The sequence below is a fragment of the Flavobacterium sp. KY-23415 genome (assembly GCF_055384985.1).
Map to the genome: position 1 here is coordinate 1,499,461 of NZ_AP044001.1, position 57,671 is coordinate 1,557,131.

Below are 57,671 nucleotides of genomic sequence, written 5' to 3' on the forward strand. Positions count from 1 at the left end.
CGACTTTCAAATTTAATATTTCCTTCAAAAATTGAAATATTTCTGTTTTCAGGTAAAAAAGCCCCAAAAGGTAATTGGAACATAGAATGAATTGTAACACCACCAGCGTTTAAAGCTGCAATTCCTGTTGGTGCGACAACAACAGTATTTTTGTGCGTTGTTTTTATAATCTGTCTTAATAAAGTAGTTTTTCCTGTTCCTGCTTTTCCAGTAAGAAAAATAGATTTATTAGTTTGATTAATAAATTGAAGTGTATAATTAGCTTCGGCTGATAGAAATTCCATATGGCAAATATTTATTATACAAATATAAAGAAATGGAAAATAAAAAAAAGCTCCAAAATTGGAGCTTTTTAAAACTTGGTAGAAAAATTATTTCTTATCGTCTTTTTTTTCATCTACTGGTTCTTCTTCTTTTTTTGCAGTTTTACCACTTTTAGCGGCAAACTCTTCATTAAGTTTTTTTAGAACTTCCTTTGTGATATCATATGGATCTTTAGCAAAAAGAATAGTTTGTGCATCACCTGTTCCGTAAATATAATCATAACCTTCTTTTTTTCCATAAGCTTTGATATAATCTTTTAAACCTGTAACAATTGAATTACGAATACTATCACTTTCAATTTGTATTTGTCTTAAGAATGCATTTTCCTCCATAGATAATTGTTGTTCTCTCTGTTTTAATTCAGCACCTTTCTGCTGTGCCCAAGCCATTCCTTTAATTTGAGCATTTCTTTGAAAACCTGCGGCTTCTGTTTGAAAAGCTTGCATTTTAGCTTCTAATGGTCGTCCTAATTCTTGAGATTTCACTTTGAACTTCTCTTCTTCATCTTTGTACTTGTCATATTCTTTTAAAAGTTCAACAGTATCAATGTAAGCAGTTTTAAAATTTTCTGTTTTATTTTCAGTTTTGTTACAAGAAAATAATGCTAAGGATACTCCTAAAATCAATAAGGCTTTTTTCATTTTTAATTATTGTTATTATTGCTTATGTATATTAAAAAATATTTTTTGTAAAAATAGTAAATCCCTTTAAAGTAACAAATAATGCACGTTTATTAATTATAATAAAATCTTATGTAAAATTTACACAAACATAGGTAAACCTTATAAAAAACATCTTGTTTTAAAGCTTTTATTTAAAAGAAAAAAAATATCTAAATAAAACGCTTGTTTTAAACACTAAAACAAGCTAAAAACGTCTTAAATTAATTATTAGTTCTTTTTTATGATATAAATATGCGAAGAATACTCATTTTTAAAAATTCCAACACAATTTGAAATAATACCAATAAAAAAACCAGCGAAAAAATTTATTTTACCTTTTTTGTTTTTTTCAGATAAAAGAGAAACATAAAAACTATCAAACCACATGGGTTTTACATTAATAAGCTTCATATTGTATTTTTTAAAAAGCAAATCAATTCCCTTTTTTGAAAAATGCCAAAGATGTCTAGGAACATCAAAAGCAGCCCAAAAATTTTTATAGTAATTCGCATCATAAGATTTATAGTTTGGAACTGCAATTATTATTGTTCCATTTGGTTTTAATAATCGCTTCAATTCATTAATTTGAAAATCTAAATTTGGTACATGTTCTAAAACATGCCACATCGTAATTACATCAAAAGACTCATTTTCTAAATTCACTAATTCATCAGCAAGAGTAACGCCCTTGGCAGATGCTATTTCACTAGCTCTTGCACTTGGTTCAATTCCAATAGAAATCCAATTTGCTTTTTTAGCAGCAACTAAAAAATCTCCAGTGCCAGCACCTATATCAAGAACAGATCCTTTTACATTGTATTTAGACAAAAGGTTTACTTTTTTTCGAATTGCATTTTTTTTAACTATGTGATATACTTTTTCGAATAGTGTTCTTTTACCATCAGTATGAGAAATATAGTCTTCACTTTCGTAATAGGAGGGAAGCTGTTCTAAAGATGGTTGTGGATCTGTTTTGAGAATTTGATATTCTTCATTTAATAATAAAGAAAAAGATTCTCCCGAAACGGAAAAATCTTTAACTGTGATGTAAATATTGTTTTTTGTAAAATTCATTATAATTTTAAATAATTCAATAATAATAGTTTTAAACGATGATGTTTCACGTGAAACATATTTCTAATTTTATATTTTTAATCAATCTCACAACAAAAATAAAGTTGCTCGTATTATCGTCCCATATAAATTAACAATACAGAAATGTCACTAGGCGATACACCACTAATTCTTGAAGCTTGAGCAATTGTTTTTGGACGTATTTTATTTAATTTTTGTTTAGCTTCAATAGAAATTGATTTTATTTTATCGAAATTAAAATTATCAGGAATAATTACATCTTCTAAACGATTTAATTTATCTGCATGATTTTTTTCTTTTTCAATATAACCTGAATATTTAACTTGAATTTCTGCTTGTTCTATAATTTCATTATCTAAATTATTCTCTAAAACATAATCTTTGACTTTTTTAAATTTTAAAAAATCATCAAGTGATAATTGCGGTCTAGAAAGAACTTTAAACATTTTATCAGGTTGAGACATAGGAGAAGAACCTTTCTCTTCAAGAATAGAATTTGCTTCTTCTGGTTTTAAACTTGTTTCCTTAAAAAAAGTAACCATAGCTTCAGATTTAGAGAATTTTTCTTCCATACGAATTAATCGTTCTTCTTTAGCTAAACCAATTTCATATCCTTTAGGTGTTAAACGGATGTCAGCATTATCCTGACGAAGCAATGTGCGATATTCTGCTCTAGAAGTAAACATTCTATAAGGCTCTTCTGTACCTTTAGTAATTAAATCATCAATTAAAACACCAATATAAGCTTCATTCCGTTTTAAAATAAAAGGTTCTCGCTCTTGTACTTTTAATGCTGCATTGATACCAGCCATCAAACCTTGAGAAGCAGCTTCTTCATAACCTGTTGTACCGTTAATTTGACCCGCAAAATATAATCCATCAACAAGTTTAGTTTCAAGAGTATGTTTTAACTGCGTAGGAGGGAAGTAGTCATATTCAATTGCATATCCTGCTCTGAAGAATTTTACATTTTCAAACCCAGCTACAGAGCGTATTGCTTTGAATTGTACATCTTCAGGTAAAGATGTAGAAAAGCCATTAACATAAACTTCTACAGTATTCCATCCTTCAGGTTCTACAAATAACTGATGACGTTCTTTATCTGCAAAACGATTAATTTTGTCTTCAATAGAAGGACAATAACGTGGCCCTATACTTTTAATTCGTCCATTAAACATAGGGCTGCGATCAAAACCTTCACGTAATAAATCATGTACTTCCGTAGAAGTATATGTCATCCAACAAGAACGTTGTACAGAAAGTGGTTTTGTGATATTCGAATAAGAAAACTTATCTGGAATAACATCACCAGGTTGTTCTATCATTTTGGAATAATCTAAAGAGCGACCATCAACTCGTGGAGGTGTACCAGTTTTCATTCTACCTGATTCAAAACCTAGTTTCAATAAATCTTCAGTTATTCCAAATGAAGCTCCTTCACCAGCACGACCACCACCAAACTGTTTATCTCCAATATGGATTAAACCATTTAAAAAAGTACCGTTCGTTAAAATAACAGTTTTACTTTTAATCTCAATTCCTAAAGAAGTTTTAACCCCAACTAATTTACCATTTTCAGATAAAATACCAGAAACCATTTCCTGATAAAAATCAAGATTTGGTGTTTGTTCTAGCATCAATCTCCATTCTTCAGCAAAACGCATACGATCACTTTGAACACGAGGAGACCACATGGCAGGGCCTTTTGATTTATTCAACATTTTAAATTGAATCGCAGTTTTGTCTGAAACAATTCCAGAATAACCTCCTAATGCATCAATTTCACGTACTATTTGTCCTTTTGCAATTCCGCCCATAGCTGGGTTGCAAGACATTTGAGCAATATTTTGCAAACTCATTGTTACTAATAGGGTAGAGCATCCCATATTCGCTGCTGCTGCTGCTGCCTCACAACCTGCATGACCACCACCAACAACTATAACATCATATTTTTCTTGAAATAAACTCATGTAAAAATTTAAAAATTTTCGATTGCTTTTTTTTTTAAAAAAAAAGCAATCGTTTTACTATAATTAATTAAATTGTTTCACGTGGAACATGTTATTTTTTTATTTTAAAAAATTTATTATGTTTCACGTGGAACATGTTATTTTATAATTTATTACTACTACTAAATATGTTTCACGTGGAACATATAAAAGGAAAATAATTGTATGATACTAATGTTTCACGTGGAACATATTTATTTTTTCATTTTCCTTGTTACGCATTATAAGTTCGTCTGTGCTAGATTTATCTTTATAACCACAATAATGCATAACACCATGTATAATAACTCGTTTTAATTCTTCTTCAAAAGTTGTATTAAAGTCTATAGCATTATCCTTAACTCTTTCTATAGAAATAAAAATATCTCCACTTATAATATCACCTTCTGTGTAATCAAAACTAATAATATCAGTGAGAGTATCATGGTTTAGATATTCTACATTAATCTTATGTAAATAATTATCATCACAAAAAACATAAGTAAGTTCTCCGAGTAGTTTGTTTTCTGAAAGAATACTTCTTGTAATCCAGTCTTCATAAACAGATTCGTTATCTAAAATAAAATCTGTTTCGTAATTAAAATTAATCATTTGTTTTAAAATATTTTTGAACTTTCTGATTGAAATTCGGTTGTAAAGGTAGTCTTTGTCTATTTAATATTTCTATACTATTTAAATATTCTTTAAATTCTTTAGGTAAATTTTCTATAGAACCATTGAATTCATCCTTATTCGTTTTAGATTTACGTTTAGTGTCTTCTCCTTGTTGCTGTATTGCATTTTCAAGTTTTAATAATTCATGCTTCAAATTTAAAATCTTAGAAAGTGTTTGATTATTAAAACCTTTATTAATGAGTTGCTTTTCTATGTTCTTCATTTGGTTTAATGCGTTTTGTCCTATACCTGACATCCCTTCTTTTTCTAATGCTTTTTGTAAAGCATCACGTAATTGTTGTTGTTCCTTTATTATTTCTAAAACTTTACCTGCATTACCTTCCTGACCATTGTCACCTTGTGAATCACCAACTGAACCTTCACCTTGTTTATTACCTTTACCATCCTTTTTCCCATCTTTACCACCAGGTTTATTACCTTCCTTTTCTCCTTCTTTTTCACCTGGCTTTTTTCCTTGTTGCATACCTTCTTTCATTTTTTCTCCTAAACCTTGTTGTTGCATGATTATATCTGGCAATTGCATCCCTTTTCCGTTTTTAGGTTTACCCGAACCACTTCCTTGCATTTGCATATCGTCTCTAACATTACTAAGGTAATCAGCTAATTTATTAGCTGCACTTAAAACATAATGCTGATGCGAGGTACCTTTGTTAATTTGGTTTTCTGCCAAAGTAGAAAGAGATTTATCAAGATTATAATGAATTTCGCCTACCTCATTTAATATCTTTTCACTAATCATAGGATTACGCAATGAAATAGCGAATAGGCTATCATCAATATGCTTAAATTGATTTTTTAAATCTTGCTGTTCTTTAAGAAGCTTATTAAAATTAACAGATCTATTATTAGACTTCTTGGTTAAGGCTAATAATTCTTCTTCATCAAAAGAAAAAGAAAGGAGATTGTCTAGAATTTGTCTAAGCACTTTAGCATCTTCTTCTAATTGTTCCTGAGAACCACTAGACATTGAGGCAGACATTTTCTGACTCATTTCTTTCATTTTGTTAGCGGCTTTTTTTTGTTTTTCCTTTGCACTAGATTTATTGTCTTTCTGTAATTCTTCTTCTGCTTTATTTAAATCATTTTGAATATCTTTTTGTTCATTTTTATCTACTGGAATATCGAGAGGTGATTTTAAATCTTTATTATCTTTATCTAAAGCATCTAATTCTTTCTTTATATCATCAAACTGTTTTGTTAAATCTTTCTGTTTATCTAAATTATTAGATTTATCATCTGCTAATTTCTCTTCTTTATTAGCAAGTTTATCAAGTTTATCAGCAATTTGTTCTGCCTTCTTTTCTACATAAAAACGTTTTGTAAGTTCTACTAATTGTTCGAGATTCTTAGATTGGGTCTTACTATTTTGTTTTAATTGATCAGACTTTTCTAATATTTTTTCTTTATCTAGTTTATCGGAAAGTTCTTCTAACTCTTTAAGTAATTTTTCGTTTTCTTGAGATTGTTTTTGCGTTTCTTCTAATCTCCTTAAAAGTTCTTCTTTATCTTTATTAAGTTCTTTTGGGTTAAAATCTTCAAGATTATCAGAAAGTTTTTTAGAGAATTCTTTCATCATTTGATCTTGTTCCTTTTGTTTTTTTATAAAATCTTCAATCTTTTTTTGATCTTTGAAATCAAGTTTAGATTTTTCTTTATTTAGTTTTTGAAGTTTATCTAATTCATTGATTTGCTTTTCTTGATTTTCTAACGATTTTTCAAGACTATTTATATTTTCATTCTGATCTTTTAATAATTTGTCTTCTACTTGCTCAGAAGTTAATTCATAGTGCTTAAAAATACTAGATTTTGTACTTTTAAAATTATTAACTATATCATTATCAAATACTTCAAAATAATATTCGTAATTATTTCCTTCTTTTAAAGATAAACCAGAAGGAAAAACATACATAAAACGATCAACTGCATCATTTTTGATAGACAATGCTTTTTTAAACAAAATATTTGGGTTAGATTTTTCATAATAAACAACATTTAATTTAGTTAAGCCATAGTCATCCGCAATATGGCCAATAATAATTTTCTCTTTAATAGATAAACTATCAGGAGCAAACTGTACATTGATTGTTGGATATTGATCTTTAATAATTGAAATTTGATAATTCAGTTTTTCAAAATTTGAAACATTACTATTAGATGTAATTATTTGATAATTTAAGTCACTTTTTAATTTTAAGGAATAATTAAATAAAGATTCATCTTTTAAAAAATGAGATTTTGTATTGTTAAAAACAAAATCAATATTAGAAGTTGACTCCGTATCAATTTTCCATTTAATTATTGTTCCTTCAGGAACGATTGCATTTCCAGAACCTGAAATTGTTTCATTACTTTTCTTTAGATAGGATGGATATTGTAGGAACATTTCAAAATTAGCAATAGAAGGAACATCTAAAACTTTTAAAGAATATTCTTTGGAAATGATATTATTAGATTGAATATAAAAATTAGTATTTTTAGAAACATTGCTAAAAGTATAAGTAAATAAACCATTTCCTAAATTTTCTAAAAAATATTCTTCTTCTCCAATAATAATAGAAGCATTATCAGGAATAATTTTTCCAATTGCTTGGACCTCTAGAACAAAATCAGTATTCTGTTGCATAGATAAACTTTTATTTAAAACTGAAAACTGGAATGGAGCAGGAGGTGAGTATAATGTTTGGTAATGAACAACACGGTCTAAACTATTAGAGATAATATTTGCATTACCAGAAACAAAAAATAAAATTAAAAGAAAAACAGGAAAAATTAAATAAGGTAAAAAACGTTTATTTTTTGAAAATGAAATTGCATTTGAAAAAGGAATTGGTTGAAGACTCTTAGCTTTTTGTTCGATTGAAGCAATTAATAATTCTGACTTAGACTCTTTAGAAGATAATTGTAAAAAGTTTAATAATGAATCTTTAACTTCCGAAAAATGGTTTCCAATAATGACGGAAGCTTCTTTATAATCTAAACCTCTTTGAAGTTTAAATAATTTAAAAACAGGAAAAATTATAAAACGTAACAAAAGAAAAACTTCAACTATAACAAACATCCAAAATAATATTGTTCGTCCTAAAGTAGATAACCATAAAAAATGTTCAACTAAAAGTATAAAAATAAAATATAACAAACCCAAACCACAAAAAAGTATAGCTCCTTTTATGAGTTCATTGATATAAAATTTTTTAATAAATGATTCTAACTTACTATAAATAACAGACTTCATTTTGTATATTTTAGGACGTTCAATTATAACTGATAAAATTACAATTTTATTGAATATAAAGGCTATAAAAAAATTGTAACTTTAAATGACAGAAAAATTACTATTTGATTACTTATTAAAAACGATTTTTTCATTTTTAAATTAATCAAAGAAAAACACATTCATAAAAATATAAAATGAACTAAAAGAAAAGAAACAATTAGAAACACAATGATAATGACATTACTAGTTTTTTATAAAAATGCAATAAACTATCTTTGCAATAGAAAAAATAGAAAAAATGTCAAGACCAGTTAGAGTACGATTTGCTCCAAGTCCAACAGGACCATTACACATTGGTGGTGTTAGAACCGCATTATTTAATTATTTATTTGCTAAAAAAAACGGTGGTACTTTCTATATTAGAATAGAAGATACAGACCAAACTCGTTTTGTTGCAGAAGCCGAAGATTATATATTTGAAGCATTAGAATGGTTAGGAATTTCACCAGATGAAACTATTGGTAAAAACGAAAAATTTGGACCCTATAGACAAAGTGAAAGGAAAGAAATATATAAACAATATGCTGAACAATTAATAAATTCTGGTTGGGCATATTATGCTTTTGACTCAAGTGAAAAATTAGAAGACTTAAGAAAAGAAGCAGAAAACAATAAAACTACATTCATCTATAACCACACTATTAGAGAAACATTAGATACTTCTTTAAAATTAACAAAAGAAGAAATAGAAAAAAGAATTGAAAATGGAGAACATTATGTGATTCGTTTTAAAACTCCTGTTAATAAAACATTAGAGATTAATGATCTTATTCGTGGAACAGTAAAATTCGATACTAATCTTTTAGACGATAAAGTCTTATTTAAAAGTGATGGAATGCCAACATATCATTTAGCAAATATTGTTGATGATCATTTAATGGAAACCTCACACGTCATTAGAGGAGAAGAATGGTTACCAAGTGTACCTTTACATTATTTATTATATAAAGCTTTTGAATGGGAAGCACCAGATTTTGCACATTTACCATTAATACTAAAACCAGTGGGAAATGGAAAATTATCTAAAAGAGATGGCGATAAAATGGGCTTTCCTGTTTTTCCATTAGAATGGAAAACAGCAGAAGGTACAGCTATGGGATATAGAGAAAATGGATTTTTTCCAGAAGCAGTTGTTAACTTTTTAGCGTTATTAGGTTGGAATGATGGAACAGAACAAGAATTATTTTCAATAGAAGAATTAATTGAAAAGTTCGATTTAGCAAGAATTCATAAATCAGGAGCAAAATTTGATCCAGAGAAAAACAAATGGTTTAATCATAAATATCTTCAAAAGAAAGAAGATGGGAAATTAGCTGAATTATTTAAAATTGAATTGGAAAAAAAGAATGTAACAACTTCCTTAGATATAACAAAAATTGTTAGCTTGGTTAAAGAACGAGCTAATTTTGTAACAGAATTTTGGGAATTATCAGATTACTTCTTTGTAGCTCCGAATGAATATGATGCAAAAGCAAGTAAAAACTGGAAAGAGGAAACTCCAAAATTAATGCAAAAAGTAATTACAGAATTAGAAACTATTTCAGATTTTACTTCATTAAATATAGAAACGCTTTTAAAAGAATGGATGACACAAAATGAAATAGGAATGGGTAAAGTGATGCAACCACTTCGATTGAGCCTTGTGGGTGCTTTAAAAGGGCCTCATTTGTTCGATATTATTGAAATGATAGGAAAAGAAGAAACAGTAAAAAGAATAGAAAAAGCAATTGCAACATTATAAAAAACAAGAAACCCAGCAAAATTGCTGGGTTTTTATTTAAAGATATACAGTAATCATACCGCTAAGTATACCATAATTGGCTTTAAACTTCTTATCACCATTTAAAAGTTTTAATTCATCTTTTTTATTAAGGTTATTCATAAAATTATTTACTCCATATTGATAAGAAACATGTAATCTTAAATTTTTAATTCCGGCTGTAACACCCGCATAAATATTACCATTAAACTTTGTAACATCAACAATATCTTTAGCAAATAAAGGACTATCTTTTAATATCTTCAATTCATCATCTTTATCAATAGCCAATTTTCCGTTAATTTGAAGTACTGGTCCAATTTCAAAAGTTAAATGATTTTCAATAATCATATAACTTCCTGTTAAATAAATTTGAGCTGCAGATAATTTATAATTAATATCTTTAGAACCTAACAAAGGAGAAAGACTAAAATTACTTTCAGTAAAATTCATACCAAAAGCCATTTGCCAATTATTATAATAATTACCTCTTAAAGAGAAACCACCTATCCAGCCACTTCCAGGTTTAGCATTAAACTGATCAGAGAAAACACTCATTTGAGTTAAACCTCCAGAAATTCCAATTCTATTACTATCTCTTCTATTGTATTGCGCATTGACGGAAAACACAAATAATAAACAAAACAAGCAAACAATCCTTTTCATATATTTAAATTTTATAGTTAATAGTCAAAAAAACTTTAAAAAACATATTATTAAAGTCTAAGTAAATAGTAAACAATAACAAGAGATGTATTTAAATAAATTCAAAAATAGTTTTAATATTTATATTTTGTAACTTTTTACGATAAAAAGCGTATAATAACTATAAACCAATTAAATCAACATTATGAATCCATTAGTAATAATATTCCTTGTATTAGGGTTATTTATTTTTTTAAGTTCTTTCTTTACTGTCAAACAACAAACTGCTGCAATTATTGAGCGCTTTGGGAAATATGCTAGTACACGCAGCTCTGGATTGCAATTAAAAGTTCCTATAGTAGATAGAATTGCAGGAAAAGTAAATTTAAGAATACAACAATTAGATGTTATCATTGAAACAAAAACAAAAGATAACGTGTTTGTTAAACTTAAAGTTTCTGTACAATTTAAAGTTTTACAAGAAAAAGTATATGAAGCTTTCTATAAACTAGAATATCCACATGATCAAATTACTTCATATGTTTTTGATGTTGTTCGTGCAGAAGTACCTAAATTAAAATTAGATGACGTTTTTGAAAGAAAAGATGATATTGCTATAGCAGTGAAAAGAGAGCTTAATGAAGCCATGTCAACCTATGGGTATGATATCATCAATACATTAATTACAGATATTGATCCAGATATTCAGGTAAAAAATGCAATGAACAGAATTAATGCTGCAGATAGAGAAAAAACAGCTGCAGAATATGAAGCAGAAGCAGGAAGAATTAGAATTGTAGCAAAAGCAAAAGCAGAAGCAGAAAGCAAAAGATTACAAGGACAAGGAATTGCAGATCAACGAAGAGAAATTGCAAGAGGATTAGTAGAATCTGTAGATGTATTGAATAGAGTAGGGATAAATTCTCAAGAAGCTTCTGCACTAATTGTAGTAACACAACATTATGATACATTGCAAGCCATTGGTGCAGATGCAAACAGTAATTTAATACTCCTACCAAATTCACCTCAAGCTGGTAGCGAAATGTTAAACAACATGGTGGCAAGTTTTACAGCAAGTAATCAAGTTGGTGAAGCAATGAAAAAAGCCAACAGTACTAAAAGAGTAGATGGAGGTAAAAAAGATATTTTCGGAGGAACAGAAGAAAATAAAAACGAAGAATAGAAAAATTTAAATTTTTTAAAAACCATCAATTGAAAATTGGTGGTTTTTTTTTGCAAAAAATAAAAAAGTCGTAATAAACAGTTTTAAAGATACAACTTAATAATAAGTATATAATTTATCATTAAAATTTTAAAAACTTATTAAAACGAAAATAATGAAGTTTATTTTAATAAGTAAAAATTATTATATAAGTAAAAATTATCAATTAAAATAATAAAAAACTAAAAAACCATTTTAAAGCGATATTAAAGACTTAAAATAATAAAATATAAAAATATATTATTCGTTTTTATTATTTAATTTAAAAAGAGATATAGAACTTAATATTAATAAATTAAAATTATTTTAAATTTCAAATCAATAATATAAATCAATAATAAATATAATTATATTTTATATTAAAAAACATAAGTAAAATTGATAAATAGATAAGTAAATTAATAAAAATCATTTTAAGGTTATTTAAAGACTTTAAAATTAAAAAATATAAAATTATATGTCTCATTTTTTTAAATTGATTAAAACTTAAATAAAAGACTAAATAACTATAATAAAAATTTATTAATTTACAATAAAAATAATTTTTAATTATAATAAAAAAAGCACTGAAATTTCAGTGCTTTAATAAAAATAATTTATTTTATCTATTTAGATTCAATTTTTGCCCAAGTATCTCTCAAACCAACTGTTTTGTTAAAAACTAATTTTTCAGCACTTGAATCTTTATCTACACAAAAATATCCTAAACGTTGAAATTGAAAATGATCAAGTTCTTTTGCAGATTGTAAACTAGGTTCAAGATATCCAGTAATAACTTCTAAAGAATTAGGGTTAATATATTCTTTGAAATCGACTTCTTTATTACCATCTGGATTTTCATTTGTAAACAATCTATCATATATTCTTACTTCTGCTTCAATTGCATGACTTGTAGATACCCAATGAATTGTACCTTTCACTTTTCTTTTACTTGCTTCTGAACCACTTCCAGATTTAGAATCAGCATCATAGGTACAATGAATCTCAGTGATATTACCAAATTCATCTTTTATAACAGACTCACCTTTAATGATATATGCATTTTTTAAACGCACTTCTGTACCTAATGTAAGTCTAAAAAACTTCTTATGAGCTTCTTCTTGAAAATCTTCTCTTTCTATAAATAATTCTTTAGAAAATGGCAATTTTCTATAAGTCATTACTTCGTCTTCCGGATTATTTTCAGCATCTAACCATTCTTCTTGGCCATCAGGATAATTAGTAATAATCAACTTAACAGGATTTAAAACAGCCATAACTCTTGGTGCTACTTTATTTAAATCTTCACGAACAAAGAAGTCTAATAAAGAAACGTCAATTAAATTATCACGTTTGGCAATACCTATGGTTTTAGCGAAATTACGAATAGCAGTAGCAGTAATTCCTCTTCTTCTCATACCAGAAATGGTACTCATTCGAGGATCATCCCAACCTGTAACATACTTTTCTTCAACTAATTGTAATAATTTTCTTTTAGAAACAACAGTATGAGAAAGATTTCTACGTGCAAATTCTCTTTGCTTAGGACGCACTTTGGTTTCATCATATATTTGATTCAAAAACCAATCGTATAATTCTCTATGTGGTAAAAATTCGAGTGTACAAAATGAGTGTGAAACTTGCTCTAAATAATCACTTTCACCATGTGCCCAATCATACATAGGGTAAATACACCAATCATTACCCGTTCTATGATGATGTGCATGCATAATTCTATAAATTATAGGATCACGCATCAACATATTATTAGCATTCATAGATATTTTAGCACGAAGAACATGAGTTCCTTTTTCAAATTCACCATTCTTCATACGCTCAAATAGATCTAAATTCTCTTCTATAGAACGATCTCTAAAAGGTGAATTTGTACCTGTTTGAGTTGGAGTTCCTTTCTGTAAAGCCATTTCTTCAGAAGATTGACTATCGACATAGGCTTTTCCTTTTTTAATTAAAATAACAGCCCAATCATATAATTGTTGGAAATAATCAGAAGCATAACACTCTTTATCCCATTTAAAACCTAGCCATTCAACATCTTTCTTTATAGCATCTACATATTCCTGCTCTTCTTTAGAAGGATTTGTATCATCAAAACGAAGATTAACAGGTGCATTATAGTCATTACCTAAACCAAAATTTAAGCAAATAGCACTAGCATGACCCACGTGAAGATAGCCGTTTGGCTCTGGAGGAAAACGAAAACGTAATTTATCTTTAGATAAGCCATTTTTTAAATCTTCCTCAATGATTTGTTCAATAAAATTCAATGATTTTTCTTCAGTTGACATAATAATTCTCTTTCTTTTTACAAAGATAGAAAATGTTTAATTGTTTAAAGTTTAAAGTTGTTCAAATTAATTTAAAAAAACATCTTAACTTTGAAGACATTACAATAAATTAGAAGAAATGGGAATCATAAAATTAAATAATATACGAACATTTTCCTATCATGGTTGCTTAGTAGAAGAAGGAAAAATTGGAAGTGATTATTCTGTAGATTTAGAAATTAAAACAGATTTAAGAAAATCTGCTGAAACTGATGATCTACACGACACTGTAGATTATGTAGATTTAAATAGGATAGTAGTGGAAGAAATGAGTGTTAGAGCAAAACTCTTGGAGCATGTAGCACACAGAATTATTGTACGCATTTTCAAAGAGTTACCACAAGTATCAAGGATAAAATTAGCAGTTTCTAAACTAAATCCACCAATTGGAGGTGATGTAGCATCTGTAACTATTGAGATGGAAGAATATAGAAACTAAAAAATTGTACTACAAAAAATTGATAAGACGCTAGATTTTTTAAAATATATTTATATATTTGCAATCCAATCACAAGGCGTCGTGGCCGAGCGGCTAGGCACCGGTCTGCAAAACCGTCTACTCCGGTTCGAATCCGGACGATGCCTCTAAAAGAGTTACAGCAATGTAGCTCTTTTTTTTTGATAAATTTTTAGAAGAAATTAATTAAAATATACTGAATCAGGACGATAGTTCAAAAGAGTTAAAAGGCTGTAGCTCTTTTTTATGATAAATTTTTAATTCTTAAAAAAAAAGTATGTATAAAAATCTATACATACTTTAATTCTTAAAATTTTCTATTACTTCTTTTATTTTATCTTTTTCCTTAGGAAAAAAACCTTGTAAAACAAAAAAGAAGCCAAAAATTAAAATAATAATACTAATTATCCTTTTAATTTTATAAATATTTAAAGGAGTTAATCTGTGTTTTAATTGTTTCGCTAATAATATCTTAGCAATATCGAAAAGTAAATAAAAAACTAAAATCGCGGTGAAGAAAATAAAAATCCTTTGTGTATTCATTTCCATTTGCGGACCATAGTTGATAATTACCATTAACCAAAAGCCTAAGACACCAATATTAATAAAGTTTAAAAGAAAACCTTTAAAAAAAAGGGCAAAATAATTATTCTTTTGAATATTATCTTCATCTACAATATCTTCCTGTTGTTTTTTAAAATTCTTCTTTAATAATACAAATGAAACAATACCATAAACAAGCATAATACAACCACCAATTATAAATAGGAAAGGGTTATCTTTAACTTGTTCAAGTAATTGATTTGTACTAAAATAAGCAATCAATATAAAAATAATATCGGCAAATACAATTCCTAAATCTAAAGTAAATGCTGCACGAAAGCCTTTAACAATACTTGTTTCTAAAAGAACAAAAAAACCAGGACCTATAGAAAAAGCTAAAAGCAACCCCCAAGGAATTGCTGTTAATAAATCTTGCCACATAGAAAAAGCAATAAATTAATGTTAGTAATACGAAGTTAACAAAAAAAAACTACTTCGCTTGTTCAATAGAACCACCAGCAACTATTTTTTGGTCTATTTGCTTAGGTTTTCCATAGATTAAGATACTACCACCAGCTCTCACTTTAGCATTAACAAAATCGGTAGCATTAATAGTTCCTTTTCCTCCTGTATTAGCTGTTATAATTGTTTGCTTTGTAATTAACTTCTCTGCTTCATATTTAGCCCCTGAATTAACTAAAATATCTGCATAAGCAACTTTACCATTTAGTTCGAGAACACTGCCTTGAGATAATTTTGCACTTAATCTATCTACATCTAAATGTAATTTTATAGAAGAAGATTCTTTAGCTATAATATTAAAATTTATGGCATTAAAAATATCATTAGAAGCTACTCTAGAGCCTTCATTTGCTTCTACTGCTTCAATTTTTTTATAATAAACAGTTGCTGAAACATTATCGCCTTTTAATAAATTACTAAAATTCATTTTTATTTTTAGTTCTCCATTTTTATTGACCAATTCAACATCATCTGCTTTATCTCCTTTTAAAATTACTTTATTAACATCTGAATGTATTAAAAGTACGTCAATTTTATCAAAAGCGGTTACTTTATAAAAATCACCTACTGTTTTTTCAATTTGCGAAAAAGCAACAGAACTAATTAGTAAAAAGCTAAAAACTATTTTCTTCATATTTGTAAAAATTTAATGTATTTATAATCTTTATTATATCGTTTTAATAATCTAGAACCATCTAAAACGATATCAAGATTATTTTTTAATCATTTTTTCTTAAATAATTGAAATCTAATTGTTTTTTAACTAAATCTGCATTTTTAACTTTAACAAAAACTTCATCACCTAATTGAAGAATATTCTTTGTAACTTCTCCAACTAAAGCATATTGTTTATCATCAAATGTGTAATAATCGTCTTTAATTTCTCTAATTCGACACATTCCTTCACACTTATTTTCAATAATTTCAACATAGATTCCCCATTCTGTCACTCCAGAAATTACACCTAAAAACTCTTCATCTTTATGGTCTTGCATGTATTTAACTTGCATATATTTAATAGAATCTCTTTCTGCTTGAGCAGCTAAATTTTCCATTTCTGAAGAATGCCTACATTTGATTTCAAAATCTTCTTCATTAACACTTTTTCCACCATCTATATAATGTTGTAACAAACGGTGTGCCATAACATCTGGATAACGACGAATTGGAGAAGTAAAATGACTATAATAATCAAAAGCTAAACCATAATGACCAATATTTTCTGTGGAGTATTCTGCTTTACTCATCGTTCTAATCGCTAATGTATCTACAAGATTTTGTTCTTTTTTACCATTAACATCTTGCATTAATTGATTTAAAGACTTAGAAATATCATTTTTATTTCTCAAATCTAATTTGTATCCAAACTTAGAAATCAAAGATTGAAGACTAAATAGTTTATCTTCATTAGGTTCGTCGTGAACTCTATATACAAACGTTTTTTTCTGTTTTCCAATAAATTCAGCAACTTTTCTATTGGCTAAAAGCATAAATTCTTCAATTAAATGATTAGCATCTTTACTTTGTTTAAAGTAAACTCCTATTGGTTCTGCTGCTTCGTTTAAATTAAATTTAACTTCAACTTTATCAAAAGAAATTGCTCCAGAAGCCATTCTTTTTCTTCTAAGAATTTTAGCTAATTCATCTAGCTTTAAAGTTGCATCAACAATAGGTTGAGGTGCTTTATAGGTGCTACCTGTTAAAGAAACTTCCGCTGGAATAGTATCCGATTTAGATTCTATAATACTTTGAGCTTCTTCATAAGCAAAACGCTGATCTGAATAAATAACAGTTCTTCCAAACCATGAATCTATAACTTCTGCTTTATTATTTAGCTGAAAAACGGCTGAGAAGGTATATTTTTCTTCATGTGGACGTAGTGAACAAGCAAAGTTAGAAAGTACCTCAGGAAGCATTGGAACCACTCTATCGACTAAATAAACTGATGTCGCTCTATTATAAGCTTCATCATCTAAAATAGTACCTTCTTTTAAATAATGAGAAACATCTGCAATATGAACACCTATTTCATAATTTCCATTTTCTAAAACTTGAAAAGAAAGAGCATCATCAAAATCTTTAGCATCCTTTGGATCAATTGTAAATGTAAGTACATCTCTCATGTCTCTACGTCTTGCAATCTCTTCTGCTGTTATAGAAGTATCTATTTTATTAGCATAGGCTTCAACATCTATTGGGAAATCATATGGCAAACCATATTCTGCTAAAATAGCGTGAATTTCGGTATTGTGCTCACCTGGTTTTCCTAATACTTTAATTACATTACCAAAAGGTGAATCTGCTTTTTTAGGCCAATCTTCCATAGCAACTAAGACAACATCTCCATTTTGAGCATTTCCTAATTTGTTTTTAGGGATAAAAATATCTGTGTACATTTTAGCATTTGTAGTAGTGACAAAAGCAAAATTTTTCTGAATATCTATGACACCAACAAACTCAGTTTTAGCTCTTTCTAATATTTCTAAAACTTCTGCTTCTGGTTTTCTTGAACTTCTACGATTATAAATATAAACTCTTACTTTATCTTTATCTAAAGCATGGTTTAAATTTTGCTTTGGTACATATACATCTTCTTCTAATTCATCACAAACAAAATAACCCGATTTTCTAGAGTTCATATCTAAGTAACCTTCATAATATTCTGCTTTAGATATTACTTGATATTTTCCTATTTCTGTTTCGTGAATTTTGTCTTGTGCCTTTAATACTTTTAGATCTCTAATAATTTCATTTCTGCTTTTAGTATCTTTTAATTCTAAAATTCCAGCAATTTGTTTGTAGTTATAACTTTTAGAAGGTTCTTTAGATAATATTTTAAATATTTGTGCGGTAAAATCTTTACTCTTTTTACCCAATTTTCTTGGTTTCTTACTCATTGTATCTTTTTCAATTAATGCTGAAAGTTACAAAATAGTTATAAGTTTCAACCTAAAAATTTAAGTTTTAATATAAAACTAACAATAACTATATTTATATAAATAATTTTCCAATGAAAGAATATATCACTGTAGCTATTTTTAATTATCAACACGAAACCTTTATAATTAAAAATCTTCTTGAACAGGAAGGCATTAAATTCATTTTTGAAAACGAAACTTTAGTTTCAATAGATCCTTTTGCTTCTATTGCTTACGGAGGCATCAAATTAAAAGTACATTCGAACGATTTAGAAAGAGTAAAACAAATCTTAGATAGTTTCAAAAATGACAATCATTTAAAAATTGTTTAAATTTTAAATTTTAAAGTTTTCAACATATATTAAATACAAAAAAAAAAGATTTAATAAATTTTAAAAAAAATGATGGTTATTATAGCTTGTTAATAAGGGGTATAAAATTATTAAAAATTGTCTTTTTTTTAAGTTTTAGATAGTTATACAATTCTATCAACAATGTTAAATTTATGTAAAATACTGATTTTTAACTAGAAGATGTTTTTTGTGTTTGACTTATCAACAATTGTTAATTTGTAGTTTTACTATGATTTTGTAAATAACTTATGTATTGTTTTTGTGTTAATAACCTTGTAATAAGTACTGATAACTTTAGAATAAATATTAAAAACTATTAGTCAATTATTCATTTCAATTTTTGCTTATAAAAAAAATCTTTGGTTCTCAAAAAATCTTTCTTTTTCTATTTTTACTTATTAACAATTAATGTTAATTTAAAGTTATCTGATTATCAGTACATTGTAAAGTGATGTTAACAATGTCGTGAATTACAGTGAAAACTTAACAATTATTGATTGGTTTTTAAAATTATATTATTGCTCATTGAATCGTCAATTTTTTTAATATTAATTTTTAATCATTTATTAATCAGTATTTTATAACTTATTAACAATTGATATTAATAACTATATAACTAATAAATTGATACTATTTAGGAGTTATTAACATGATATAGGTATGTGTTTTTAAATTATGAAAATAGATAAACATAACTGTAGTTTATTATTTAAAAATGAAATCCTATTTGTATTTTTGTAAAAATAACAACACAATAATATATTATGATTATTTCTATAGGTAATGACCATGCTGGTCCAGATTATAAAAAAGCAATTGTTAATTTTTTAGAACAACAAGGACATACTATTATTAACCATGGGACAGATTCTTTTGATAGTGTAGATTATCCAGATTTTGGACATGCTGTAGCCTATGATGTAGAAAGTAAAAAAGCTAATTTTGGTATTGTAATTTGTGGTTCTGGAAATGGAATTGCAATGACTGTTAATAAACACCAAGATATTAGAGCAGCACTTTGTTGGACAAAAGAAATTGCAGAATTAGCACGTTTGCATAATGATGCTAATATTTTAAGTATTCCTGCTCGTTATACTTCTATTGAACAAGCAATTCAAATGGTTGATGTTTTTTTAACAACAGCATTTGAAGGAGGAAGACACGCAAATAGAGTAAATAAAATTGCATGTAAATAGTTAGGAATGGTATATAAAAAATGGTCATTTCGATTTTTTATTTATAGTTTTATTTCAGAATTTGTTTTGGTTTATAAAATAGCTAATTTTATTAATCTATTTAACAATGATGCGGATTGGCTGTTAACTACTTTGAGTTTTTTAGCAATTATCTTTGAAATTGCTTCTTTATTTTTTTTAACAATTAGTTTTATAAAAAAAGAAAAAAAAGACGTTTTTTTTTATATACCATTATTTTATTTCATTTTACATATTCTATTAATATCATATTTCTATAATAATGTCTCATAACCACAATCATAGTCATGAAGTGCAAGGAAAAAATTTACTTTTTTCTATTGTACTGAATGTGGTTATTACTTTAGCTCAGCTTGTAGGAGGAATAGTTTCTGGAAGTTTGGCACTAATTTCAGATGCACTTCATAATTTTTCAGATGTTTTATCTTTATTTTTTAGTTTCGTAGCTCATAAACTATCTAAAAGAAAAGCATCTTTAAATCAAACATTTGGGTTAAAAAGAGCTGAAATTTTAGCTGCTTTTGTTAATGCAGCTACTTTAATAATTGTTGCCTTTATTTTAATTTATGGAGCAATAGAACGTTTTTTTAATCCTCAAGCAATAGAATCTAAACTAGTTATTTGGTTAGCGCTATTAGGGATTGTAGTTAATGGTTTTTCTGTATTATTACTTAAAAAGGATGCCGATAAGAATTTAAACATGAAATCGGCCTATTTGCACTTATTAACCGATATGATGGCTTCTGTAGCTGTTTTAGTTGGTGGTTTATTAATGCTTTTCTATAAAATTTATTGGATTGATAGTGTAATGACATTATTAATAGCAATTTATCTAATTGTTGTTGGTTTTGATTTACTTAAAAAAGCCACAAAAATTTTAATGCTTTTTACCCCAGACACTATAAATATTAAAGAAATAGTTAAGGAAGTACACAAAATTGAAGGAGTAAATAAATTACATCATATTCATGTTTGGTATTTAAACGAAGAGGAATTGCATCTAGAAGCACATTTAGATTGTGCAGAAGATATAAAAATGAGTGAATTTAATATATTACTCAATAAGATTGAATGTGAACTTTTAGAAAAATTTGGGATTAATCATATTAATATTCAACCAGAATTTAAAAAAGAAGATCCTAAAGATTTTATTGTTCAAGATTAAATTTTTCTTTTTCTTTTTTATTTTTAACAAGAAAAAAATTATAAAATATTAATTCATTAGACTAACATTTATAATCTGTATGAACGAAAATAAACCACAATTTAAAAAGCAAAATTATCCAATAAATGATCATTTAAGAAGTTACTTAGAGAAATATAAAAGACTAACACGAACGAATATTTTTTATGATGATTTATTGCGATTTCAAGGGGCAATTTCTGTTTTTGATAAAGAAGAAAAAGACACTTTGTGGGTTAGGGTTTATTATAATGAATTTGAAAAAATAGAAATTGATAATAGTTTAAAAAAAATATATACACTTTTACACTCAGATGGTGATATTAAGAACGTTCAGTTTCTAAATGTAGATTATATTGATTTTTGTACTTTTGGAAATTCGCAACCTTTTCGCATTAAAATAAGGAATATTCTAAATGATAATTACACACATTTTTATATAAAAAAAGCCGATGCTTCTCGTGTTTTTGGTTTAGAATTAGAGCATATTTTATCTCCCAATAGAATTAACTTTTTAGTATTTGGAGACACTTTAATTGAAGAACATATTTTAGGAATTCCTGGAGATATTTTCTTAAAAAATAATCTAAAAGATTGTAACGAGCATGAAAAAGCACAGATAGCAAAAGAGTTTGTAAAATTCAATGAACGTTGCATGATAGGATTATTAGGCGATATGCGATCCTATAACTTTGTTATAGTGCCTATTTATGATTTCGATCAAATAGTTTTTAAAATAAGAGCTATCGATTTTGATCAGCAATGCTATGAAGGAAATTTTAGACTCTATAAACCTCATTTATTTAAAGAGAATTTTCTATTTAATAGATTAGTACACGATAAATTAAATAAGAATGCTATTGAACAATATCAAAAAGAAGAACGCTCTATTTTAGTAAAACGATTATTAGATTCCGAAACTAGATTATTAGATCTTTTAGAAGCGATGAAATCTTCGGAATTAGCACCTTTAGAGCATATAGTTCAATTGCAAGAAGAAATCTATGAATTCACATTAGATTTAGATTTTAAGAAAGCAAATTCTATGGGAGAAATTGTAGAAGTAGCTTTGAACTTCATGAAAAGAAACTTTAAGCATGAGGATTTTGACCAATAATTGTATAAAATTAAAGAAAATTGAAATATTTAATATTAATTATATTTATCCTTTTTGTTTCATCATGTAAAAATGAAATAAAAGAAAGAAAGGCACCAAAAGCGATAAAAAAAGATGCAGTTTTAAAGCCTATTCTAATTGAAGAAAAAGAGAATGCTAAATCCGTAAAAAGTGTGAGTGATACTTCTTTTGTTAACATTAAAGATTATAGCTCCGATTTTATATTAGATTTGAAATATGCAACAACCGATAATTTTCTAAAACAAAAAGTATATGATTGTTCTGATTGTTATCTCCTAAAAAGTACTGTTTTATCACTAATTGCAGCTAATAAAGACTTTATAACCAAAGGATATAGAATAAAAATTTTTGATTGCTATCGACCATTAGATATTCAAAAAAAAATGTGGGATATACTACCTAATACTAACTATGTAGCAAACCCAAAAAGAGGTTCTAAGCACAATAGAGGAATAGCTGTTGATTTAACTTTGGTAGATGAAAAGGGAAAAGAATTAGATATGGGAACAAAATTTGATTATTTTGGAAAAGAAGCACACCATAGTTATTCAAACCACACAGAAGAAGTACTTCAAAACAGAAAATTATTAAAAGAGACACTTTCAAAACATAATTTTAGGTCAATTAATACAGAATGGTGGCATTATGAGCTTCGAACAACTCTGCATTTAAAAAAATCAAATTTTAAATGGGAATGCAAATAATTTTAAATTTCGATGCATAAACTTTATATAAATTTAGACAAATAAAATTATTTTTACAATCAAAATTAGCATCCTATTCATTTAAGTAATGACAAACATACAATTCATAAAAAAAGAAGTAAACACTTCAGAAAAAAATATAGAGGCAACCCTTAAACTACTTTCAGAAGACTGTACAATTCCATTCATAGCACGCTATAGAAAAGACACTACAGGTAATCTAGATGAGGTACAAATTGAAAATATTGCAAAATGTAATAAACAATATGACGAAATTTGTAAGCGAAAAGAAAGCATTTTAAAAGCCATAGAAGAGCAGAATGCATTAACACCAGAATTGAAACAAAAAATTGAAACAAGTTTTGATCTGCAAGAAATTGAAGATTTCTATTTACCCTATAAAAAGAAAAAGAAAACAAAAGCAGATGTTGCTCGTGAAAACGGATTAGAACCATTGGCAAAGATAATCATGTCGCAACGCAATGATGATATTGAGTTTTTGGCTTCGAAATATTTGAATGATAAAGTAGTTAATGAAGACGAAGCCTTGCAAGGAGCTAGAGACATTATTGCGGAATGGGTGAATGAAAATATATATGTAAGGAAAGCATTGAGGAGAATGTTTCAACGACAGGCGGCAATTACTACAAAAGTTGTAAAGTCTAAAAAAGAAGAAGAAGCAGCACAAAAATTTTCTCAATATTTTGAATGGTCAGAACCCATATCTAAAGCACCATCACATCGATTATTAGCAATGCTAAGAGCAGAAGCAGAAGGATTTATTAAATTTAAGGTAGAAATAGACAAAGAGGAAGCGATTTCCTTTATTGAAGAAACAATAATTAAATCCAATAACGAGGCAACTCAACAAATTGAACTTGCAATAAAAGACAGTTATAAAAGATTATTAGAACCTACCATTTCTAATGAAACCTTGCAAGAAGCAAAAAACAAAGCCGATATAAAAGCAATTGACGTCTTTTCAGAAAATCTGCGTCAGTTATTATTAGCACCTCCATTAGGAGAAAAACGAATTTTAGCAATTGACCCAGGATATAGAACGGGTTGTAAGGTAGTTTGCCTAGATGAAAAAGGAGATTTGTTAAATAATGAAACTATTTATCCGCATGCTCCACAAAATGAGAGCGCAATGGCAATGAAAAAAATTCGTTCTATGGTAAATGCATATGGAATAGAAGCTATATCAATAGGAAACGGGACAGCCTCACGTGAAACAGAATTTTTTATTAAAAAAATTGCATTCGACAAACCAGTGCAAGTATTTGTGGTATCAGAAGCAGGAGCATCAGTATATTCTGCAAGTAAAATTGCTAGAGAAGAATTTCCTAACTATGATGTAACGGTTCGTGGTTCTGTATCCATAGGCAGAAGGCTATCAGATCCGTTAGCAGAATTAGTAAAAATAGACGCAAAATCTATAGGAGTAGGGCAATACCAACACGATGTAGATCAAGTAAAATTAAAAGAAGAACTAGATAATACAGTTATTCGTTGTGTAAATTCTGTTGGTGTAAATATTAATACAGCAAGTAAATCATTATTGAGTTATGTGTCTGGAATTGGAGAAAAAATGGTAGAAAATATTGTTGCCTATCGCTCAGAAAACGGACCTTTTGAAGACAGAAAACAATTAAAGAAAGTACCAAGATTAGGAGAAAAAGCTTTCCAGCAAGCAGCAGCATTCATTAGAATTAGAGACGGGAAAAATCCGTTAGATAATTCTGCAGTGCATCCAGAAGCCTATAAAATAGTGGAAAAAATGGCAAAAGATCTAGGTATAAAAACGAATGAATTAGTCGCTAATAAAGAAAAAATAAGTCAAATTAGACCAGAAAAATATATTACAGAAGAGATAGGTATTTTAGGTTTACAAGATATTTTAAAAGAGCTTGAAAAACCAGGATTAGACCCTAGAAAATCGGCAAAAGTATTCGAATTTGACCCAAATGTTAGAACAATAAAAGATTTAAAACAAGGTATGATTTTACCAGGAATAGTAAATAATATTACTGCTTTTGGTTGTTTCGTAGATATAGGAATAAAAGAAAGCGGATTAGTTCACATTTCGCAACTAAAAGAAGGTTTTGTTTCCGATGTAAATGAAGTTGTAAAACTACACCAACATGTTCAAATTAAAGTTGTTGAAGTAGATGAAGCAAGGAAAAGGATACAATTGACGATGATATTGTAATTATTTGTAAATTTGTGTATTAGTAAATAAAAATGACAAAGAAAAAAGTGGACATAGAGAAGAATAATCATTCCTATTTTTATTCATTAGAATTAGAAGGAATTAATTGTTTTAAAGATATTCAAACTTTAGATTTATCTGATGATGAAGGTAATTATTCTCCATGGACTATTATTTTAGGAGATAATGGAACAGGGAAAACTACTTTATTGAAAATTTTGGATAGGGTGCAACCAGATGAACATGAAATAGACTTAAAAAAACATAATATTAATATAAATCAAAAATACTTTTTATCAAATTATTCATATAGTGGAATCGGAAAACCTTATACACATAAACTACTTAAAGAACTAGCACCTGTATCAGTAAAAATTTTAAGAAATAATTTAATAGAAGAGATTCACTTTGGTGGCTTTGTTCAAGGAAAGAATTTTTTGTATAATGAAATGCAAAAGAACATGTTTATTCTTTCATATGGTGCTTCTAGAAGAATGAGTAAAAGTCAAAGTTTAAAGACAAGTATATCAAGATATACATCTTCTTTATTTGATGATGAAATTGAATTAATAAATGCTGAGGAATGGTTTTTACAAAAAGAATGGGCAGTATTAAAGTCAGAAAAACAAACAAAAGATAAATTTGTAAGAGAATTTAATTTAGTAAAAGAAATTTTGCTTGATATACTACCAGATGTAGAAGATGTAGTATCAAAAACAATTGATGAAAACAATTCAAAACCTAAAATTGAAGTTAAAACTTCATATGGTTGGGTTAATATTAGAGATTTAAGTTTTGGTTATCAAACTTTAACTGCATTAACGGTTGATATTGCTGCAAGTATGATGGATAAATATCCGGAAAGTAAATATCCATTATCTGAACCTGTTATTATTCTTATTGATGAAATCGATTTACACTTGCATCCAAAATGGCAACGAACTGTAATTGATAAATTATCCCATCATTTTCCAAAAGCACAATTTATTGTTACAGCTCATAGCCCTTTGATTGTTCAAGCAGCAGAAGATAAAAACGCAAATATTGTAGTTTGTAGAAAAGTAGGAGATAGAGTAGTGATTGATAATAATCCAGATAATGTTAAAGGATGGAGAGTAGATCAAATTTTAACTTCTGATTTGTTTGAAGTTGGAAGTTCTCAATCTATTGAAATAGAGAAACTAAGATCTGAAAAAATAAATCTTTTACTAAATAAATCTTTAAATAAAAATGATAAAAAGCGTTTAAATGAAATAGACCAAAAGTTAAGTAATATACCTGTTTTTTCGAGTAAAGAAGCTATTGATGCTGAAGAGTTAATAAAAAAGGCTGCAGAAATATTAAAAAAGTAATTTCAGTATGATTAGGATTATTAAAGAAGAAGCACCAACACATTTAATAAATAGAGGAACTGCTGAAACAAATTTAGATATAGAAAATTTTAATTTGGAAAGAGAAAAATATTTTTCTGGAGAATTAAAATTTGAAGCGAAAGATTCAATTTATAATTCAGATATTGTAAGAGAAACTTTGGAAGACATTCAAAAGAATAAATGTTGTTATTGTGAAACAAAAAGCACAAGAAGCAATATTGATGTTGAACATTTTAGACCTAAAAAGGCATATTCAAATACATTTAAAGGTGAGAGTTTATATCCTGGTTATTTTTGGCTAGCTTATGATTGGAATAATTTGTTTTTAGCTTGTCAAGTTTGTAATCAAATTTTTAAAAATGATTTTTTTCCAATAGAAGAAGAAACAACTAGAGCTCAATCAAATGATTTATCGATTACCAATGAAATTCCCTTTTTTATTCATCCTTCAAATGATGAACCAGAAGATGAAATAGAATATAGAGAAAGTATACCTATTGGTAAAACAGAAAAAGGAACAATAACTATTGCTTATTTAGGTTTTGGTTCAATTCAACATGGAGAAAAATTAGGTATAGAATATTCTAAAAAACACAATACTAGAATAAAAAGACTTGTTGAAGAAAGAGAAAAGTTTTATAGAGAAAAAGAAACGATTTATCAAACTATTAAGTTATTAGAATCTATAGAGTTAGAGGAAGAAGGTTTAAACACATTGAATTTACTTAAACAAATAATTATAGATGCTCAAAAAAAAGATTCTGAATGGGCTTCAATGATAAGATGTGCAGTTAAAAAGGATTTTAATTTTTTTAATAAAAATCCCAAATCTTAATTTTTATAATCAGAATTTGGGATTTCATATTCGAATCTTTTTAGTTTAGCTCTTCGCTTTTAAGTTTGGATAAAGCGCACTTATTTTAGCATAGAACTGTTCTTCTACAATTTGATGGTGTAATGTAATCAATATAAATTGAAAAATCACCAACTATTTTTGACCACATTACCATTTTTGATCTAAAAAAGTTTATCAAGGCACATTCACAATTAAATAAATACTTGCTTATCAGTTATTTAATTTGTATTTTAGAAGAAATAAACCCCGAGAATGCTCAAAAAGAGTCAAAAACGGGGTTTTCTTTTAAATATGTATGTCAAAAATAATACGAATAAGTGAATTTCAGCACAAATTGCCTTTAAATATTATCAATGAAGATTTTAATGTTTTTTATGAGCAATTTCTAAAGTCTGATTTAGGTAAAATTCATCTAGCTACACCTTTTTCAGAACTTTCTCAAAGTTTTAAATTGAAAGCGTGCAAAAAAGGTCCAGATTGCATTTTTAGTACTAAAGGTAAGATTGCCTTGATGATGCTAAAAAACTATTATGGTTGTTCTGATGCTAAACTAATCGAGTTGTTAAACGGAAATGTTTACATGCAATACTTTTGTGATATTGTATTACCTCTAGATTCCCCGCTTACAAATTTTAAAATAGTTAGCCAAATAAGAATGGAATTAGCCAAAAAATTAGATGTTCGAAAAGTTCAAGAAACATTAGCTAAAAGCTGGCTACCTTATATGAATGATTTAGACAAAGTCTTGATAGATGCCACTTGTTATGAGAGTGAGTTGCGTTTTCCTACCAATGAGAAACTACTTTGGGAATGTATTGTGTGGAATTACAATCAAATGAAATCATTATGTGGCATTTTAAAAATAAAACTTCCAAGAACCAAATATATTGATTGGTGTAAACGCTACAATGAGTATTCTAGAAAAAGAAAAAAAACAGCAAAGCAACGAACAAAAATGACTCGTGGTCTTCTGAAATTATTATATAAACTTAATGGAGAATTGAGTAAAATTGAAAATCAATATTCCTTTGAGCCAACCACAAAATACAGCAAACAACGCAGAATAATCCGTCTTATTTACCAACAACAATCAAAAATTTTTGCAACAGGAAAAAGCGTTCCCGATAGAATTGTTAGCATAAATAAAAGTTATATTCGCCCAATTGTGCGTGGTAAAGAAGTAAAACAAGTAGAATTTGGAGCAAAAGTAAATAAAATTCAAATTGATGGAATCAATTTTATAGAACATATAGAATACCGTGCCTTTAACGAAGGAACTCGATTTCAAAACAGTATATTTTGCGCACAAAATCTAACTAAAACTAAAGTAAGAATTACTGGAGCTGATGCTATTTATGCCACAAATAAAAACAGAACTTTTTCGTCCACAAATAACATACAAACAGACTTTGTTAGAAAAGGAAAAGCTGGAAAACACGAAGAGCATAGAAAGAAGCTAGCCTCAGAAATTAAAAAAGAAAGAGCTACTCGATTAGAAGGTAGTTTTGGCAAAGAAAAAGAGCACTATAATTTACGAAAGATAAAAGCTAGAACCAAGAAAAGTGAAATGCTTTGGATTTTTTTCGGAATACATACAGCTAATGCTAAAGAAATAGGAAGAAGAATTTACAAAAATCAAACACAACTAGCAGCGTAAAGTATTCAAAAAAATACTTTATAGGAAAAGTGCGTCTTGTTGAGAAATATCAAATTTAAAAATCATAAAAACATATAATTTTTACTACAAAATAAAAAACCTCAATTATATTAATATGAATTGAGGTTTTTATTTAAAGTATTTTTCAAAAAATCTTGTTACTTCTGAATTTGCCTATCAAGTAAAAAAACAAAACACTTTATTGAGTCTCGGCTCAATAAAGTGTTTTATAGTTTATAAATAAAATATCGAGAACTATTCTTTAGTTTCGTCTTCTTTTTTTGAAGTTAATTTTTGGTCTTCTTCTTTCATTGCGTTTTTAAATTCCTTAACTCCACCACCAAGACCTTTCATTAATTCAGGAATTTTTTTACCACCAAAAAGTAATAAAATTATAACCACAATTAATATTACTTGTGGAGCTCCTACAACGCCTAAAAATATTGTTAATGCATTCATGATTTCAGTAATTAATGATACAAAGATAATAAGAAAAATACAAACCTATATTTTTTAACTAATAATTATACTCAATAACTTAAAAAACCGTTGTAATTACTATATTTGTGAGAATAATTAAAAGATAAGATGGCAAAAAGAAGTATAAAGAGAAAAATACTTTTAAAAAAATTATTAAACAAAAGAAGGTTAGTAATTCTTAATGAAGATACTTTTGAAGAAACTTTCTCATTAAAGTTAAATTTAATGAATGTCTTTGTTGTTGTCACTTTATCTGCAATTTTTCTAATAGGTATAACGACCTATATTATTGCTTTTACGCCTTTACGAGAATATATTCCAGGATATGCATCTACACAGCTTAAAAAAGATGCTTTAAATTTAGCCATTCAGTCTGATTCTCTTCAAAAAAAGGTCGATGTTAATAATTTTTATATTGCTTCAATAAAAAAAGTGTTAACTGGAGATTTAGAATATGCTAAATTGAATAAAGATTCATTAAAACCTATAGAAAAGCAAATTATCGATGAGAGTACACTTTTAGCCTCAAGTTCAGAAAAAGAATTGAGAGAAAAAGTAATTGCAGAAGATAAGTTTAATGTTTTTGAAACCGCAAAACCTAAAGTAAATTTTGTATTATTTCCACCAGCACAAGGGGCTATAATTGAAAAATATAATGCAAAAAACAATCATTTAGCAGTAAAAATAGCATTAGCAAAAGACACTCCTATTAAAGCTGTTGCAGCAGGAACAATTATATTCGCAGATTGGACACCTTCTAACGGTTATGTAGTGATTGCAAGACATCAAGAAGGGCTTTTATCTGTTTATAAAAATGCAGGTTCTGTTACAAAGAAGCAAGGAGATACTGTTAAATCAGGTGAAGTAATTGCATTAACAGGAAATACTTCAAATCAAGAAGCAAGTATATTTTTACATTTTGAATTGTGGAAAGACGGTTCCCCAATAGATCCAACTCAGTTTATTAATTTTAAATAATCTATGTCAATAAAAGTTTTTGCAGCTAAAATTTTCGCAAAACAAGTATATAAAAAAACTCAAAAATGGGTCAATAATCCAATTGAAACTCAAAAAAAGGTATTTCAACAATTAATTGAATCTGCGAAGGAAACCCAATTTGGGAAGGATCATCATTTTTCTTCAATTAAAAACGTTGAAGATTTTATAAAAAATGTACCTGTAAGAGATTATGAGCAATTGAAACCCTATATAGATAGGGTTGTTCAAGGTGAAGAAAATGTTCTATGGAAAGGAAAACCGATTTATTTTGCAAAAACTTCTGGAACTACTTCTGGTGCAAAATATATACCTCTAACAAAAGAGTCAATGCCTTATCATATTCAGGCAGCAAGAAATGCTATATTATCATATATTCATGAAACAGGAAATGCAGAATTTGTTTCTGGAAAGATGATATTTCTTCAAGGTAGCCCAATAATGGAAGAGAAAAATGGAATTAAATTAGGGAGACTTTCAGGAATTGTAGCACATTATGTTCCTAAATATTTGCAAAAAAACAGAATGCCTACTTGGAAAACTAATTGTATAGAAGATTGGGAGACCAAAGTAGATGCAATAGTTAAAGAAACTATTAACGAGGATATGGCTGTTATTTCTGGAATACCTTCTTGGGTACAAATGTATTTTGAAAAGTTAAAAGAAAAAGCAAACAAACCAATTGGAGAAATTTTTAAGAAATTTAATTTATTCATTTACGGAGGTGTAAATTATGAGCCTTATCGAGCAAAATTTGAAAGTTTAATTGGTAGAAAAGTAGATGCAATAGAATTATTTCCAGCATCAGAAGGCTTTTTTGCTTATCAAGATACTCAAAATAATAAAGGAATGCTTCTACTATTAAATTCAGGAATCTTTTATGAATTTATTAAAGTTGAAGAATTTCATTCTGAAAATCCAAAAAGACACACAATTGGAGAGGTTGAACTAGGTATTAATTATGTATTAATAATTTCAACTAATGCAGGTCTTTGGGGTTATAATATAGGAGACACAATTCAATTTACTAGTTTAAAACCTTACAGAGTGATAGTATCAGGAAGAATTAAGCACTATATTTCTGCCTTTGGTGAGCATGTAATAGGCAAAGAAGTAGAAAGTGCTTTGCAGGAAGCCATGGAAAATACTAATGTTAGTGTAAATGAATTTACAGTAGCTCCACAAATTAACCCAACTAACGGACTACCTTATCATGAGTGGTTTATAGAATTTGATAATGAGCCAGAAAATCTAGAGGATTTTGCTATAAAAATTGATAATGCATTGCGAAAGCAAAATGTATATTACGATGATTTAATAGTAGGAAAGGTGTTACGCACATTAGTAATAACTAAAGTGCAAAAAAATGGTTTTCAAGAATATATGAAAGCAATTGGAAAATTAGGAGGACAAAATAAATTACCTAGATTAAGTGATAATCGAAATATAGCTGATTTATTAGTAAAAAAGATATAATTAGTGTTTCTAATTGGCAATTAATCTTAATTTAACTAAGTAATGAATAAAAATCTTACCTTTGTTGGTTAGATAAATATAATATTAATGAAAGACATTAAAAACATTTCGCGTTCTAGAGCGCAAGAGTCGTCGGCAGCTATTGAACGACTGTACATTACCATGAGACACTTATTTAATAGAGGTTTTTATAAGCCAATGGGTGTTTCAGGAGATACTTTAAGAGAAGCATTATTACAACTTAGACCAGAAATTTATGGTAGTATTGCGGAAGAGAAAGTAGAATTAAACGGATTACTTTATGTAATAGAGCGACTTCCAATAGGAATAGAAGAATGTAGATATATAAATCTTACATCAGATGAAGGATATTCAAAATCACATTTTAGAGCAATTGTTCCACCAAAGCGAAGAAGAAATTGTTATAGGATTGATGATGAACAAATGAATGTAGAAATTACAAGAGGTCGATCGGACATCTATGATATTTTAACCCATTTAACATTCATTTTTATAGAATCTCATAAAATTAAAGATAGAGTTTTAATAGATGATGAAGGAACTGTTTCTAGAGATTGGCAAAAATTAGAACAAGTAGTAAAGCAAACCAAAAAATTAACTTTAATAGAAAGAGAAAAAGCATTATCTCATGCATCTAATGTATTAGGAAGAACGTTTGCTGAAGTTCAAGATATTTATGATGATTTTGCAACAATTGATGCACCAGATCGTTTTTTACATGTAATTTATTGGCTAGGAAAGTTAGCTATTGAAGAAATTGTAGATAATAACAAGAGAACAATTACTTTTAGCCCCATTTTGAGAGAAAGATTAGGACATCACATATATGGAGATATTTGGGCAACCAACATTAAGCATGTTTTATTTAAAAAGAATTTAATTGCAAGACCAATACACATAATAAGTGCAAATATGCACAGTGTCATGAATTCTATCTTTGCAGAGCCAGTTTTAGGAAAAAAATATAAAGATTTAGCAGAATATCAAGTTTTTGAAGATTTAAGTAAGTCAGGAAGTGATGTACTCAGAAAAAAAGTGGAAGAGTATGCGTTACAAAATGGTATGATTTCTTTGCCTGATACATCAGGAACCAATATAGACGTACAAATATTTGACACATCAAAAATTGATTTTAAAAAGACTATTTTTTCTAATTCAAAACTTGAAAAAGACACTCCTGTTTTAATTGTAATGGATTATGCTTTTGGAGAACAAGCCTATGAAACGATTGATGAATTATTGAAACCTTACAAAACAGAAGAAGGAGAAACATTATTGTTAAATGTAGAATCGGTTTCAATAATGGGGAAAGCAGGAATTCTTCAAGGAGGAAAAGGAGATATAATGATTCCAACCGCACATATTAACGAAGGAACTGCAGATAATTATCCATTTGATAACATGCTTTCTTTAGAAATGTTTGAAGGAAATGGCATCCCTGTTTTTCAAGGACCAATGATTTCTGTTTTAGGAACTTCTCTTCAAAATAGAGATTTATTAAAATTCTTTCACGAATCTACATGGAAAGCAATTGGATTAGAAATGGAGGGAGCGTATTATCAAAAAGCTATTCAATCGGCTTCAAGAATAAGAAAAAGTATCAATCCAAACGTAAAAGTACGATATGCTTATTACGCTTCGGATAATCCACTAGAAACAGGAAGTACATTAGCTTCTGGAGGATTAGGTACAACAGGAGTTAAACCGACTTATTTAATAACAATCAAGATTCTAGAACAAATTTTTAACGTAAAATAACTTTTAAATGAGTACAAATTCACAAGATCAAGAAATTGATTTAGGTCAGGTTTTTAAAAAAATAGGTGGGCTATATCAATCTTTAATTGATAAATTTTTTGATTTTATTCTTTTTTTAAAAAGGAATATCATCATAATTATAGTATTATTTCTTTTAGGAGCTGGACTGGGTTTTTATCTTGATAAAGAATCTAAAGTATATGATCATGAAATTATAGTGTTGCCTAATTTTGGAAGTACTGATTATCTTTATTCTAAAATAAATTTACTTGAATCTAAAAGAAAAGAAAGTGATACTACTTTTTTAAATAAGTTAGGCTTTGTAAATAAGAGTGATTTTAAAAAAATTGAAATAGAGCCTATAATAGATATTTATCAATTCATTAATTCTAAAGAAACTAATTTTGATTTAATCAAGTTAATGGCAGAAGATGGTGATTTGAAAGAAATTATAAAAGACGATGTTACAAGTAAAAATTATTCATATCATGTTATTAAAATAAAGACAACAAAAAAAATAACATACGATAAGTTACAAGCTTCAATACTAAGTTATTTAAATGATTCAGATTATTTTAAAGTTATTCAAAAACAAATTATTGAAAATTTAAAAGTTAAAATTGCAGCTAATGATACTACAGTAAATCAAATTGATAATTTACTTAATGATTTTGCAAAAACTTCTTCAAGCAATCAAAAAAGTGATAAGCTTGTTTATTATAATGAAAACAGTCAACTAAATGATGTTATTTTAACAAAAGAAAATTTAATTAGAGAACAAGGGAATAATAAGATAAGTTTAGTTAATAGCGACAAAATCATTAAGGATATTAACATATCAATAAATAGTAGAAACATTGAAGGTTTACATGGTAAAATTAAATTTATATTACCTTTTTTCTTTATCTTGATATTCTTTTTTATAAACAGATTCATTGGTTTTTATAAAAAACAGATAAAAAAAAGACAGACCACTTAATTTATGAAGACTATTTTAATAACAGGTGGAGCAGGTTTTATTGGTGCAAATTTTATTCCTTATTTTTTAGAAAATAACACAGAATACCATTTAGTTAATTTAGATTTACTCACTTATGCAGGAGATTTAGAGAATCTTAAAGAAGTGCAGAATCATCTAAGATATACTTTTATTAAAGGGGATATTTGTGATCGAAAATTTATTGAAGATTTGTTTGTTAAATATCAATTTCATGATGTGATACATTTTGCAGCAGAAAGTCATGTTGACAATTCTATTTCTGGTCCTGAAGCATTTATTAAAACAAATGTTTTAGGCACATTCAATCTTTTAGATACAGCTAGAAATCTATGGATGCTTGGTCCAAATGTATTTAATGAAAAGTTTAAAAATTCTCGTTTTCATCATGTTTCTACAGACGAAGTATATGGTACACTAGGAGAAACAGGTTTGTTTGAAGAGTCAACACCATATGCACCAAATAGTCCTTATTCTGCATCGAAAGCAGGATCAGATATGATTGTTAGAAGTTATTTCCATACCTATGGAATGAATGTAGTAACTACAAATTGTTCTAATAATTATGGGCCAAAGCAACATAATGAAAAACTGATTCCAACAATTATAAGAAAAGCATTAGCAGGGCAACAGATTCCTATTTATGGAGACGGAAAAAACATTCGGGATTGGTTATATGTGATTGATCATTGTAAAGGAATAGAACTAGTGTTTAAGAATGGTAAATCTGGAGAAACCTATAATATTGGAGGAAAAAACGAACGCAATAATCTATATATAGTAGATAAAATTTGTGAAATATTAAATACTAAAATACCTAGAAAAGAAGGCAATTATAAAGATTTAATTTCCTTTGTAAAAGACAGACCGGGTCATGATAAAAGATATGCAATTGATGCTTCTAAAATTGAAAATGATTTAGGTTGGAAAGCAGATGAAAATTTTGAAACAGGAATCTTAAAAACAGTGGAATGGTATTTAAATAAGTTCCAATAATAATTTTTAATAACTTTCGGCTTAAAACATTAAAATATGAAAGGAATAATATTAGCAGGAGGATCAGGAACCAGACTCCATCCATTAACTTTAGCAGTAAGTAAGCAATTAATGCCTATTTATGATAAACCGATGATATATTATCCGCTTTCAACTTTAATTTGGGCAGGAATTAATGAAATTTTGATTATTTCAACCCCACACGATTTGCCTTTATTTCAGAAATTATTAGGAGATGGAAAAAATTTAGGCTGTCGATTTGAATATGCTGTTCAAGAAAATCCAAACGGATTAGCAGAAGCTTTTATTATAGGAAAAGATTTTATAGGAAAAGATAAAGTTGCATTAATATTAGGAGATAATATTTTTTATGGTACAGGATTAGCAGAACTGTTACAAGAAAACAATAACCCAAATGGAGGAATAGTTTATGCTTATCATGTTCACGACCCAGAAAGATATGGTGTAGTTGATTTTGATAAAGAGGGTAATGTATTATCTATAGAAGAGAAACCTTTAAACCCAAAATCTCATTATGCAGTTCCTGGAATTTATTTTTATGACAATTCAGTTGTTAGTATTGCTGAAAATATTAAACCAAGTCCTAGAGGAGAGTTAGAAATAACCGATGTTAATAAAGAATATTTAAAACAAGGCAAACTTAAAGTAAGTATTTTAGATAGAGGAACAGCTTGGTTAGACACGGGAACATTTAATTCATTAATGCAAGCAAGTCAGTTTGTTCAAGTTATTGAGGAAAGACAAGGTTTAAAGATTGGAGCAATAGAAGAAGCAGCTTATAGAATGGGTTTTATTGATGAAATCCAATTAAAAAAATTAGCAGAACCATTACTTAAAAGTGGTTATGGAACACACTTAATGAGTTTATTAGAAGAGTAGATGAAGTTTACAGAAACACATTTAAAAGGATGTTTTATCCTTGAACCAAAAGTTTTTAAAGATGAAAGAGGATATTTCATGGAAAGTTTTAATGATTTGGTTTTTCAAGAAGGTGTAGGACAAAAAGTTAATTTTGTTCAAGATAATCAATCCTATTCTTCAAGAGGCGTGCTTCGAGGATTACATTATCAATGTGGTGAAAACGCACAAGCTAAGTTAGTAAGAGTAATAAAAGGTGAAGTATTAGACGTAGCAGTAGATATTCGTCCTAATTCAAAAACATATGGTCAATATATTGCAGTAGAGTTAACGGCAGAGAATCAAAAACAATTGTTTATCCCTAGAGGATTTGCTCATGGTTTTTTAGTACTAAGCGAATCGGCGTTATTCTTTTATAAATGTGATAATTATTATAATAAAGAGAGTGAAGGAGGAATTATTTTTAATGACCCTACAATAAATATAGATTGGAATTTTTCCAAAGAAGAATTAATTATTTCTGAAAAAGATAGTCTATTACCAAGACTAGAAAAAGCTAAGAAAATATGATAGTCTTGGTTACAGGTTCTAATGGACAATTAGGGCAGGCATTACAATCTCGTAGTAAAGATTTCCCCGAAATTCAATTTGTCTTTTGTAATTCTTCTGAATTAGACATTACAAATGCAGAAAAATGTTTTTCTGTATTCAAAGAAGTAAAACCAAATTACTGTATAAATGCTGCTGCATACACTGCGGTTGATAAAGCAGAGACAGCATCAGATGAGGCTTATGAAATTAATGTTAAAGGAGCAGAAAATATTGCTAATGCTTGTAAAGAATATAATACTATTTTAATCCATATTTCTACTGATTTTGTTTTTGACGGTGAATCAAATAAACCATATTCAGAAAAAGACATTCCTAATCCAAAAAGTGTTTATGGGCGTACCAAATTAGATGGAGAGCTAAGAATTAAGAAGATTTGGGATAAATATTTTATTATAAGAACGTCATGGGTATATTCTCAATTTGGAAATAATTTTATGAAAACAATGATTCGTTTAGGAAACGAACGAGAAACTTTATCAGTTGTAAATGATCAAATTGGCACGCCTACAAATGCAATTGATTTAAGTGCGTCATTAATAAAAATTATTCTTTTCTCAAAGGATACAACACATGATGTATATGGAATTTATAATTTCAGTAATGAAGGACATTGTTCATGGTTTGATTTTGCTAAAGAAATTTTTAGGATAAATAATATTAGAATTGATTTAAAACCCATACCAACATCATTATATCCAACACCTGCAGAAAGACCAAAATATAGTGTTTTAGATAAAACAAAAATAAAATCAACATTTGGTATTCAAATTAATGATTGGAAAGAAAGTTTATTCAAACATACTTTAATATAAAAAATATGATTAAGAAAATAAGCTTGTTTCTATTTTTCATATATTCATTCTTAGCTAGTTCTCAAGCAAAGAAGAATACAACATATTTTGATGCTCAACTTTTTAGAGGAAATATATACAAACATACTGATGATATTGGACATTTAATTACAGGTCACCCAGATGGTTTTATGTTAAGTTATAATTGGAAAACGTTTGGTAAAAAGGAATGGGAACAAGTGTATAATTATCCAGATTATGGGGTTTCATTTCATTATTTAGATTTTAAAAACAAATATTTAGGATATAATTTTGCAGTGGGATTTCATTATAATTTTTATTTTTTAAATAGAAATTTATTATTACGTATCTCACAAGGCATTGGTGTCACTTCCAATCCATATAATAAAGAAACAAACAATAAAAACAACGCATTTGGAACAAGAGTAATGGATAATACTTACTTAATGTTACAATACAAAAAAGAAAATATTATAGATAGAATAGGTTTTCAAGCAGGTTTTATGTTAACTCATTTTTCAAATGGAAGGTTTAAGGCACCTAATAGCGGAATTAATACGATTGCATTGAATCTTGGTTTAAATTACAATTTTAATGAACCTCAAGAATTTATTAGAGATACATTACCTAGTAAGGAAACCTACATAGAAAAAATAAAGTATAATTTAGCTTTCAGAACAGGAGTTTCTGAAGGACCAGTTCCACATCTTGGACAACGACAATTTTATCATATCGGATTATATGCAGACAAAAGAATCGGCAGAAAAAGTGCTTTGCAATTAGGAACAGATGTTTTCTTTTCACGATATTTGCGAGATTATATTAAGTTTGTTTCTGTTGCTTTTCCAAAGGAACATAAGAGCTATACAGATTCAAATACAGATTATAAAAGAGTAGGTTTATTTATTGGTCATGAATTATTCATTAATAAACTCTCTATAGAAACACAATTAGGGTATTATATTTACAAACCTTTCGATTATGAAACGGACATTTATCAACGTGTAGGAGTAAAGTATTATATTACTAAAGAATTATTTTCTGGTGTTGGATTAAAAACACATGGAGGAAGAGCAGAAGCAATTGAAGCAACATTAGGAATACGTTTATAATGAAAAATTATATAAAAATAGTTAGTGTTTTGTTACTGTTTGTAGTCACAAGCTGTGGTATTTCTGAAGATTGCTTTAAAGGAAATGGAAATAGAGTTTCACAAAATTTTCCATTAGAAGGTTTTACCAAAGTTAAAGTATATAGCGGGGTTGGTCTAGTAATAAAAGAAGGACCAAATTATGACGTAAGGATTGAAACAAGTGATAACATAATTGATGATATAGATGCTAAGGTAGTTGATGATATGTTGATTGTTAAGGATAAATCTACTTGCAATATTGCTAGAGATTATGGACAAACAACGTTATATTTAACTATACCAGATGGATCTATTAAACCATTAATTACAGAATTAGAACTGCATTCTAAGACAGAACAGAAGATACAATCAGAAGGAAGTTTACGTTCACCTATTATTCGTTTATTTTCTTTAGGAGATGATGGAGACGAAGCAGGAACAGGAGATTTTTACGTTTTAGTTAATAATGGGCAATTAGTAATAGAAAGCAATAATATATCTAATTTTTATATAAATGGAAATTGTGATGAGATGTTATTAAATTTTTATTTTGGTAATGGCCGTTTCAATGGAGAAAATCTTATAGTTGAAAAAATTAACATTTTTCACAGAGGAACTAATGACATGATTGTAAAACCAATTCAAAGCATAAATGGATCCATTCATGCTACGGGTAATGTGGTTTTAGAAAATGTGCCACCAGTTGTTAATGTGGAAGAATTGTTTACAGGTAGATTAATATATTAATTAGTATGAAATTTTATTAAGATTTAAAATGACTAATAGTAAAAATATAGATATTTCAATAGTAGTTCCTTTATATAATGAAGAGGAAGTTTTTAATAAATTAATTAAGCGCTTAGTTTCTGTAATTAATACAACACATTTTTCTTGTGAAGTAATTTTAGTTAATGATGGAAGTAGTGATAATACCGATAAGCTAATACAAGAAATTTGCACTAATGACATTAGATTTACAGGTGTTTTACTTTCTAGAAATCACGGGCATCAATTAGCTGTTTCTGCTGGTTTAAAGTATGTAAGGGGAAAAAAAGGAACAATGATTATTGATGGAGATTTACAAGATCCCCCCGAACTTATAAGTGACTTTTATGAATTGTTGCAAAATGGATATGATGTTATTTATGCAGTTCGTAAAAACAGAAAAGAAAGTTTTATAAAAAAAATAGCGTATTTAAGTTACTATAGGTTGCAAAAAAAAGTATCTAGTTTCAATATACCTATTGATAGTGGGGATTTTTCTATGTTAAGCAGAAGAGTTGTTGATACAATTAACAATATGCCTGAGCAAAGTCGTTATTTGAGAGGAATGAGAGCTTGGGTAGGTTTTAAACAAATTGCTTATGAATATGACAGAGATGAAAGACAAGCAGGAGAAACTAAATACAGTTGGTCTAAGTTGTTTGAATTAGCTTTCAATGGGATATTTAATTTCAGCGATTTTCCCGTTAAAATAATAACCAGATTGGGTTTTTTGACTGTGCTTTTCTCTTTAATTTATTTTGGATATAATATCTATAGAAAAATATATTATAATGATGTACCACAAGGGTTTAGTGCTACTATTTTAGCTATTATTTTGTTTAGTGGTGTACAATTAATTTCATTAGGGTTAATAGGAGAGTATGTTTTAAGAATTTATAATCAAGTTAGAAATAGGCCTCTTTTTATAGTTGATACTGTAATTCAAGAAGGAAATGAAATAAGCAAATAGTAATGAAACACGAATATTATAAAGAATACTATGAACTTGAGAGAAATCACTGGTGGTTTAAAGCAAGAGAGAGGATATTAGTTAATTATATAAAAAAAATAGTTAAAAAAGGATATTTAAATTCAAAAGAGTTAAACATATTAAATGTTGGATGTGGACCAGGAAGAACATCTGAGTTTTTATCTGATTTTGGAAAAGTGACATCTATTGAATATGATGAATTTTGCTGTAGATTTGTAAAAGAACATACAAATCTTGAAATTATAAACGGGTCAATTACAGAATTACCATTTGAAAGCGAGACTTTTGATTTGGTATGTGCTTTTGATGTTATAGAACATGTTGAAGACGATCAATTAGCCGTTAATGAACTAAAAAGAGTTATAAAAAAAGAAGGGTTAGTATTAATTACCGTTCCTGCTTTTATGAGTTTATGGAGTCATCATGATGTAATTAATCATCATTTTAAAAGATATAAAAAAGATGAAATAAAAACATTATTTAAAAAAATAAATAACGGTGAAGAAGTATTTTCTTCTTATTTTAATTTTTTCTTATTTGTTCCGATTTATTTCTTTAGAAAAGTGAGTAATATGCTTAAATTAGGAGAAAAAAGAATTGGATCAGGAAGTGATTTTGAAGCATTTAAACCAGGTTTTTTAAATACTGTACTTTTAAATATAATGTATTTTGAAAGTAAATTTATAAATTTAAAAATAAGTCTGCCTTTTGGAGTTTCAATAATATATAATTGGAAAAAAAATAGTTAATATGATTAATAATTTAATAAATAATAAATATTTCATTTCATTTATTGTTGCAATTATAGTTTTTCAAATTACTTATGGTTTTGTTGCATTAAACCCAACTAATATAAATTGGTTAATGTCTGCATATCACGATTGGGGAACTCATTATTTAGGAGCTGCTTTCTATAGAAATGAACCTTGGGGATTCCCTCTAGGTGAAATGAATAGTTTATATTATCCAGTAGGTACAAATGTTGGCTTCACAGATTCTATTCCATTACTAGCTTTTTTAACAAAATTGTTTTCAGCAATTTTACCAGAGAATTTTCAATATCTTGGAATTTGGCTTTTTATTTGTATATTTTTTTTAGCATATTACACTTTTAAAATATGTACTCTATTAAAGACTAATTTTTTTTTATCGATTTTTACTGTGATCTTAGTTGTTTTGAACCCAGTGTTTATTTTTAGAGGAATTCATCCAGCACTAAGTTCTCATTTTTTGATTTTAGCTTCAATTTATTATTACTTAATTAAAACTAATTATGACAATTCACGCAAAATTAATATTTATCAGATAGTCATTATATTTATTGCTTCGACAATAAACCCATATTTAACATTAATGATATTTGGTTTTAATGTTGCTTTACCAATAAAACATTATCTGATTGAGAAATCTATAAATCTAAAACAATTAATTTTTTTCCCAATTATATCTATATTTTCAGTAGTTTCTTTTTGGATTATTTTTGGAATGATACAATTTAAAACTTCTACTGATTTAGCTTCTGTAGATAGCTTTAACTTATACAGTTTTAACTTAAACTCCTTTTACAACTCTTATGGGTATTTTTCGAAATTTTTACCTAATTATGGATTTGTTAATGATAAACAATATGAAGGTTTTGCTTACCTTGGTATAGGAATTATTCTATTAATCATAGTATCAACAATAATAATTGTATTTAACAAAAGAAAAGGTTTTTTTATTAATTTAAAAAAAATTATACCAATTCTATTGATTTGCTTGATACAATTTTTATTTGCTATTACAAATCAAATAACTTTTAATGAAAAAATTTTATTAGATTTTCCTATACCAAGTTTAATTGAAAAATTAGGGTTTATTTTTAGAGCAAGTGGTAGATTTGTTTGGCCACTTTATTATTTAATTTTTATTTTTTCAATTTTTATTTTTTTTAAATCAAAATTAAAATTTTCATTAAAAATAATTATTATAAGCATAATAACAATAATACAAATTTATGATATACAACACTTAATAACTTTTAGGGATTTAGAAAATGCTGAATATAACCCTCCAATAAATCAAAAGAAATGGGTATCTATATTTGAAAATTTTGAAGAAATTATTACTTATCCACCTTTTGAGACATCTTTGAATTACAATATGGATTATCAAGATTTATGTTTAATAGCACTAAAAACTAAAAAGCCTATCTCAAATGGATATGTAGCAAGATCTAATATCATTGATAAAAATAAATTTATAGAAAGTGTTAGTAATGATATTAATTCTAGTCAAGTTTCAAATAGTAGATTGTATGTAACGACAGCTGAATACTTACAGGATTTTTCAAGTTTATTGAGTGATAGTCGTGTGACCTTAAAGAAAAGAGATAAATATTTTTTTATGTATGATTCAAGAAAGAAAATTGATGTTCTATTCGAAGAAGATGATCGTAAATACATAGACTCTCTAAAAGCCCAATTTAAATTAATTTATAAGACAAAAGAAATTAACAAAGTTTTTAAAGAAACAAATGATATTAAATTCTATATTGACAAACTAAAAAAGGAAAATTTAAAATACTTTATTGAGGGATGGGGTTTTGTTGAATCAACAAAGAATAATTCCAAAGATTCAATTTTTATAGTATTAAAAAATGACTTTAAACAGTATTTGATATCTACTAAAATGTATCCTAGACCAGATATCACAGAAGTATATAAAAAAGAGAACCTTAATAATTCAGGTTTTAAAATTACCTTATCTAATAAAAATATTCAAAGTGGTGAATATTCATTAGGAATTCTTATAAAAAAGAATGATGAATCATTACATTTTAAAATTACAAATGAGAAAATAGTAATTCCTAAAAAAAACGAATTTTTAGCAAATTCTAAAATAGAATTAGATTTAAATTTAAATATTTTTGATACAAAAAACAAATCCAAAGAAGGAATTTTGTTTTATGAAAACAGTTCGGTAATTTCCTCAAATATTAGTTTAGAAAAGGGAGATTATATGCTTGTAATTAATGGATTGAGTTATCCAGAGACACCAATAAATGGAGAAAATGCACATTTTAAAATAAAAATAGGAGATATCTTAAACGAAATTTATTTATCAAATGATTTTAATAAAAAAGAAAATTATATTTCATTTAGTTTAAAAAATAAAAAAACTTTTAACTTAGAGTTTACTTTTGATAATGATATTACGGTTGATAATAAAGACAGAAATGCAATAATATCATCAATTAAAATTTATAAAAAAGACTAATAAAATGAACCTTTATTTAAGTAATAAAATTAAAAAAATATCTTTATTGTTGATGATAATGGTAGTTTTTTTGCACAGTTACAATTTAGACACAAAAGGTTTATTTCAAACTTTAGTAATAAACAAAAATTACAATTGGATAATTCAACATTTTATTTCATATGGAATAACCAGAATTGCAGTTCCTTTGTTTTTTATCATTTCAGGGTTTCTATTTGTTTATGATAGTAAAATATCATTAAATGAATTATGGGTTAAAGTTAGAAAGAGAATAAAGACAGTTTTAGTTCCTTTTTTAATTTGGTCATTATTAGCTATTATTTTTTATTTTATTTTACAACTAATTCCTAAAGCGCAATTGTTCTTTACCAATAAGCTAATTATAAATTATACATTTATAGATTTTATAAATACGTTAATTTATAAACCAATTCCATATCAACTTTGGTTTATGAGAGATTTAATGATTTTAGTGGTTTTATCACCTATTATTCTATTTCTTATAAAGAGAATAAAACTAATTTTTTTAGGAATAACATTAGTTTTATGGTTTTTGAATTATAATTCAGTATTTCTAACATCAGAAGCACTTTTGTTCTTTATTATAGGTATACTTATTAGTAAAGATTACAAGCAATTAATCGAACAAATAATTATAGCAAAAGGATTGCCATTAATATGGCTACTAGTTTTGATTTTACAGCTTGTTTTTTTGTTTTATGATTATAAAATTCTTGCTGCAACATTTTCTAAATTTTCAATTTTAATTGGTGTTCCTTCTTTTTGGGTTTTGTATGATTTTCTTAATAAGAATATCGTTTTTGAAAGAAAACTCAGTAAATTCACATGGATAACTTTTTTTATTTATGCATTTCATGAACCTTTTTTAACTTTTATAAAAAAAATAACTTTCTTTTTATTGGGTAAAAGCAATTTAATAATATTGGTTAATTACTTCTCCGCTCCTATAATCACTATTTTAGCAAGCGTATTTTTCGCTTATGTACTAAAACGAACATTACCAGTAGTTTATAATTTTATAACTGGAGGAAGATAAATTTTTCACAATTTATAATTGAATTAAAAAATAGTGTAGATTTGCAAAAAAAATAAAAAATGAAAACAAATAAATTATTTTTAGCATTATTGATGCTATCAGCACTTGTTAGTTGTAAAAAGGAAGAATCTAAAGAAAATACAGATGTAACTTCAAACCCAACTAAGAATATATTTACAATAACTTTAAATGCTGTTGTTCAAAAAGACGACAGTTTTCAGGTTTATTTTAAAGACGTTGATAATGATCAAGTTCCTTTTGAGGAATCAAAATCTGTTTACATAGACGTAAAAGGTAGCGAAACAGCGCAAGATATTGTATTTAATTTACCAGAAGATGCTTATCCTGCTCAAATTAGATTAGATTATGGTATAAATAAAGAGCAAACAGCGATAAAAATAAATTCTTTTAAAATAAATTATTTGGACAAAACTTTAGAATTAACACCAAATGAATTTTTTAATCATTTTATTTTTAATGAAACTACTTTAGTTAAAGACACTATCAATAATTTAATTAAACCAATAATTTTTGATGGAGGTGGTTATGATCCAATGTCTTATTCAGAGAAACTTTTAAATGATAAACTTCAAAAAATCATTAAATAATTCAAAAAAGATTTAAAAATAAAGGCTGGTTTTCAAACCAGTCTTTATTTTTAAATATATATTTGTAATGCAAAGTAATTACATAAAATTGTATACATTTTTTAAAAAAATATTTTTTAACAGAACTATAAAAAACTTTAGTGTTTATGGTTTTGGACAAGCGGTCAATATTGTAAGTCCGTTATTAATAACTCCTTATTTAGTAGCTATTTGTGATTTAGATAAATTAGGCATTATTGCCATTGGTCAATCAATAGCTTATATACTTATTGTTGTAGTAGATTATAGTTCCTATATAATTGGTGTAAAAGATATTTCTATTAACAGAAATAATAAATCTGAATTAGAAAAAACGTATGCCATTATATTTTCCTCTAAATTATTTCTACTGTTTTTTATACTATTTTTTGCAGCTTTAATGATTTATTTTATTCCATATTTTTATAAAGAAAAATTAGCCTTTATTTTTAGCACATCAATAATTATAGGACAATTCTTAAATCCTACATGGTTTTTTCAAGGAATTGAGAACTTCAAATGGATTACAATAATTAATGTATTATCAAAAATGATATATGTTTTAGGGATATTATTTTTTATAAAAAAGGAAGGAGACTTTATATATGCAAATTTATGGCTTGGTTTAGGCTTGATTATATCAAACACAATTGGTTTAATATGGATTTCAAATAAATTTAAGTTTAAATTTACAGCTATTTCTTTTTCAGATATTAAAAATTATATTGTTTCAGATTTTTCATTTTGTGTTTCACAATTGTTTCTTGCAACACGAAATTATTCATCTATATTAATTATTGGGTTTATTGGTGGTGATTATTTAGCGGGTCAGTTTAAAATCATAGAACAAGTTATAAATCTTTTTAGAACTTATTTACAGATGTTTTTTAAATTTTCTTTGAGTTATGTTTTTTTTGAAATGGACAAAAGCTTTAAAACAGGTTTCAGGTTATGGAAAAAATTTAATATAAGTAATTTTATTATTCTCTTATTTTTTGTGTCAATATCATTTATTTTTTCAGAAAGAATTCTTCTATTCTTTAAAGTAAATCTTAATGAATTAAATGAATTAAATCTATATTTGCAAATTGCATTAATAATCCCTTTGCTAATAGGTATTACACTTCCATTGGAACAATTGCTTTTTAGCTTAGAAAAAAAGAAAATATATATTAAAATAACAATTTTTATTACAATGCTAAATCTTTTAGCATTGTTTATAGCAATGAATTATTTTAAACTATATGGTGTTTTAATGACATTAATAAGTATAGAAATTTTATTAGTTATTATTTATTTGAAAGCATTAAATTTATCTTCAAATAATATAGTTAATAATCTCAAATAATAGATAATCAATGATTAGTAGGCTGAAGTTATTATATAAAAAAATACATCAAAAATGGAATTATGATGTGCACAAAACACTTCTATTAAATGGAAAAATTCTTTCTTCTTTAAATAATAAAAAAGAAAATATTGCAAGTTTGGATGAAGTTGAATTTCAAGTTTTTTCTCAAAGAGGAGAAGATGGTGTAATACAATATATTATAAATAAAATTGAAATACCTAATAAAATTTTTGTTGAATTTGGAGTGGAAACTTATACAGAATCAAATACAAGGTTTTTGTTAATGAATAATAATTGGTCAGGTTTAGTTATAGACGGAAGTAAAAAAAACATAGATTTTATTAAAAACGATTTTATTTACTGGAAGTATGATATAACAGCAATTGAAAGTTTTATAACTAAAGATAATATTAATAATTTAATTTCTAATTATACTAATATAGAAGATATAGGTTTATTAAGTGTAGATATTGATGGAAATGATTATTGGGTTTGGAAAGCTATAGAAACAATAAAGCCAAGAGTTGTTATCTGTGAATATAATTCTGTTTTTGGTTCTAAAGAAATGGTAACTGTTCCTTATAAAGAAAATTTTATTAGAAGTAGAGAGCATTATTCTGAATTATATTTTGGGGCATCATTAGCTGCATTTTGTGATTTAGCTGATAAAAAGGGGTATGATTTTATAGGAACCACATCTGCGGGTGTAAATGCTTATTTTGTTAGAAAAGATTTGTCTTCACCATTCAAAAAATATTCTTCAGAAAACGGATTTAACGAATCAGATAACAGAGATTCCAAAGGAAAAAAAGGAGAATTACTTTTTCTAAGACACTCACAGAGGATTAAAATTATTGATCATCTACCAATTTATAATGTAACAACGGGCCAAATTAAGCAGATAAAATCTTTAAATTTGTAGCATGCTAGCTCAAAAAAATCAAAATTTATATCAAATTCTTTATTTTTTATGTATTGCAGTTACATATCTAAATAATTATGAATTAACATTTGCAGTTTGGTTTGTTACAATTGTTTTAACAGTAAGAAAAACTTACTCCATTACTTTGATTCATTATACGATTTGTTTTTTATCAATTTTAATAATTGCATCTATTGTAAGTATTTTTAGAAATAATCAATTATATAATATTATTAGAGATTTAACGTATCTAATAAAACCAATATTAGGTTTATTTGCAGGATACCAATTATGTAAATTTAATAGTAAACGAGCTTTAAATCTTATAGTTTACACAGGACTTTTAATTTCTATAATTCACTTAGTGATAATAATCTCAGCTTTTATTGAATATAAAACGCTAACTGTTAATTTAATTAGAAAAGCTGGAGGATATTTTAGTGATTATGAAGTCTACACTCTTTTAATTCTTATCTTTTATAAAAAATTTCAGTTAAACATTTCAAAGTCTAAAATTAGAATATTTATCTTAATTGTTGGTTTATCTAGTTTTCTTTACTTAGCAAGAACAAATTTTATTCAATTTTTTATTCTTTTTTTAGGTTTAAAAGGATATTATAAATTAAATATAAGAGCAATAAAGGTTTTATTAAGTACAGTTTTAGTTGTTTTAATTGGATATTCAATTATCTTGTCCATAAATCCTAAAAGAGGAGGAAAAGGATTTGAAGCCTTTTTATATAAAGTGAAAATAGCACCAATCGAGCCTTTTAAAACAAAAATAAATAAATCAGACTGGAAAGATTTTAATGATAATTACAGATCCTATGAAAATATTATAGCTGTTAAGCAGGTGTCAAATAATGGTATGTTTGCAATTATATTTGGAGAGGGTTTGGGTGCAACATTAGATTTAGGTAGAAAAGTTTTGTCTAATGATGGAGAATATGTTAGACATATTCCTATTGTACATAATGGATATATGACCGTTTTTTTAAAATCAGGAATTATTGGTGTAATTATATTATTATATTTTTTAATTATTTTATTTAGACAAAAGAGTTCAGAAATTTCACTTAATAATCAAATTAATAATTTATTAATAGGGACTAGTGTTTTTTTGATTTTATCAAATTGGGTTTTTCTTGGTTTATATTTAAAGTTAGATAACAAATCAATTTTAATAGGCTATCTGATCTGTCTTAAGATTATAGTTCAAAGAGAAAATAGTATTCTAAAATTAAGTAATGAAGATGAAAAAAAATATTAGGATATTTGTTGACTGTCACGTTTTTGATTACGGTTTTCAAGGGACAAGAACATATATTCAGGGAATATATAAAGAATTTATAAAAGATGAAAGTTTTGATTTTTATTTTGCAGCAAATAATATAGAAAATTTGAAAACCATTTTTGGTGTATCAAAAAATATATTTTATGTTAAATACTCGTTTAAAAATAAATTTTTAAGACTTTTAATTGATATTCCGAATATATTAAAAAAAGAAAAAATTGATTATGCTCATTTTCAATATATTGTACCTCCAATAAAAAAATCTAAATATATTGTAACGACTCATGATATTTTATTTATAGACTTTCCAATTTATTTTACTTTCTTGAATAGGATAAAAAATACTTTTCTATATAAAAATTCAATTAATAAAGCGGATATAAAGTTAACGGTTTCTCAATACTCTAAGCAAAGAATTGTAGAACATTTTAATATAGATGTTAAAGAGATTCAAATAACTCCAAATGCTGTAGATTCAGTTTTTTTTCAGGAGTATAATAAAACAGAAATAATAAAAAAAGTGAAAGAAAAATATTCTTTAAAAGATTATATTATTTATGTAAGCAGATGGGAACCGAGAAAAAATCACGAATTAATACTCAAAGCATTTATTGATTTAAAGCTTTATGAAACAAACCACCTACTATTCATAGGTGATACAACAACATTAAATAAATCTTATTCTGAAATATATGATAATATTGGTGATGAAATAAAAAATAAAATTATTTGTTTGCAAAAATTAGATTTCGAAAACATGCTTATGCTTCTAAGAGGAGCTAAGGTATCTATTTACCCTTCATTAGCAGAAGGATTTGGAATCCCTCCATTAGAATCAATTGCAGGAAAAATCCCTACTATTTCTTCAAATAAAACTGCTATGTCGGATTTTGAATTTATGAATAATTTTTTATTCAATCCTTACGATTTTGAAGAGTTTAAAATTATTCTAAAAAAAATACTTGAAAATGATTATAATGAAGAATTTAAATTGCTTTCAAACAAAATTAGAGAAAAATATAATTGGTCAAAATCTATGTATGTTTTAAAAGAAAGTATTTTAAAAGATTATTATAATTAAGCTATTGGTTCTTAGCAGTACCACTTCCAAATAATTTATTCTTAGTCTGAACCAAAAAGTTATAGTTTTTAGCTAATTGCTTTTTAAAGAAAGAAGCATCATCTTTTGGGAACCAATCGGTTGTTCTAGGGATCTCCAAATGTCTATTGTGTATTTGATAAGCATAAGTAGCAATAGATGTTCTATATTTGCCTTCTGGAAAATTTGTCATATCATATCCATGAAGTGTATATGGTCCACATTGTTGAATGATTAATCTGTTAAAAGGCACATCTAACTCTGCTTCTTCATCTGTCCTTAAATCTCTAATCTTAAGCCCACCTTTGTACTCCGGTTTCCAATCTTTGTTTAAATAAAGCAATAAGTTTAATTCTCTGTACCAATTTTTATTGATAGGATGATAATTAAAATCAAGATGCATATCTAAAAAACTATTCTTTTTACCCTGATGTAATCCACCTCCGTGATTTTTTGGATCAACAAATATTTTTTTTGCTGTAATAAATGATAAAATTTGATTAAAACGATCTGAGGATAAATCGTTATATAGTTCTTCTAATTCAGGTGATAAAACTTTGTAATTTGATTTTTCGAATTTATTATTTGCAAAAGCATAATCTCTACTCTTGTTTTCTAATTCTGGAATTGAAGCATAAGCTCTATTTAATTTTTCTTCATTGCAAAATCCGTCAATTATTAGATGAGGAAATGGTTGAGCGGTTAAATATTTTGTTCTAAGTGCTTCTTGATTACTTTCTAAAAACTCGAAATTTATCATAATAATGTTCTTGTAATTGAGCAAAAATAGAAAATAAATTAGATAAATTAGATGACATTTGTCATAAACCTCAAAAAAATGGTCTTAAATGATTAATAAACAAAAGAGAACCCTTATTTTTGCTTTTGTTAAAAAAATCTAAATGAAAATTGGAGTTTTAGGAACGCGCGGAATCCCTAATCATTATGGAGGTTTTGAGCAGTTTGCAGAATTTTTCGCAACTTATGCCGCAAATCAGGGACATGAAGTATACGTGTACAATTCCCACAGTCATCCTTACAAAGAAACAGAATTTAAAGGTGTCAAAATTGTACATTGCTACGATCCTGAAAATAAAATAGGTACAGTAGGTCAGTTCGTTTATGATTTAAACTGTATTTTAGACGCTCGAAAAAGAAATTTTGATATTATTCTCCAATTGGGGTATACTAGTAGTTCGGTATGGTTTTCTCTGCATCCGAAAAATGCAATTGTGATTACGAATATGGATGGTTTAGAATGGAAACGAACTAAATATTCTAAAAAAGTGCAAAAAGCCCTTCAAATAGCAGAACAATTAGCTGTTAAAAAAAGCGACTATTTAATTTCAGATTCGTTAGGTATTCAAAAATACTTGAAAGAAAAATACAAAAAAGAAAGTACTTATATTGCTTATGGAGCTCATAATTTTGACAAACCAAACTCTGAAATTTTAAAGCAATATAATGTTGAGTCTGAAAATTTCAATATGATTATGGCTCGTTTTGAACCCGAGAACAATATTGAAATGGTTTTAGATGGAGTTAGTAAATCCGATTTAAAAACACCCATTTTAGTAGTAGGGAATCACAACACAAAGTACGGAACTTACTTGAAAAAAAAATTTTCTAGTTATGAAAATATTCGTTTTTTAGGGGCTGTTTACAATTTAGAACATCTTGATAATTTACGTTATTATTCAAATTTATACTTCCACGGACATACCGTTGGAGGAACTAACCCTTCTTTATTAGAGGCTATGGCTTCAAAAGCGCTAGTAATTGCCCATAATAACGATTTTAATAAGGGCGTTTTACAAGAAAATGCATATTATTTTTCTTCAGCAGATGAAGTTAAAAAAATCTTAAATTCAATTAAAAAAAATGATAACTTGCACTTCGTTGAAAATAATTATGACGAAATCGCTTCAGTTTTTAATTGGGAAAAAATAAATGAACAATATTTACAGCTTTTTAAGCAATGTTTGGAAAGAAATTCAAGAAGAAAATAAACAAAATAAGGCATTTATCCCTTTTGTATTATTATTGATAACTTTGCCTATTTCGATGGCAGTTAATAATGTATTGTTAGTTGTTTTCTTTGTTTCTTCACTTTTTTATGTTGGTAAAAAGAAGCTGGTTTGGTCTATTACATTTTTCACCCCTATTTTTTTATTTTTTTGGATGAGTATTTCTTATTTTTGGTCCATTGATTTAAAAAGAACGTTAATAGCTATCCCAAAAGAAATTGCTTTATTTCTTATTCCAATTGCGTTTATGCTAGTTCCACCTTTCACAAAAAAGGGTAAGGAGAAGATTTTAAAGTACTATAGCTATACTATGTTGGGATATGTTGTGTATTTTTTTATTCGTGCTTGTATTCGTTTTTTTATAATAAAAGAAACAACTGTTTTCTTTTATCATGGACCAGATAATGAAACAGACATTGGTTTAGTTCCAAGATTATTAAATGCAATACATGTTTCAGTTTTTGTATCTATTGCTTTCTTTTATTTTTTTATTAAAGAGAATAAATCTAAAATAGATTATTTTTTTTCTCTTTTATTATTCATCTTTGTAATCTTATTATCTTCCAAAAATATAATAATAATATTTATACTATTAATCTTAGTTCAGATATCTTTTTATTCTAAACTAGCGAATCGTTTTCGTTTGAGAAATCTTTTCCTTCTTTTTTTAGTTTTGGGTCTTTTATTATCTTTTAGTAAAATTAAAGAACGATTTTTAATAGAATTTAGATCTAACACAGAAAAAAGTATTACTCACAGTGTGGGACTAAATAATAATAATAATGATGAAGTAAACAATATAAGTATATATGATGCTTGGAATAAGGAACAGTTTACACATAATGATTATTTTCCAGGAACAGCATTTAGAGTATATCAAATTAGAATGTTTGTAGAATTTTTAAAAGAAGAATCTATTTTTTTTAAAGGCTTTGGATTAAATGCGTCACAAAAAAAATTATTAGAAAAAGAAAAGTTTTATAATTTGTATCCTGGGTATGGTGATTATAATTTCCACAACCAGTATGTGCAAAATTTTGCTGAGCTTGGTGTAATTGGGTTTTTGTTATTAGTAATCATTTTGTTTACTAACCTCAAAAACGCATTAATTTCAAAAGATTTTATACATATAGCTTTTGGAATTCTAATGATAAGCTTATTTTTGACAGAATCTTTCTTGTGGAGACAAAGAGGGGTATTGTTTTTTATGCTTTTTTATTGTCTCTATAACGTAACATCAAATTTTCGACTAGAAAAAAAATAAAATGAAAAGAATATTAATTACAGGAGCAGCTGGTTTTTTAGGTTCGCATCTTTGCGATCGATTCATAGCGGAAGGGTATTTTGTTATAGGAATGGATAATTTAATTACAGGTGATTTAAAAAATATTGAACATCTTTTTAAAGAAAAGAATTTTGAATTTTATCATCACGATATTACTAAATTCGTTCATGTGCCAGGTAAATTAGACTATATTTTGCATTTTGCTTCACCAGCTAGTCCAATTGACTATTTAAAAATTCCAATTCAAACATTAAAAGTTGGTTCTTTAGGAACACATAATTTATTAGGTTTAGCTCGGGTAAAAAAAGCACGTATTTTAATAGCTTCGACTTCAGAAATTTACGGAGACCCATTAATTCATCCACAAACTGAGGAATATTATGGAAATGTCAATACTATTGGTCCTCGTGGGGTTTATGACGAAGCAAAACGGTTTCAAGAGTCTATAACAATGGCTTATCACACGTTTCATGGTGTAGAGACTCGTATTCTTCGTATATTTAATACCTACGGCCCACGTATGCGATTAAATGATGGTAGAGTTATTCCAGCTTTTATTGGTCAAGCATTAAGAGGTGAAGATTTGACAGTTTTTGGAGATGGAAGTCAAACACGTTCGTTTTGTTATGTAGATGATCAGGTTGAAGGAATTTGGAGGTTATTACATTCTGATTATCATTTACCAGTTAATATTGGTAATCCAGATGAGATTACTATAAAAGATTTTGCAGAAGAAATTATTAAGTTGACAGGAACAACTCAAAAAATAATCTATAAGGATTTGCCAATGAATGACCCATTGCAGCGTCAGCCAGATATTTCAAAAGCAAGAGAAATATTAGGTTGGGAACCCAAAATAGGACGAGCTGAAGGAATGAAGATTACTTACGATTATTTTAGGTCACTTTCTCCTGAAGAGTTAGCAAAAGAAGAGCATAAAGATTTTACTAAATATATTTATTAAATTGTCACCAAAATCTGGAAGATATTCGGGGTATTTAAGACCTTTTTCTTATGTAATTGATTTGTTAATTATCAATTTACTAGTGGTAACTTTTTTACCGAAAGAATTAAATAATTTAAGTTTTCATCTTTTTTTGTCTTTATTTTGGTTGGTTATAGCTTGGAATGTTGCTTTTTATGAGGTATTTCGCTTTACAAAAATTATCCAAATATTAGGAAAGATAATAAAACAATATGTGTTGTTTTTAATTTTTGGCTTTGCTTATCTTGGGTATTTTTATAAGTTTTCAAAACCATCTCAGATGGTTTTATATATGACATTTTCAATTGGTTTAATTTCTACAATTAAGTTTTCAATTTTTATCTTTTTAAAAAGATTTAGGGCAACTTTTGGAGGGAATTTTAGAAGAGTTGTAATAATAGGTAGCGGTAATAGGGTTAACCAATTAATAGATTTTTTTAATGGAAACCTAGATTATGGATATAAATTAGAGCAAGTATTTGATATAAAAAAAAATAAATCTAAAGAAATTGATACTATTTTTGACTTTATTTTATTAGAAAAAATAGATGAAATATATTGTTCTCTATCAAGTTTAAGTAATGATGAAATTAATCGATTTGTAGATTTTTGCGATAACAATTTAAAAAAAATTAAATTTTTACCTGATAACAAAGAAATATTGGCTAGAAATTTAATTTTAGATTATTATGGGTATATACCAATAATTTCATTAAGAAATATTCCATTAGATGAATCAACAAATAAAATAATTAAGAGAATTTTTGATATTTTATTTTCAATAATTGTGATTTTGGGTATTTTGTCTTGGTTAATACCTTTATTAACTATTTTAATAAAAATAGAATCTAAAGGGCCAGTATTTTTTAAACAGAAAAGAAATGGTCTTAATTATGAAGAGTTTTATTGTTATAAATTTCGTTCAATGCAATTAAACCCAATTGCTGATTTAGAACAAGTGCAAAAGAATGACCCAAGAGTAACCAAAATAGGTGCTTTTATTAGAAGAACTAGTATTGATGAATTACCGCAATTTTTTAATGTTTTATTAGGGAATATGTCTGTAGTAGGGCCAAGACCACATATGGTAAGTCATACTGAAATGTATGCTAAGAGTGTTGATAAATTTATGGTAAGACATTTTATAAAGCCTGGAATTACCGGTTTGGCACAAACAAATGGATTTCGTGGAGAAGTTGAAAACAGTAGAGATATTAGAAACAGAGTTAAATATGATATTTTTTATATAGAAAATTGGTCTCTATTATTAGATATAAAAATTATTTTAATGACTGTCATTAATGCAGTTAGAGGTGATAAAAAAGCATATTAATGAAGGAATTGGTATCTATAATAACGCCAACATATAATTCTGCTAAGTTCATAGAGGAGACGATTCTATCAGTCCAGAGTCAAACCTATTCGAATTGGGAAATGATTATTGTTGATGATGGCTCTACTGATACTACTGTTAAAATTATTGAGGAAATAATTAAGCAAGACGATCGAATTCAATTTTATAAATTAGAAAATAATTCTGGACCAGCAGTTACCAGAAATACTGCTATTGGGAAAGCGAAAGGGAAATATTTGACATTTATTGATGCTGATGATATTTGGTTTCCTGATTTCATTAAAAACAGTATTGATGTAATTAAACAAACAAATATTCCTTTTGTTTTTTCTTCCTATAAAAGAGCTAACGAAAAGTTAGAATTTGTTTTCACTGATTTTATTGTCCCAAAGAAAGTTACTTATACAGACATCTTGAAATCGAATTCTATTAGTTGTTTGACGGCATTCATTGATATAAAGGTACTTGATAAAAAATTTATGCCATTAATTAGAAAACGTCAGGATATGGGGTTATGGTTGCAATATTTAAAAGTAACACCTTATGCTTTTGGAATTCAAGAAACGCAAGCAATTTATAGAATTAGAGAAAACTCTCTTTCAAGGAAAAAGATAGATTTAATAAAATATCAATGGCAGTTTTATAGAGATGTTGAGCATTTAAATATAGTCTTATCAACCTATTATATGTTACATTGGATGTATAGAGGTTTTATGAAGTACAGAAGTTAGAGTAAGGATTCAAATTGTTTTAATTTTCCTCTTTTTGTTCGCTTAAGAATTTCTTTTCTGTTATAGGTAAAATGCAAATTGGGCTCTAAATATTTTGAAATTGCTTTTTCGATTTCTTCTATTTGCAAAGCGGTTAACTCAAACGTACTTACATAATCAATTTCGAAAGTATCTATTTTTATTTGTCGAATTATAAATTCTTTGACATTACCATCATCTTCAATAATACTTTTAGTAACATAATAAAAAGTTAAGCCAGGAGATTTTTTTCCACTAGGTAAAATAGCAATATCGTTTGTTCTTCCAGTTAGGTTTTTAAGTATAGGTTTTTTAGCAGTACTTTTTTCATCCAAAACCCCAATGTCGCCAATTTCATAACGAATAAAAGGGTGCGCTTTATTATAGAGAGAAGTAATAACTATTTTTCCTTCTGTACCACGTGGAACAGGTTGGTTATTATTGTCAAGAATTTCAATAAATAATGTTTCGGCATTAACTTGCCAATCACCAGCAGTATTTTGAAAAGCAATTAAATCGAGTTCAGATGCTCCATATTCGTTTATTATAGGAACACCTAAATGTTTTTCTAATAGCTCTTTATCTTCTTTAAATAGCATTTCAGAAGTCACCATGCAAACTTTTAAA

50 protein-coding genes and 1 tRNA gene (2 of these 51 only partly in view) are annotated in these 57,671 nt (G+C 27.1%); 37 read left to right on the top strand and 14 right to left on the bottom strand.

The annotated features are described in order from the left end of the window. From ACZ49Z_RS06665 to ACZ49Z_RS06690, 6 genes are all read right to left on the bottom strand, one after another. On the bottom strand, positions 1-284 hold the 5' end (the start) of the coding sequence (locus ACZ49Z_RS06665; RefSeq protein WP_464307404.1) for a helix-turn-helix domain-containing protein. Its footprint begins 1,996 nt before the window's first position; only the first 284 of its 2,280 coding nucleotides appear in the window; its start codon is at positions 282-284; its stop codon lies off the left edge, out of view. Between the two features lie 87 nt (positions 285-371). Continuing rightward, positions 372-965, bottom strand: a complete 594-nt coding sequence (locus ACZ49Z_RS06670) for an OmpH/Skp family outer membrane protein (RefSeq protein ID WP_464307405.1) — start codon at positions 963-965, stop codon at positions 372-374. Positions 966-1,214: 249 nt separating this feature from the next. Continuing rightward, on the bottom strand, positions 1,215-2,060 hold the full coding sequence (locus ACZ49Z_RS06675) for a class I SAM-dependent methyltransferase (protein ID WP_464307406.1): 846 nt from the start codon (positions 2,058-2,060) through the stop codon (positions 1,215-1,217). 113 nt (positions 2,061-2,173) lie between these two features. Then, the gene (gene mnmG, locus ACZ49Z_RS06680) at positions 2,174-4,051 is read right to left on the bottom strand and encodes a tRNA uridine-5-carboxymethylaminomethyl(34) synthesis enzyme MnmG (RefSeq protein WP_464307407.1); all 1,878 of its coding nucleotides are present in this window, start codon (positions 4,049-4,051) and stop codon (positions 2,174-2,176) included. 210 nt (positions 4,052-4,261) lie between these two features. Next, positions 4,262-4,681, bottom strand: a complete 420-nt coding sequence (gene ybeY, locus ACZ49Z_RS06685; RefSeq protein ID WP_464307408.1) for an rRNA maturation RNase YbeY — start codon at positions 4,679-4,681, stop codon at positions 4,262-4,264. After that, positions 4,674-7,997 carry a hypothetical protein gene (locus tag ACZ49Z_RS06690; protein WP_464307409.1) on the bottom strand — a complete coding sequence of 1,108 codons (3,324 nt, stop codon included), beginning with the start codon at positions 7,995-7,997 and terminating at the stop codon, positions 4,674-4,676. The genes ybeY and ACZ49Z_RS06690 overlap by 8 nt, the downstream gene beginning before the upstream one ends. A 280-nt stretch (positions 7,998-8,277) precedes the next feature. Here ACZ49Z_RS06690 and gltX point away from each other — a divergent pair, with 280 nt between their 5' ends. After that, positions 8,278-9,780 carry a glutamate--tRNA ligase gene (gene gltX, locus ACZ49Z_RS06695; RefSeq protein ID WP_464307410.1) on the top strand — a complete coding sequence of 501 codons (1,503 nt, stop codon included), beginning with the start codon at positions 8,278-8,280 and terminating at the stop codon, positions 9,778-9,780. 36 nt (positions 9,781-9,816) lie between these two features. Here gltX and ACZ49Z_RS06700 read toward each other — a convergent pair whose 3' ends face one another. After that, complete coding sequence (locus ACZ49Z_RS06700; protein WP_464307411.1) at positions 9,817-10,464, bottom strand: outer membrane beta-barrel protein; 648 nt, start codon at positions 10,462-10,464, stop codon at positions 9,817-9,819. A 184-nt stretch (positions 10,465-10,648) separates the two neighbouring features. Between ACZ49Z_RS06700 and ACZ49Z_RS06705 the strand changes: the two genes are divergently transcribed. After that, the gene (locus ACZ49Z_RS06705; RefSeq protein ID WP_464307412.1) at positions 10,649-11,626 is read left to right on the top strand and encodes an SPFH domain-containing protein; all 978 of its coding nucleotides are present in this window, start codon (positions 10,649-10,651) and stop codon (positions 11,624-11,626) included. 644 nt (positions 11,627-12,270) lie between these two features. On the opposite strand, the gene ACZ49Z_RS06710 is transcribed toward ACZ49Z_RS06705, so the two are convergent. Then, complete coding sequence (locus tag ACZ49Z_RS06710; protein WP_464307413.1) at positions 12,271-13,953, bottom strand: glutamine--tRNA ligase/YqeY domain fusion protein; 1,683 nt, start codon at positions 13,951-13,953, stop codon at positions 12,271-12,273. A gap of 118 nt (positions 13,954-14,071) precedes the next feature. Here ACZ49Z_RS06710 and folB point away from each other — a divergent pair, with 118 nt between their 5' ends. Next, positions 14,072-14,431: a dihydroneopterin aldolase gene (folB, locus tag ACZ49Z_RS06715; RefSeq protein ID WP_464307414.1), complete on the top strand. Its 360-nt coding sequence runs from the start codon at positions 14,072-14,074 to the stop codon at positions 14,429-14,431. A gap of 75 nt (positions 14,432-14,506) precedes the next feature. Beyond that, positions 14,507-14,577: transfer RNA gene (locus ACZ49Z_RS06720), tRNA-Cys, on the top strand. A 172-nt stretch (positions 14,578-14,749) separates the two neighbouring features. Here ACZ49Z_RS06720 and ACZ49Z_RS06725 read toward each other — a convergent pair. The 3 genes from ACZ49Z_RS06725 to rnr form a co-directional block, all read right to left on the bottom strand. Next, the gene (locus ACZ49Z_RS06725) at positions 14,750-15,433 is read right to left on the bottom strand and encodes a LysE family translocator (RefSeq protein ID WP_464307415.1); all 684 of its coding nucleotides are present in this window, start codon (positions 15,431-15,433) and stop codon (positions 14,750-14,752) included. Positions 15,434-15,482: 49 nt separating this feature from the next. Next, positions 15,483-16,148: a head GIN domain-containing protein gene (locus tag ACZ49Z_RS06730; protein WP_464307416.1), complete on the bottom strand. Its 666-nt coding sequence runs from the start codon at positions 16,146-16,148 to the stop codon at positions 15,483-15,485. Positions 16,149-16,233: 85 nt separating this feature from the next. Beyond that, complete coding sequence (gene rnr, locus ACZ49Z_RS06735; RefSeq protein ID WP_464307417.1) at positions 16,234-18,411, bottom strand: ribonuclease R; 2,178 nt, start codon at positions 18,409-18,411, stop codon at positions 16,234-16,236. A 113-nt stretch (positions 18,412-18,524) separates the two neighbouring features. Between rnr and ACZ49Z_RS06740 the strand changes: the two genes are divergently transcribed. The 9 genes from ACZ49Z_RS06740 to ACZ49Z_RS06780 all read left to right on the top strand — a co-directional run bounded on the left by ACZ49Z_RS06740 (position 18,525) and on the right by ACZ49Z_RS06780 (position 29,122). Then, positions 18,525-18,764 (top strand): putative signal transducing protein, encoded by a 240-nt coding sequence (locus ACZ49Z_RS06740; protein WP_236457964.1) that lies wholly within the window; start codon positions 18,525-18,527, stop codon positions 18,762-18,764. Positions 18,765-19,549: 785 nt separating this feature from the next. Beyond that, positions 19,550-19,981, top strand: coding sequence for a ribose 5-phosphate isomerase B (gene rpiB, locus ACZ49Z_RS06745; protein WP_464307418.1), 432 nt, complete (start codon positions 19,550-19,552; stop codon positions 19,979-19,981). 280 nt (positions 19,982-20,261) lie between these two features. Continuing rightward, complete coding sequence (locus tag ACZ49Z_RS06750; protein WP_464307419.1) at positions 20,262-21,164, top strand: cation diffusion facilitator family transporter; 903 nt, start codon at positions 20,262-20,264, stop codon at positions 21,162-21,164. Positions 21,165-21,243: 79 nt separating this feature from the next. Beyond that, positions 21,244-22,299 carry a hypothetical protein gene (locus ACZ49Z_RS06755; RefSeq protein ID WP_464307420.1) on the top strand — a complete coding sequence of 352 codons (1,056 nt, stop codon included), beginning with the start codon at positions 21,244-21,246 and terminating at the stop codon, positions 22,297-22,299. A 20-nt stretch (positions 22,300-22,319) separates the two neighbouring features. Beyond that, entirely contained in the window at positions 22,320-23,024 is a 705-nt protein-coding gene (locus ACZ49Z_RS06760; RefSeq protein WP_464307421.1) for a M15 family metallopeptidase, read from the top strand. Between the two features lie 88 nt (positions 23,025-23,112). Continuing rightward, positions 23,113-25,236: a Tex family protein gene (locus ACZ49Z_RS06765; RefSeq protein ID WP_464307422.1), complete on the top strand. Its 2,124-nt coding sequence runs from the start codon at positions 23,113-23,115 to the stop codon at positions 25,234-25,236. Positions 25,237-25,268: 32 nt separating this feature from the next. After that, positions 25,269-26,588 (top strand): AAA family ATPase, encoded by a 1,320-nt coding sequence (locus ACZ49Z_RS06770; RefSeq protein ID WP_464307423.1) that lies wholly within the window; start codon positions 25,269-25,271, stop codon positions 26,586-26,588. A gap of 7 nt (positions 26,589-26,595) precedes the next feature. Continuing rightward, a complete protein-coding gene (locus tag ACZ49Z_RS06775) occupies positions 26,596-27,444 on the top strand; it encodes an HNH endonuclease family protein (protein WP_464307424.1) in 849 nt (282 codons plus the stop codon). Between the two features lie 316 nt (positions 27,445-27,760). Next, entirely contained in the window at positions 27,761-29,122 is a 1,362-nt protein-coding gene (locus tag ACZ49Z_RS06780; RefSeq protein ID WP_464304430.1) for a transposase family protein, read from the top strand. 255 nt (positions 29,123-29,377) lie between these two features. On the opposite strand, the gene tatA is transcribed toward ACZ49Z_RS06780, so the two are convergent. Continuing rightward, entirely contained in the window at positions 29,378-29,581 is a 204-nt protein-coding gene (gene tatA / locus ACZ49Z_RS06785; RefSeq protein WP_464307425.1) for a twin-arginine translocase TatA/TatE family subunit, read from the bottom strand. A 129-nt stretch (positions 29,582-29,710) separates the two neighbouring features. On the opposite strand from tatA, the gene ACZ49Z_RS06790 reads away from it, so the two are divergent. From ACZ49Z_RS06790 to ACZ49Z_RS06880, 19 genes are all read left to right on the top strand, one after another. Then, a complete protein-coding gene (locus tag ACZ49Z_RS06790; RefSeq protein ID WP_464307426.1) occupies positions 29,711-30,580 on the top strand; it encodes a murein hydrolase activator EnvC family protein in 870 nt (289 codons plus the stop codon). Between the two features lie 3 nt (positions 30,581-30,583). After that, entirely contained in the window at positions 30,584-32,074 is a 1,491-nt protein-coding gene (locus tag ACZ49Z_RS06795) for a GH3 auxin-responsive promoter family protein (protein ID WP_464307427.1), read from the top strand. A gap of 87 nt (positions 32,075-32,161) precedes the next feature. Then, on the top strand, positions 32,162-33,853 hold the full coding sequence (locus ACZ49Z_RS06800; RefSeq protein WP_464307428.1) for a DUF6909 family protein: 1,692 nt from the start codon (positions 32,162-32,164) through the stop codon (positions 33,851-33,853). Between the two features lie 7 nt (positions 33,854-33,860). Then, the gene (locus ACZ49Z_RS06805; RefSeq protein ID WP_464307429.1) at positions 33,861-34,832 is read left to right on the top strand and encodes a hypothetical protein; all 972 of its coding nucleotides are present in this window, start codon (positions 33,861-33,863) and stop codon (positions 34,830-34,832) included. A gap of 3 nt (positions 34,833-34,835) precedes the next feature. Further along, positions 34,836-35,846, top strand: coding sequence for a dTDP-glucose 4,6-dehydratase (gene rfbB / locus ACZ49Z_RS06810; RefSeq protein ID WP_464307430.1), 1,011 nt, complete (start codon positions 34,836-34,838; stop codon positions 35,844-35,846). A gap of 36 nt (positions 35,847-35,882) precedes the next feature. Then, entirely contained in the window at positions 35,883-36,746 is an 864-nt protein-coding gene (gene rfbA, locus ACZ49Z_RS06815; RefSeq protein WP_464307431.1) for a glucose-1-phosphate thymidylyltransferase RfbA, read from the top strand. Then, entirely contained in the window at positions 36,747-37,295 is a 549-nt protein-coding gene (gene rfbC, locus ACZ49Z_RS06820) for a dTDP-4-dehydrorhamnose 3,5-epimerase (RefSeq protein WP_464307432.1), read from the top strand. Further along, on the top strand, positions 37,292-38,149 hold the full coding sequence (gene rfbD / locus ACZ49Z_RS06825; RefSeq protein ID WP_464307433.1) for a dTDP-4-dehydrorhamnose reductase: 858 nt from the start codon (positions 37,292-37,294) through the stop codon (positions 38,147-38,149). Before rfbC ends, rfbD begins: the two co-directional genes overlap by 4 nt. Positions 38,150-38,154: 5 nt before the next feature. Beyond that, entirely contained in the window at positions 38,155-39,261 is a 1,107-nt protein-coding gene (locus tag ACZ49Z_RS06830; RefSeq protein WP_464307434.1) for an acyloxyacyl hydrolase, read from the top strand. Next, positions 39,261-40,028, top strand: coding sequence for a GIN domain-containing protein (locus ACZ49Z_RS06835; RefSeq protein WP_464307435.1), 768 nt, complete (start codon positions 39,261-39,263; stop codon positions 40,026-40,028). The genes ACZ49Z_RS06830 and ACZ49Z_RS06835 overlap by 1 nt, the downstream gene beginning before the upstream one ends. Before the next feature lie 28 nt (positions 40,029-40,056). After that, a complete protein-coding gene (locus ACZ49Z_RS06840; protein WP_464307436.1) occupies positions 40,057-41,016 on the top strand; it encodes a glycosyltransferase family 2 protein in 960 nt (319 codons plus the stop codon). A 2-nt stretch (positions 41,017-41,018) separates the two neighbouring features. Beyond that, the gene (locus tag ACZ49Z_RS06845) at positions 41,019-41,786 is read left to right on the top strand and encodes a class I SAM-dependent methyltransferase (protein WP_464307437.1); all 768 of its coding nucleotides are present in this window, start codon (positions 41,019-41,021) and stop codon (positions 41,784-41,786) included. A 1-nt stretch (position 41,787) separates the two neighbouring features. Continuing rightward, positions 41,788-44,295, top strand: coding sequence for a DUF6311 domain-containing protein (locus ACZ49Z_RS06850; RefSeq protein ID WP_464307438.1), 2,508 nt, complete (start codon positions 41,788-41,790; stop codon positions 44,293-44,295). A 4-nt stretch (positions 44,296-44,299) separates the two neighbouring features. Continuing rightward, a complete protein-coding gene (locus ACZ49Z_RS06855; RefSeq protein ID WP_464307439.1) occupies positions 44,300-45,352 on the top strand; it encodes an acyltransferase family protein in 1,053 nt (350 codons plus the stop codon). A 59-nt stretch (positions 45,353-45,411) separates the two neighbouring features. Further along, on the top strand, positions 45,412-45,960 hold the full coding sequence (locus tag ACZ49Z_RS06860) for a hypothetical protein (RefSeq protein ID WP_464307440.1): 549 nt from the start codon (positions 45,412-45,414) through the stop codon (positions 45,958-45,960). A gap of 88 nt (positions 45,961-46,048) precedes the next feature. After that, positions 46,049-47,326, top strand: coding sequence for an oligosaccharide flippase family protein (locus ACZ49Z_RS06865; protein ID WP_464307441.1), 1,278 nt, complete (start codon positions 46,049-46,051; stop codon positions 47,324-47,326). Between the two features lie 10 nt (positions 47,327-47,336). Continuing rightward, positions 47,337-48,251, top strand: coding sequence for a hypothetical protein (locus ACZ49Z_RS06870; protein ID WP_464307442.1), 915 nt, complete (start codon positions 47,337-47,339; stop codon positions 48,249-48,251). 1 nt (position 48,252) lies between these two features. Beyond that, positions 48,253-49,521, top strand: coding sequence for a hypothetical protein (locus tag ACZ49Z_RS06875; RefSeq protein WP_464307443.1), 1,269 nt, complete (start codon positions 48,253-48,255; stop codon positions 49,519-49,521). After that, positions 49,505-50,626 (top strand): glycosyltransferase family 4 protein, encoded by a 1,122-nt coding sequence (locus tag ACZ49Z_RS06880; protein WP_464307444.1) that lies wholly within the window; start codon positions 49,505-49,507, stop codon positions 50,624-50,626. The genes ACZ49Z_RS06875 and ACZ49Z_RS06880 overlap by 17 nt, the downstream gene beginning before the upstream one ends. A gap of 1 nt (position 50,627) precedes the next feature. Here ACZ49Z_RS06880 and ACZ49Z_RS06885 read toward each other — a convergent pair whose 3' ends face one another. Beyond that, positions 50,628-51,404, bottom strand: a complete 777-nt coding sequence (locus ACZ49Z_RS06885) for a 2OG-Fe(II) oxygenase (protein ID WP_464307445.1) — start codon at positions 51,402-51,404, stop codon at positions 50,628-50,630. Positions 51,405-51,546: 142 nt separating this feature from the next. Here ACZ49Z_RS06885 and ACZ49Z_RS06890 point away from each other — a divergent pair, with 142 nt between their 5' ends. The 5 genes from ACZ49Z_RS06890 to ACZ49Z_RS06910 are packed head-to-tail and all read left to right on the top strand — an operon-like array spanning position 51,547 to position 57,026. After that, complete coding sequence (locus ACZ49Z_RS06890) at positions 51,547-52,653, top strand: DUF1972 domain-containing protein (protein ID WP_464307446.1); 1,107 nt, start codon at positions 51,547-51,549, stop codon at positions 52,651-52,653. Continuing rightward, positions 52,595-53,935, top strand: coding sequence for an O-antigen ligase family protein (locus tag ACZ49Z_RS06895; protein WP_464307447.1), 1,341 nt, complete (start codon positions 52,595-52,597; stop codon positions 53,933-53,935). Before ACZ49Z_RS06890 ends, ACZ49Z_RS06895 begins: the two co-directional genes overlap by 59 nt. A gap of 1 nt (position 53,936) precedes the next feature. Continuing rightward, a complete protein-coding gene (locus tag ACZ49Z_RS06900; RefSeq protein ID WP_464307448.1) occupies positions 53,937-54,920 on the top strand; it encodes a UDP-glucuronic acid decarboxylase family protein in 984 nt (327 codons plus the stop codon). A gap of 1 nt (position 54,921) precedes the next feature. Beyond that, positions 54,922-56,274 (top strand): undecaprenyl-phosphate glucose phosphotransferase, encoded by a 1,353-nt coding sequence (locus ACZ49Z_RS06905; protein WP_464307449.1) that lies wholly within the window; start codon positions 54,922-54,924, stop codon positions 56,272-56,274. Continuing rightward, on the top strand, positions 56,274-57,026 hold the full coding sequence (locus tag ACZ49Z_RS06910; RefSeq protein ID WP_464307450.1) for a glycosyltransferase family 2 protein: 753 nt from the start codon (positions 56,274-56,276) through the stop codon (positions 57,024-57,026). The genes ACZ49Z_RS06905 and ACZ49Z_RS06910 overlap by 1 nt, the downstream gene beginning before the upstream one ends. Here ACZ49Z_RS06910 and ACZ49Z_RS06915 read toward each other — a convergent pair. Next, positions 57,023-57,671 carry the 3' end of a phenylacetate--CoA ligase family protein gene (locus tag ACZ49Z_RS06915; protein ID WP_464307451.1) on the bottom strand. It continues 662 nt past the right edge of the window, so 649 of the gene's 1,311 nt are visible here — the last part of the coding sequence; its start codon lies off the right edge, out of view — the gene reads right to left on this strand; its stop codon occupies positions 57,023-57,025. The two genes, ACZ49Z_RS06910 and ACZ49Z_RS06915, sit on opposite strands and share 4 nt — an antisense overlap.

Bases quoted from the DNA above. Each gene is read 5' to 3' on its own strand.
- ACZ49Z_RS06670 (WP_464307405.1), bottom strand. From the start codon at position 965: ATGAAAAAAGCCTTATTGATTTTAGGAGTATCCTTAGCATTATTTTCT.
- ACZ49Z_RS06675 (WP_464307406.1), bottom strand. From the start codon at position 2,060: ATGAATTTTACAAAAAACAATATTTACATCACAGTTAAAGATTTTTCC.
- mnmG (WP_464307407.1), bottom strand. From the start codon at position 4,051: ATGAGTTTATTTCAAGAAAAATATGATGTTATAGTTGTTGGTGGTGGT.
- ybeY (WP_464307408.1), bottom strand. From the start codon at position 4,681: ATGATTAATTTTAATTACGAAACAGATTTTATTTTAGATAACGAATCT.
- ACZ49Z_RS06690 (WP_464307409.1), bottom strand. From the start codon at position 7,997: ATGAAGTCTGTTATTTATAGTAAGTTAGAATCATTTATTAAAAAATTT.
- gltX (WP_464307410.1), top strand. From the start codon at position 8,278: ATGTCAAGACCAGTTAGAGTACGATTTGCTCCAAGTCCAACAGGACCA.
- ACZ49Z_RS06700 (WP_464307411.1), bottom strand. From the start codon at position 10,464: ATGAAAAGGATTGTTTGCTTGTTTTGTTTATTATTTGTGTTTTCCGTC.
- ACZ49Z_RS06705 (WP_464307412.1), top strand. From the start codon at position 10,649: ATGAATCCATTAGTAATAATATTCCTTGTATTAGGGTTATTTATTTTT.
- ACZ49Z_RS06710 (WP_464307413.1), bottom strand. From the start codon at position 13,953: ATGTCAACTGAAGAAAAATCATTGAATTTTATTGAACAAATCATTGAG.
- folB (WP_464307414.1), top strand. From the start codon at position 14,072: ATGGGAATCATAAAATTAAATAATATACGAACATTTTCCTATCATGGT.
- ACZ49Z_RS06725 (WP_464307415.1), bottom strand. From the start codon at position 15,433: ATGTGGCAAGATTTATTAACAGCAATTCCTTGGGGGTTGCTTTTAGCT.
- ACZ49Z_RS06730 (WP_464307416.1), bottom strand. From the start codon at position 16,148: ATGAAGAAAATAGTTTTTAGCTTTTTACTAATTAGTTCTGTTGCTTTT.
- rnr (WP_464307417.1), bottom strand. From the start codon at position 18,411: ATGAGTAAGAAACCAAGAAAATTGGGTAAAAAGAGTAAAGATTTTACC.
- ACZ49Z_RS06740 (WP_236457964.1), top strand. From the start codon at position 18,525: ATGAAAGAATATATCACTGTAGCTATTTTTAATTATCAACACGAAACC.
- rpiB (WP_464307418.1), top strand. From the start codon at position 19,550: ATGATTATTTCTATAGGTAATGACCATGCTGGTCCAGATTATAAAAAA.
- ACZ49Z_RS06750 (WP_464307419.1), top strand. From the start codon at position 20,262: ATGTCTCATAACCACAATCATAGTCATGAAGTGCAAGGAAAAAATTTA.
- ACZ49Z_RS06755 (WP_464307420.1), top strand. From the start codon at position 21,244: ATGAACGAAAATAAACCACAATTTAAAAAGCAAAATTATCCAATAAAT.
- ACZ49Z_RS06765 (WP_464307422.1), top strand. From the start codon at position 23,113: ATGACAAACATACAATTCATAAAAAAAGAAGTAAACACTTCAGAAAAA.
- ACZ49Z_RS06770 (WP_464307423.1), top strand. From the start codon at position 25,269: ATGACAAAGAAAAAAGTGGACATAGAGAAGAATAATCATTCCTATTTT.
- ACZ49Z_RS06775 (WP_464307424.1), top strand. From the start codon at position 26,596: ATGATTAGGATTATTAAAGAAGAAGCACCAACACATTTAATAAATAGA.
- ACZ49Z_RS06780 (WP_464304430.1), top strand. From the start codon at position 27,761: ATGTCAAAAATAATACGAATAAGTGAATTTCAGCACAAATTGCCTTTA.
- tatA (WP_464307425.1), bottom strand. From the start codon at position 29,581: ATGAATGCATTAACAATATTTTTAGGCGTTGTAGGAGCTCCACAAGTA.
- ACZ49Z_RS06790 (WP_464307426.1), top strand. From the start codon at position 29,711: ATGGCAAAAAGAAGTATAAAGAGAAAAATACTTTTAAAAAAATTATTA.
- ACZ49Z_RS06795 (WP_464307427.1), top strand. From the start codon at position 30,584: ATGTCAATAAAAGTTTTTGCAGCTAAAATTTTCGCAAAACAAGTATAT.
- ACZ49Z_RS06800 (WP_464307428.1), top strand. From the start codon at position 32,162: ATGAAAGACATTAAAAACATTTCGCGTTCTAGAGCGCAAGAGTCGTCG.
- ACZ49Z_RS06805 (WP_464307429.1), top strand. From the start codon at position 33,861: ATGAGTACAAATTCACAAGATCAAGAAATTGATTTAGGTCAGGTTTTT.
- rfbB (WP_464307430.1), top strand. From the start codon at position 34,836: ATGAAGACTATTTTAATAACAGGTGGAGCAGGTTTTATTGGTGCAAAT.
- rfbA (WP_464307431.1), top strand. From the start codon at position 35,883: ATGAAAGGAATAATATTAGCAGGAGGATCAGGAACCAGACTCCATCCA.
- rfbC (WP_464307432.1), top strand. From the start codon at position 36,747: ATGAAGTTTACAGAAACACATTTAAAAGGATGTTTTATCCTTGAACCA.
- rfbD (WP_464307433.1), top strand. From the start codon at position 37,292: ATGATAGTCTTGGTTACAGGTTCTAATGGACAATTAGGGCAGGCATTA.
- ACZ49Z_RS06830 (WP_464307434.1), top strand. From the start codon at position 38,155: ATGATTAAGAAAATAAGCTTGTTTCTATTTTTCATATATTCATTCTTA.
- ACZ49Z_RS06835 (WP_464307435.1), top strand. From the start codon at position 39,261: ATGAAAAATTATATAAAAATAGTTAGTGTTTTGTTACTGTTTGTAGTC.
- ACZ49Z_RS06840 (WP_464307436.1), top strand. From the start codon at position 40,057: ATGACTAATAGTAAAAATATAGATATTTCAATAGTAGTTCCTTTATAT.
- ACZ49Z_RS06845 (WP_464307437.1), top strand. From the start codon at position 41,019: ATGAAACACGAATATTATAAAGAATACTATGAACTTGAGAGAAATCAC.
- ACZ49Z_RS06850 (WP_464307438.1), top strand. From the start codon at position 41,788: ATGATTAATAATTTAATAAATAATAAATATTTCATTTCATTTATTGTT.
- ACZ49Z_RS06855 (WP_464307439.1), top strand. From the start codon at position 44,300: ATGAACCTTTATTTAAGTAATAAAATTAAAAAAATATCTTTATTGTTG.
- ACZ49Z_RS06860 (WP_464307440.1), top strand. From the start codon at position 45,412: ATGAAAACAAATAAATTATTTTTAGCATTATTGATGCTATCAGCACTT.
- ACZ49Z_RS06870 (WP_464307442.1), top strand. From the start codon at position 47,337: ATGATTAGTAGGCTGAAGTTATTATATAAAAAAATACATCAAAAATGG.
- ACZ49Z_RS06875 (WP_464307443.1), top strand. From the start codon at position 48,253: ATGCTAGCTCAAAAAAATCAAAATTTATATCAAATTCTTTATTTTTTA.
- ACZ49Z_RS06880 (WP_464307444.1), top strand. From the start codon at position 49,505: ATGAAAAAAAATATTAGGATATTTGTTGACTGTCACGTTTTTGATTAC.
- ACZ49Z_RS06885 (WP_464307445.1), bottom strand. From the start codon at position 51,404: ATGATAAATTTCGAGTTTTTAGAAAGTAATCAAGAAGCACTTAGAACA.
- ACZ49Z_RS06890 (WP_464307446.1), top strand. From the start codon at position 51,547: ATGAAAATTGGAGTTTTAGGAACGCGCGGAATCCCTAATCATTATGGA.
- ACZ49Z_RS06895 (WP_464307447.1), top strand. From the start codon at position 52,595: ATGAACAATATTTACAGCTTTTTAAGCAATGTTTGGAAAGAAATTCAA.
- ACZ49Z_RS06900 (WP_464307448.1), top strand. From the start codon at position 53,937: ATGAAAAGAATATTAATTACAGGAGCAGCTGGTTTTTTAGGTTCGCAT.
- ACZ49Z_RS06910 (WP_464307450.1), top strand. From the start codon at position 56,274: ATGAAGGAATTGGTATCTATAATAACGCCAACATATAATTCTGCTAAG.